44 protein-coding genes and 2 pseudogenes (2 of these 46 only partly in view) are annotated in these 57671 nt (G+C 50.4%); 18 read left to right on the forward strand and 28 right to left on the reverse strand.

Features of this window, described 5'->3' with window-relative positions; translation table 11 throughout:
* The 5 genes from R6H26_RS20705 to R6H26_RS20725 all read right to left on the reverse strand — a co-directional run.
* Positions 1 to 1290, reverse strand: the 5' portion of a protein-coding gene (locus R6H26_RS20705; protein ID WP_404785169.1) for a dynamin family protein. It extends 765 nt beyond the left edge of the window; the window shows 1290 of its 2055 coding nt (coding positions 1-1290); the start codon lies at positions 1288 to 1290; its stop codon lies off the left edge, out of view.
* A gap of 40 nt (positions 1291 to 1330) precedes the next feature.
* Positions 1331 to 1900 carry a hypothetical protein gene (locus R6H26_RS20710; RefSeq protein ID WP_404785171.1) on the reverse strand — a complete coding sequence of 190 codons (570 nt, stop codon included), beginning with the start codon at positions 1898 to 1900 and terminating at the stop codon, positions 1331 to 1333.
* Positions 1901 to 2148: 248 nt separating this feature from the next.
* Entirely contained in the window at positions 2149 to 3906 is a 1758-nt protein-coding gene (locus R6H26_RS20715) for a DUF885 domain-containing protein (protein WP_404785172.1), read from the reverse strand.
* Between the two features lie 74 nt (positions 3907 to 3980).
* The gene (locus tag R6H26_RS20720; RefSeq protein WP_404785173.1) at positions 3981 to 5339 is read right to left on the reverse strand and encodes a cyclic peptide export ABC transporter; all 1359 of its coding nucleotides are present in this window, start codon (positions 5337 to 5339) and stop codon (positions 3981 to 3983) included.
* Positions 5332 to 6657, reverse strand: coding sequence for an RNA-guided endonuclease InsQ/TnpB family protein (locus R6H26_RS20725; RefSeq protein WP_404785175.1), 1326 nt, complete (start codon positions 6655 to 6657; stop codon positions 5332 to 5334). The genes R6H26_RS20720 and R6H26_RS20725 overlap by 8 nt, the downstream gene beginning before the upstream one ends.
* 12 nt (positions 6658 to 6669) lie before the next feature.
* On the opposite strand from R6H26_RS20725, the pseudogene R6H26_RS20730 reads away from it, so the two are divergent.
* Positions 6670 to 6753 (forward strand): annotated as a pseudogene (locus R6H26_RS20730) (IS200/IS605 family transposase); the annotation flags it as partial.
* A gap of 28 nt (positions 6754 to 6781) precedes the next feature.
* On the opposite strand, the gene tnpC reads toward R6H26_RS20730, so the two are convergent.
* The gene (gene tnpC, locus R6H26_RS20735; RefSeq protein WP_404785176.1) at positions 6782 to 8257 is read right to left on the reverse strand and encodes an IS66 family transposase; all 1476 of its coding nucleotides are present in this window, start codon (positions 8255 to 8257) and stop codon (positions 6782 to 6784) included.
* Between the two features lie 67 nt (positions 8258 to 8324).
* Between tnpC and tnpA the strand changes: the two are divergent.
* Positions 8325 to 8657 (forward strand): annotated as a pseudogene (gene tnpA / locus R6H26_RS20740) (IS200/IS605 family transposase); the annotation flags it as partial.
* 101 nt (positions 8658 to 8758) lie between these two features.
* Here tnpA and R6H26_RS20745 read toward each other — a convergent pair.
* Positions 8759 to 9088 carry a hypothetical protein gene (locus R6H26_RS20745; RefSeq protein WP_404785177.1) on the reverse strand — a complete coding sequence of 110 codons (330 nt, stop codon included), beginning with the start codon at positions 9086 to 9088 and terminating at the stop codon, positions 8759 to 8761.
* Between the two features lie 192 nt (positions 9089 to 9280).
* On the opposite strand from R6H26_RS20745, the gene R6H26_RS20750 reads away from it, so the two are divergent.
* On the forward strand, positions 9281 to 9511 hold the full coding sequence (locus R6H26_RS20750; protein WP_404785179.1) for a hypothetical protein: 231 nt from the start codon (positions 9281 to 9283) through the stop codon (positions 9509 to 9511).
* Positions 9512 to 9541: 30 nt separating this feature from the next.
* Here R6H26_RS20750 and R6H26_RS20755 read toward each other — a convergent pair whose 3' ends face one another.
* From R6H26_RS20755 to R6H26_RS20770, 4 genes are all read right to left on the reverse strand, one after another.
* Positions 9542 to 11068 (reverse strand): hypothetical protein, encoded by a 1527-nt coding sequence (locus tag R6H26_RS20755; RefSeq protein WP_404785180.1) that lies wholly within the window; start codon positions 11066 to 11068, stop codon positions 9542 to 9544.
* 343 nt (positions 11069 to 11411) lie between these two features.
* A complete protein-coding gene (locus tag R6H26_RS20760) occupies positions 11412 to 11564 on the reverse strand; it encodes a hypothetical protein (protein WP_404785181.1) in 153 nt (50 codons plus the stop codon).
* Positions 11561 to 11854 carry a DUF433 domain-containing protein gene (locus tag R6H26_RS20765; RefSeq protein WP_404785183.1) on the reverse strand — a complete coding sequence of 98 codons (294 nt, stop codon included), beginning with the start codon at positions 11852 to 11854 and terminating at the stop codon, positions 11561 to 11563. The genes R6H26_RS20760 and R6H26_RS20765 overlap by 4 nt, the downstream gene beginning before the upstream one ends.
* A gap of 341 nt (positions 11855 to 12195) precedes the next feature.
* Positions 12196 to 12585 (reverse strand): alpha/beta hydrolase family protein, encoded by a 390-nt coding sequence (locus tag R6H26_RS20770; RefSeq protein ID WP_404785184.1) that lies wholly within the window; start codon positions 12583 to 12585, stop codon positions 12196 to 12198.
* Positions 12586 to 12652: 67 nt separating this feature from the next.
* On the opposite strand from R6H26_RS20770, the gene R6H26_RS20775 reads away from it, so the two are divergent.
* The 3 genes from R6H26_RS20775 to R6H26_RS20785 are packed head-to-tail and all read left to right on the forward strand — an operon-like array spanning position 12653 to position 15767.
* Positions 12653 to 13870, forward strand: a complete 1218-nt coding sequence (locus tag R6H26_RS20775; RefSeq protein ID WP_404785186.1) for an HlyD family efflux transporter periplasmic adaptor subunit — start codon at positions 12653 to 12655, stop codon at positions 13868 to 13870.
* Positions 13870 to 15069 (forward strand): ABC transporter permease DevC, encoded by a 1200-nt coding sequence (devC, locus tag R6H26_RS20780; RefSeq protein ID WP_404785188.1) that lies wholly within the window; start codon positions 13870 to 13872, stop codon positions 15067 to 15069. The genes R6H26_RS20775 and devC overlap by 1 nt, the downstream gene beginning before the upstream one ends.
* Positions 15070 to 15080: 11 nt before the next feature.
* Positions 15081 to 15767, forward strand: coding sequence for a DevA family ABC transporter ATP-binding protein (locus R6H26_RS20785; protein WP_404785189.1), 687 nt, complete (start codon positions 15081 to 15083; stop codon positions 15765 to 15767).
* 56 nt (positions 15768 to 15823) lie between these two features.
* On the opposite strand, the gene R6H26_RS20790 is transcribed toward R6H26_RS20785, so the two are convergent.
* A complete protein-coding gene (locus R6H26_RS20790) occupies positions 15824 to 16246 on the reverse strand; it encodes a GFA family protein (RefSeq protein WP_404785191.1) in 423 nt (140 codons plus the stop codon).
* Positions 16247 to 17454: 1208 nt separating this feature from the next.
* Between R6H26_RS20790 and R6H26_RS20795 the strand changes: the two genes are divergently transcribed.
* The 8 genes from R6H26_RS20795 (at position 17455) to R6H26_RS20830 (ending at position 31156) form a co-directional block, all read left to right on the forward strand.
* Positions 17455 to 19128 carry a heme peroxidase family protein gene (locus tag R6H26_RS20795; protein WP_404785192.1) on the forward strand — a complete coding sequence of 558 codons (1674 nt, stop codon included), beginning with the start codon at positions 17455 to 17457 and terminating at the stop codon, positions 19126 to 19128.
* A 156-nt stretch (positions 19129 to 19284) separates the two neighbouring features.
* Positions 19285 to 20541 (forward strand): hypothetical protein, encoded by a 1257-nt coding sequence (locus R6H26_RS20800; RefSeq protein WP_404785194.1) that lies wholly within the window; start codon positions 19285 to 19287, stop codon positions 20539 to 20541.
* A gap of 248 nt (positions 20542 to 20789) precedes the next feature.
* Complete coding sequence (locus R6H26_RS20805; RefSeq protein WP_404785195.1) at positions 20790 to 22304, forward strand: ferritin-like domain-containing protein; 1515 nt, start codon at positions 20790 to 20792, stop codon at positions 22302 to 22304.
* 84 nt (positions 22305 to 22388) lie between these two features.
* Positions 22389 to 23714, forward strand: a complete 1326-nt coding sequence (locus R6H26_RS20810) for a YCF48-related protein (RefSeq protein WP_404785197.1) — start codon at positions 22389 to 22391, stop codon at positions 23712 to 23714.
* Between the two features lie 84 nt (positions 23715 to 23798).
* Positions 23799 to 25661, forward strand: a complete 1863-nt coding sequence (locus R6H26_RS20815) for a DNA/RNA non-specific endonuclease (RefSeq protein WP_404785199.1) — start codon at positions 23799 to 23801, stop codon at positions 25659 to 25661.
* Between the two features lie 76 nt (positions 25662 to 25737).
* Positions 25738 to 26253 carry a hypothetical protein gene (locus R6H26_RS20820; RefSeq protein ID WP_404785201.1) on the forward strand — a complete coding sequence of 172 codons (516 nt, stop codon included), beginning with the start codon at positions 25738 to 25740 and terminating at the stop codon, positions 26251 to 26253.
* Positions 26250 to 29933, forward strand: a complete 3684-nt coding sequence (locus tag R6H26_RS20825) for a hypothetical protein (RefSeq protein ID WP_404785203.1) — start codon at positions 26250 to 26252, stop codon at positions 29931 to 29933. Before R6H26_RS20820 ends, R6H26_RS20825 begins: the two co-directional genes overlap by 4 nt.
* Before the next feature lie 92 nt (positions 29934 to 30025).
* Positions 30026 to 31156, forward strand: coding sequence for a glycoside hydrolase family 5 protein (locus R6H26_RS20830; protein WP_404785205.1), 1131 nt, complete (start codon positions 30026 to 30028; stop codon positions 31154 to 31156).
* Between the two features lie 161 nt (positions 31157 to 31317).
* Here the strand turns inward: R6H26_RS20830 and R6H26_RS20835 are convergent, their stop codons facing one another.
* The 8 genes from R6H26_RS20835 to R6H26_RS20870 all read right to left on the reverse strand — a co-directional run bounded on the left by R6H26_RS20835 (position 31318) and on the right by R6H26_RS20870 (position 45216).
* Positions 31318 to 31551, reverse strand: a complete 234-nt coding sequence (locus tag R6H26_RS20835; RefSeq protein WP_404791393.1) for an element excision factor XisH family protein — start codon at positions 31549 to 31551, stop codon at positions 31318 to 31320.
* A 4-nt stretch (positions 31552 to 31555) separates the two neighbouring features.
* Complete coding sequence (locus R6H26_RS20840; protein ID WP_404785207.1) at positions 31556 to 32224, reverse strand: response regulator transcription factor; 669 nt, start codon at positions 32222 to 32224, stop codon at positions 31556 to 31558.
* Complete coding sequence (locus R6H26_RS20845; protein WP_404785209.1) at positions 32127 to 33686, reverse strand: sensor histidine kinase; 1560 nt, start codon at positions 33684 to 33686, stop codon at positions 32127 to 32129. Before R6H26_RS20845 ends, R6H26_RS20840 begins: the two co-directional genes overlap by 98 nt.
* A 57-nt stretch (positions 33687 to 33743) precedes the next feature.
* A complete protein-coding gene (locus R6H26_RS20850) occupies positions 33744 to 34319 on the reverse strand; it encodes a cytochrome b (RefSeq protein WP_404785211.1) in 576 nt (191 codons plus the stop codon).
* 65 nt (positions 34320 to 34384) lie between these two features.
* Positions 34385 to 37579, reverse strand: a complete 3195-nt coding sequence (locus R6H26_RS20855; protein WP_404785213.1) for an efflux RND transporter permease subunit — start codon at positions 37577 to 37579, stop codon at positions 34385 to 34387.
* Positions 37576 to 38946 (reverse strand): efflux RND transporter periplasmic adaptor subunit, encoded by a 1371-nt coding sequence (locus R6H26_RS20860; protein WP_404785214.1) that lies wholly within the window; start codon positions 38944 to 38946, stop codon positions 37576 to 37578. Before R6H26_RS20860 ends, R6H26_RS20855 begins: the two co-directional genes overlap by 4 nt.
* Positions 38947 to 39051: 105 nt before the next feature.
* Positions 39052 to 39510 (reverse strand): hypothetical protein, encoded by a 459-nt coding sequence (locus R6H26_RS20865; protein WP_404785216.1) that lies wholly within the window; start codon positions 39508 to 39510, stop codon positions 39052 to 39054.
* A 117-nt stretch (positions 39511 to 39627) separates the two neighbouring features.
* Positions 39628 to 45216 carry a Calx-beta domain-containing protein gene (locus tag R6H26_RS20870; RefSeq protein ID WP_404785217.1) on the reverse strand — a complete coding sequence of 1863 codons (5589 nt, stop codon included), beginning with the start codon at positions 45214 to 45216 and terminating at the stop codon, positions 39628 to 39630.
* A 1442-nt stretch (positions 45217 to 46658) separates the two neighbouring features.
* Here R6H26_RS20870 and lnt point away from each other — a divergent pair.
* A complete protein-coding gene (gene lnt / locus R6H26_RS20875; protein WP_404785219.1) occupies positions 46659 to 48275 on the forward strand; it encodes an apolipoprotein N-acyltransferase in 1617 nt (538 codons plus the stop codon).
* Here the strand turns inward: lnt and R6H26_RS20880 are convergent.
* The 4 genes from R6H26_RS20880 to R6H26_RS20895 form a co-directional block, all read right to left on the reverse strand.
* Positions 48272 to 49057 (reverse strand): SDR family NAD(P)-dependent oxidoreductase, encoded by a 786-nt coding sequence (locus tag R6H26_RS20880; RefSeq protein ID WP_404785221.1) that lies wholly within the window; start codon positions 49055 to 49057, stop codon positions 48272 to 48274. The two genes, lnt and R6H26_RS20880, sit on opposite strands and share 4 nt — an antisense overlap.
* Before the next feature lie 26 nt (positions 49058 to 49083).
* Positions 49084 to 49611 carry a DUF937 domain-containing protein gene (locus R6H26_RS20885; protein WP_404785222.1) on the reverse strand — a complete coding sequence of 176 codons (528 nt, stop codon included), beginning with the start codon at positions 49609 to 49611 and terminating at the stop codon, positions 49084 to 49086.
* Between the two features lie 102 nt (positions 49612 to 49713).
* Positions 49714 to 51957: a substrate-binding domain-containing protein gene (locus R6H26_RS20890; RefSeq protein ID WP_404785224.1), complete on the reverse strand. Its 2244-nt coding sequence runs from the start codon at positions 51955 to 51957 to the stop codon at positions 49714 to 49716.
* 141 nt (positions 51958 to 52098) lie between these two features.
* Entirely contained in the window at positions 52099 to 52491 is a 393-nt protein-coding gene (locus R6H26_RS20895; RefSeq protein WP_404785225.1) for a hypothetical protein, read from the reverse strand.
* Positions 52492 to 53049: 558 nt separating this feature from the next.
* Here R6H26_RS20895 and R6H26_RS20900 point away from each other — a divergent pair.
* The 3 genes from R6H26_RS20900 to R6H26_RS20910 all read left to right on the forward strand — a co-directional run bounded on the left by R6H26_RS20900 (position 53050) and on the right by R6H26_RS20910 (position 55033).
* A complete protein-coding gene (locus tag R6H26_RS20900) occupies positions 53050 to 53196 on the forward strand; it encodes a hypothetical protein (protein ID WP_404785226.1) in 147 nt (48 codons plus the stop codon).
* A gap of 25 nt (positions 53197 to 53221) precedes the next feature.
* Entirely contained in the window at positions 53222 to 54463 is a 1242-nt protein-coding gene (locus R6H26_RS20905; RefSeq protein WP_404785227.1) for an ATP-dependent RecD-like DNA helicase, read from the forward strand.
* 264 nt (positions 54464 to 54727) lie between these two features.
* Entirely contained in the window at positions 54728 to 55033 is a 306-nt protein-coding gene (locus tag R6H26_RS20910; RefSeq protein WP_404785229.1) for a DUF5654 family protein, read from the forward strand.
* Positions 55034 to 55249: 216 nt separating this feature from the next.
* Here R6H26_RS20910 and R6H26_RS20915 read toward each other — a convergent pair whose 3' ends face one another.
* The 4 genes from R6H26_RS20915 to R6H26_RS20930 all read right to left on the reverse strand — a co-directional run.
* Positions 55250 to 55636: an AbrB family transcriptional regulator gene (locus R6H26_RS20915; protein ID WP_404785231.1), complete on the reverse strand. Its 387-nt coding sequence runs from the start codon at positions 55634 to 55636 to the stop codon at positions 55250 to 55252.
* 53 nt (positions 55637 to 55689) lie between these two features.
* Entirely contained in the window at positions 55690 to 55806 is a 117-nt protein-coding gene (locus R6H26_RS20920; RefSeq protein WP_404785233.1) for an HU family DNA-binding protein, read from the reverse strand.
* A gap of 427 nt (positions 55807 to 56233) precedes the next feature.
* The gene (locus tag R6H26_RS20925; RefSeq protein WP_404785234.1) at positions 56234 to 57397 is read right to left on the reverse strand and encodes an ABC transporter ATP-binding protein; all 1164 of its coding nucleotides are present in this window, start codon (positions 57395 to 57397) and stop codon (positions 56234 to 56236) included.
* 33 nt (positions 57398 to 57430) lie between these two features.
* A protein-coding gene (locus tag R6H26_RS20930; protein ID WP_404785235.1) for a carbohydrate ABC transporter permease crosses the window boundary here: on the reverse strand, positions 57431 to 57671 show its end. 644 nt of this gene lie beyond the right edge of the window; 241 of the gene's 885 nt are visible here — the last part of the coding sequence; its start codon lies off the right edge, out of view — the gene reads right to left on this strand; its stop codon occupies positions 57431 to 57433.

Below are 57671 nucleotides of genomic sequence, written 5' to 3' on the forward strand. Positions count from 1 at the left end.
TTGATCTAAGAATTCTAAGAGCGATAGATCGGGCTGCGATGCGACAAAGTCGGTTTCAAAGGTGGTTTCTAGATTCAGAATATAGGCTTTGAACTCAGCCGCAGTTTCCTGAGCCTCGCGATCGCTCGTTTGTCTAATCAGATCCTGATACTGGTCGCGAATTGCCGCAAGCTGGTCGAATTCCTGCTGCACGGCTTCAATTTTGGCTCTCAGTTCGGATGCATCGTTGTCTAACAGCGGCACCCGCCGACCGATGGCCTCGCTGACTTGGGTGTAGGCGCGTTGTGCCGTTCGCTCTGCCCAATGCAGTTCCGCTCCAAGGCGTTCCGTTCCCAAAAATTGCGTCAGTTGGCTTAAGAATTGAGGCATACCTGTCCCGGAGAGATCCGCTTCAGGATGGTTGACTTGTTGGCGGAGAGCCTCCAGTGCAGAAATAGCAAAGACTCTATCGTCGTAACGATCCTGCCCGTCTACCCGGCAGTATTCCGCCAAATGGATTTGAAACATTTGATGGAGTTTGGCTTCTGCAGCCTGAAGCGCTTCCGCATCGTCTGGATCCACCAGTCCGCTTCGAATCCGATCCCAACCGTTGATCAAAAAGAACAGCGATAGCCCGCGATCTTTCAAATAATTCTGCAAATATCGCCGCTCGTCTAAGGTGCAGGGCTGCGCGGCACTCATGACAAACAGAACGGCATGACAGGTATAAAGATATTCGAGCACCGTGCGATCGCGGGTTTCGGTGTCGTTGAGTCCCGGCGTATCGATAATTTCAATGCCCGTTTCCAACAGCGGCAAGGGATATTCCACGACCGCATGACTGACCCCAGGAAATGCAGTTTCTTGCTTGTCTTCTAGGCGCTTTGCTTCATCGGCGGGGATGGTGTAGGTTTCCTGAAACGTCGCAACATCCATAACCTCGGGGGTGCGATCGTCCGTAAAATGCACCGTCACCCGTTTCTGGGGGCCGTACTTGAGGACGGTCAGCAATGCCGTACAGGGGTTCACATCGCTGGGTAAAACTTTCTCCCCGAGCAACGCATTAATAAACGTGCTCTTGCCCCGTTTCATATCCCCTAGCACCAGCAGGCGGAATACGCCTTGCTCTAGCTGCTGGCTCGCAGTCGTCAGTGCTTGAATATCTCGCTCGAAGCCCAACTTCCCCGATGCGGTTTCCCCTGCCGCTTCAGCACTCTCTAGGGCTTGCGCCATTTGTTGGAGGGCGATCGCCATTTGGGTGCGGGCCTGAGTTGCCTGGGCTAGCTCCGCTACTGAAAAATCTGCGGTCATGGTAATTTTTTCTCTAGTTTTTGCGTCTTAGGTGTATAAATTAACGTATGCCCGTGGAGGCAAAATACCGACGCATGACATACTCAAATTGATATAAATAAGCGGCACTAAAAATCCAAACGATAAAAGGTGGCGAGAACAAATATTTGAATTTGTTCAAGTCAGCCAGCATCATAGAGATTTGATAAACCACCTCGTAGGTGCCCGTCGATCCCCTCGCATTGATATGAAAAGGCATGAGCAATCCGCCAATTCCAAAGCAAAGAATGGTGGCTAAAATAATCGTCACCCCGCCGTAGAGACCTTCCCACCAGCTGGATAGCGTCGGCCAATAGCCACCCACGGCATCAATTTCAGAAGTGCGCGAACTCGGAAAAAACCGATCGATGCTCAGGTAGAGCCAATGATGTCCAAAGGCAATCATAGCAATCGGGGACAGGAGTGCCAAGGTGCCAATAAATAAATCTAAGTGGGGCGGCATTCGATCGAAAACGCGCGTAGTATTAGCCACGTTCGTCATGCCTGCAATGAGTAAACCAGAGGTGAAGGCCAATACCACGGCACTAATCCACGACTGAAGGTTTGGGAACCAAAGAGAATTACTTTTCATTGGATGGAGGCAACGATAGGCGAGATAAAATGAACCTTTCTTAGGATGCCCATTTTTTGCAGAGATGCGTGCTCGAAAATATGACTAATTTAGTAGGGCTTCAAAGTCGTTGTGAGCACCCTAAACAATCAACACTCTGTTTCAGAAACGGTTTTCTCGATATCATGGGTCATTACCCCATTGGATCGCTTTCTCCAGATTTATCCCGACAGGCGATCGCAGATGGCATCCCAGCAGGGAACATACCATCACATGTTTGATGAGAGAATTTGTTTTAATAATTTAGGCTTCAAAAATCCCTGCGATAAAATAAAATCGTTAAACTTCCGAACGTTAAATTGGTCGCCAAGTCTTTTCTCAGTTTGCGATCGCAGTTGTAAAAGCTGTTGAGACCCGTAGAAATAGGCAGGCGCTTGACCGGGAAATCTTGCCGTGTATCGCTTAACTTCTTGTTCGGCAAAGAACTTTGAAAAACCAGCATCTTGAGTCAGAACATTAAGGGCATCAGCAGTTGTAATCTTTCCTGATTGCAGTTCGGGTTCTAGAAATGCACGAGCAGCGCGAAGCAATTGAAACTGAAGCGACATAAATTTTCCTTCAAGTGGCATGTAGGGCTGCATGACCCCCTCTGCATAAGTTGCCCAGCCTTCAATATTAGTCGCGTTCTTGGCAAAATCAGTGCGCGCGCGCGAGAGCTTCTGGTCTTTAAGTGCGGCAAATTGCAGGTCGTGTCCAGGTCTTCCTTCATGCACCGTCAGCGTCCACGACATTGCGGGATTTGTAAAGTCATTATAAAGTTTCGCTTTTTCTCGATCGTGGAGGACTGGAATCACGAAGGTACTCGCAGAAGCATTGTAAAGCGGAACGGGAAAACTCTCATTTTCCTGAGCCGTCGCTAAACGAATTTTGAATTTATGCTTTGGAAGAGTAACTAAATGTTCGTTTTCAATAATCGTTTCAAGGTCTTTGGCACGGGTTTGATAGAGACGCAAAGTATCTTTCGCTGAGAGCTGTTCTTGCTTTAGCGCTCGAATGACATCTCGATAATGCAGTGCGTTGAGTCCTTTGGCTTGGGCAACCTGCGGCGCAAGCTCCTCCATCTGCTGCTGAACTCCAGCAAATGCAGCATGTGCTTGCCGTACCACCTCTTCGATGGGCGTTTCGATCCCTTGTTCTTCCAATTCAAGCGTATAAAGTTCGGCTGGAAGGCGAAAATTTTTCTCTGCTCTGCTTGCAATCTCGCGACGAACAAATACTTCATAATTGAATAACTGCGTTTTCAGTTGCGCGTAGGCTTCCTTATATCGCGGGATGTTTTGCTTCTCTAGAAAAGTTTGAATTTCATCGATCTGCGATGCATTGTTCTTTAGATCGGTCTCTAGCCGATCTTTATTGGGCAAGGCAACTTCTGGCTTTTGGAGCTGTGCTTGAATGTCTCGTTCCAATGAGGAAGCCAGTGCAATTTTCCCTGGCTCCAGTCCGGCATACTGGTTTAGCTTTGCGAGTATTGCTGCTTGGCTGGAAGACGATTTTGTTTCCTTCAACGTCGATTTGAAGCTTTCTAGAATGGCTTTACTCAGATTGACATAGGGCACGCGATATTTTTCGTCAAGCGCGTACGATCGCAAGCTTCGCTGTCCGACGTCGCGCAAAATTTCTAGATCGAGCCGGAGTTCGTCGTTCTTTTCCCGAGCAAGACTTTGCTCCAGGCTTTGCACCGCTTGAAGAACGCTCTGCTGCCTGCACGCCCTAAAGGCCGGATCGATTTCTTGCAAGCTTTTGCTAACCCCAAGCTTTGTCTGACAGCCCTCAGCCGCGATCGCCTTTTTTAGCAAATCGGCAAACCGATCGCTGCGAACCACCCAATCTGGCGATTTAGCGGTGACAGAAGGAACGACTGGTGCGATCGCAATGCAAAGGCAGCACGTCAACAGTGCGATCGCGCCAAACTTGATGTAGCGAATAACGGATGACGAAAGCACTAAAGATATCTTTGCTTTAGACATTGTTTCCTCGCCAAGCTTGGACTGATGGGTTCAACTGCAACGGTCTTGCAACGTTAAGCTAAAGGTCTTCAGTTTTAGACGATTTGACCGTAGTCTAACTTAATCAGGCGATCGCAGAGGTGGAAGTAGCGATCGTCGTGACTGATGACCAGCACTACCTTGCCCCGTTTCTTGAGTTCTGGCAAAATCTGCTGGTAAAACACCTCTCTAAAGAATGGATCTTGATCGGCGGCCCATTCGTCAAATAGATAGACAGGGCGATCGTCCAAATAAGCCGTCAGGAGGGCCAAGCGCTTTCGCTGCCCTTGGGATAATTCAGTCGTGGAAAGGCTTCCATTCTCGACCTGAACTTTGTGGGATAGCTGCAACTGTTCCAAATAAGCCTTTGCCCGAGCATCTAAATTATCGAGGGAGACCCCTAACAGACGCTCGAAGAGATAAAAGTCTGAAAAAACGGTCGAAAACAGTTGGCGATAGGTCTCGCGATTTTGATGGGTAATGGGGATTCCATCCAAACAAATTTTCCCAGAATCTGGAAGATAAAGACCTGTAATCAGTTTTGCTAAGGTTGATTTGCCGCTCCCATTGCCACCGACGATAAATACGATCTCACCAGGACTGAATTCAAGGTCGATGGGGCCAAGGGTAAAGGTGTTGTTTTCGCCTTCTGATTTATAGTGATGCGTGGCTTGAATGAGCGCGATCTGCTGGAAACTGACGACTGGCTGAGGGGATTGAAGTCCTTCTTCCGCACGGCTGGCTAGGGACAACCCTAGGGTATCGATTTTGCGGAGTGAGACTGCTGCTAGGGTCATGTTGGGCAGGGTTGCTAAAATATTCCCAATGAGTCGCATCATATAGGCAATGGTCAGAACATAGCCCGAGAGGACGGGTGCTGAGGTTGGCATGAGATGAGGAATGCCAAAGACCAATAACCCTAAAAGAATGAAGAATAGGAATTCACCTAAGGTATTGGTAAATGCGAGGATTTTTTGAGTTCTGACGCGGTACTTTCGCAAGGCGTCTGCTGTGGCTTGCAACTCAAACTCTAGAAAATCTTCTCTCCGTTGTTGGTGAAGTTTTAGTTCTTTGATGCCATCGGTAATGCCTCTGAAATGTTTCATTAAGGCATCGTTCTCTTCGCGTGCCATGACAAAAAGACTGAACGCTTTATTAATTAAAAGCTGTACGATCGATATCGCAACGGTCAAAAATGCCACTGTCGCGAGCAATATTCCGAATGATAACCATCCCAAATAGAAGAGACACCCCAAAATGAGGGCAGCATTGATAAACAGAGTGGGAACATTGAAGACCGTCATTGCAATGTTTTGAATGTCTTCGGTTAAAGTGGCCAATAACCGATTTGCACCTAGTTCTTCTAGATGTCGCAAGTGGGAGGGTGAACTACTCCCGACGCTGATGCTACGCATACAGCGCGGGCTTCTCTAGACCTTTCGGCTTTCGAGCTTTTTTGAGTGAGGCGAGTCCCAACCCCACTTTTTTAATCAGAATGGCAGCATTGATATCTCTATCCATTTCATTTTGACAATGAGAACAGGAATGCCAGCGCTCCGAGAGTCCTTTTGAAACTTTATTGAGACAGACACTGCAATGCTGAGAGGTTCCGTAGGGGTCAACCTTGATAACTCTCTGACCAGCTTTTTCAGCTTTGAAAGTGAGGATATCAATGAATTGGCTCCATCCTGCATCAACAATACTTTTATTCAGTCCAGACTTAGCCGATTGACCATTCGGAAGAAACTTGCCTGTCTCGTCTTGTTTAGACTTGACTCGTCTGGACATATTTTTGACCTTGAGATCTTCGACAAACACCACATTAGCTTTGTCCAAAACCTTGCCAGCCGTTTCAAAGTGAAACTGTTTGCGTTGGCGCGCAATCTTTTGATGTAGTCTAGCAACCTTGCGAACCAACAACTTACGGGCAAGGCTCCCCTTTTGGGATGCTGACACCTTCCGCTGTAAACGAGCAAGCCTCTCTTCCGATTTTCGGAAATGCTGAGGAATTGGCTCAAAGCTGCCATCTGAATCAGAAGCAAACTTTTCCAATCCAACATCAATCCCAATCGAGTTTTCCCAAGCTGGCTCTACCTGTGAGGTCAACTCAGGAACCTGTGCATCCTCCAGGGTGAGGGTGAGGTACCATCCATCAGCCTTTTTACTGATAATGGCGGTTTTCACAATAAATCCATCCGGCAAAGAACGATGCCATATTACCTTCACCGCCCCAAGCTTCGGCAATTCGATTTTGTTGCCGTCAATCCAGAAGAGCGAAGCTTGAGGGTAGGTAAATGAATGATATCTGCCTTGACCTTTGAACCGGGGCTTACCACTGCGCCTACCATTGCTGTCACCCATCAAGTAACGGTCAAATGAGAGTTTGACTCGCTTGACCATGTCTTGAAGCACCTGAGAATGAATCTCTTTGTACCAAGGTCTATCTTGCTTGAGCAAAACCAAATCGCGTTTCTGACTGTAGTAGTCAGGCTGATCCTTGAGTTCGGGGAGATGACAAACTATAGGGCAGGCATTAACCGGACTCCGGTTCTCTTCCCACCACCCAAAGCGCTCTGACAGCATCCAGTTATACTGACACCGCAACATTTCAAGCCACCGATTCAGATCGGCAGATTGTTGGGCGGTAGGCAGTAGTCGATACTGGTAGGCAATTCTCATGTCTCTATTATAATTGCTGTACCCTAAAATAGGCACACTGACAAAAGTAATCATTGTAAACTGTTGATGAAAGACGATTTTGTATCCAGTGGTAGATCCGTGTCCGACATGAAAGCTCATTTGGTGCTGACGACCAAGTATCGCCGCAAGGGTATCCGTACAGGTGGTTAGGTAAGTTTCAACGCAGAATTTGCTGGATTTTCAGTGGCAATAAAGATGGAGCATTTAAGCCCTGACGGTTGGCGTAACAAGCCTGAGTAAGGTACTCCAATACCGAGCGCTGTTGTCGCCTTAAAGAAGTTACCACCGTCAACATGCGTCCAACAAAAAGACTCCCTTGAGCACTCTGAGAACCATAGCTGCATTTTCTCCACAACACCGCAGGCCGGATGGCTTGCTCTGCGGCATTATTGGTCGGCTCAATCCCTTCCACCCTCACGAATAGCCAGAAGGCAGTCTCCACCTTTAATAACTGGCGACAAGTGCCCACCGTTTTTGCCAAAGGTGTTTTCTCCCCGTCTGCAATATCATAATCGGCGGTTTCAGTGAGCAACTGATGCATGGATTGACGAATGGGTTCAACCTCCAGGATAAATTGAGTACGGGCTAGCGTTCCATCTCGCACCCGATGCCATAACTTAAATAAATGCTCCTGATGAGTGAGCAGTTCTTTTCCTACTTCACGACTCACTCCGGTGCGCTCCGCAATTTTTGTGAAGTCACGTTTCAAATGCGCCCAACACACCTGCCGTTGCTCGATAGACAACCAGTTATAACCGCTGTAGCGGTCGCTGTTGACATAGCCCCTAAACACATCTCCGAGAATGGTTTGAGCAGCGGCTTGAGAACGACTCAATAGAACCTGAAAATAGCACACCAGTGGACTGACCACTACCCATAACCAGCCGTTGCGCTGCGTAGGATTCTGACCATCCCCATTGCCTTGACGGAAGCTCGTTTCATCCACACTGACTTGAGTTTGATGCTGCACATACGCTTGGGCTTCGGTGACGGGAACTGATACCGCGTCGCTGATACTTTGGCGCAACCGCCCGACGCTTCCCACTGACATTTCTATCTCAAAGATTTCGGCCAGTAGACGCACTACCATCCGATGGCTTTGGCGATACTCTCCACTCAATAGACCAACAAGGGCGCATAAGCGGTCGCCATAACGGCTCCCGTCCACCACTTCGGCATCGTAAGCACGAGTTCTCTTCCCACAACAATCACAAGACAAGGAGTGAAACCGATGCTCTATCACAATCGGACGCAGGGGCGGGATGTCTACAATTTGACACCGCTGCGGTTCGGCATCCGTCCCCGTTAGAATTTCTCCACAACTCCAGCAATGACTAGGGTAATGCTCTTCGACAGCCGCACAATCCGATGCTGCATACAGTTTCTGTGAATGGCCTTCATGACCCGATTGCCCACCCCGTGATTTCTTGCTCTTCTCTTTTGTTGGCTTAAACCCTTGTGGACTATCTTGGGAGGCTGGCTGAGATGAATTCTTCGAGTTCCGCTTGACCTGCTCTTCTAATGCTGCAATCCTCTCTCCTAATCGCGCGATCAATTGCTTGACGCTCTCTGGGGTCTTTTCCCAGTCTATCTCGGGGATCTCGGCGAGGAAATTGGCTGATACGGTTTCCATATCTCTCAGGCTATCAGAGTTTCCTTGAGTTGCCTACTTTTCAAGACCCACACCCTGTACGGATACCCGCAAGGTGCTCACAGGCGAGATGATTCAACGACTAGGTGAAGTGATGAGCGATTTATGTCAGAAATGGAACTGCAAAATCGTCGAGTTTAATGGCGAAGACAATCACGTTCATTTGCTGTTTCAGTATTTGCCGCAGATGGAATTACCCAAATTCATCGGAAACTTGAAGTCTGTCTCCAGTCGAAGGCTCAGGGAGGAGTTTCCGGCTGAAGTCGATAAAGTTTACTGGAAAAAGGTTCTGTGGAACGAGTCTTACTTCATCGCCTCCTGTGGTGGGGTCACAATCTCGGTTTTGAAGAAATACATTGAGGAGCAAAACACCCCTGAGTAGTCGCATAGATAATTTGTTCATTTCGGCACTGTTGCCTTCCCTATTGCTTCGCAAGGCGGTCAGGTAACGTACCTCAACTCACGCACCTTTCATCCCAGCGCTCATCCGAAACGGATAGAGCGCGGGGCTTCCCGTCTAAAAGCTAAAATCCAGCCGCTGATGCGCAGCCTCAGTTTGTAGATCGCACCCTGGGCTAAATCCACGAGTAGAAATTGTGAAGTCAGATTGGTAACCATTGTGATGCCAGCCAGTCCAATAAAGCCCCAAATCAATTGCGATTGAGATTGAAAACGATCGAGGTTCATCTGGCTAATGGCTCGATCGATCAGGGCAAGAAGGGAGGCACTACCAATCCCACTGATGAAACCGGTGATGGAGGCAACCAAAACGGCGATCCAGGACGCTTTGAGAAGAAACTCAATCAAGTTCATGGTGCTTTGCTCTGAGTTCTCTGACGGTTATCTCAGCCTCCATGATGCCATTTCTGGCAATGTGCTTGCTGTGAGTGTCAGGTTAAGGGGTTGTCCCCCTAAGGTTGAGTGAGGGTAAATTCATACAACAAAGCCTTATAATTGGAGCAATTGCTGTTCTCGTTTGAAACATTGCTAGGATCTATTCAGACAATGGTTCAGCCCTCTTCTTGGGTGGAATCTGGAGTGAAGCTCAGTAAGGTTAGGGATTTACATCTGTTCAAGTTTACAGATGAGCTTCAAGCACGGTTGGATGATTTAGCTGAGCGGAAGAAGGCTAAAGATTTGACTAAAGCAGAAGCAGCAGAATTGGCGGGAATTTTAGAACTTGATCGTATTTTTACGCTGTTGAATGCCAGAGTTATTCTAGAATGGAAACTATAGACTAAATCGGCGATCTAATAAACAGGTTTATTATGCCGTCGTTTTCCAAGGAACGATTTCACCTTCTCTGTTCGGCAAGATACAACGATTGATGTAATAGCCGTCATAATTCATTAAAGCTAGCATGGAAAGCTCAAGGTACCATAATCCTAGTCTACACAATTGTTTTTCAGCTTCGGGGTCTAGATTAGGATATTTCTTAATCGCATGGGCAACATCATTTCTAACTGCGGTTAATGCATGAGGCCCATCATCCCACTGATGATCAGAAGCACTTCTATGTAAGTCTTGAAACTGTGGTTTAGACATAAATGTACACGTTCTGTCCCCTCTTGAGATCTCTCGGATATCAAGCTCTGTCAGTGGAATGGGATGGTGTTCATCTTGTTCAAGGTCAAAATTGCTATTCTGTGAACCAAGCTCCAATAATGCGGCTGTTCCAGATAAGGATTTACGAACAAGAGAAAAAGGTGGGATTTCAACTGGAATCTCCAGTGAATTCAACAGTTCTCTAATTTTTATAGAGGCTGGGAAGTTGAACTGATTCTTCTCAAATAACTCTTTTACTATAACCAAATGTATCCATGCAGAGAGTTCCAGTGCTATCTGAACCAGCATTAATTTTACTTCTAAGGTCGAAACTGAATTAGCCTCTAAATACGTGTTTAGAACGATATTGGCATTTGCAGGATCTGTTTTTTCCTGCCAAAGTCGATACCACTGAAAGAAACCGGGAAATAATTTAGCTAAAGATCTATTTTCTGATTTTGGAAACCAAGAGCTAACACTTTTCCAAGATAAACCCAATCGAGATGACCAAAATTCCCAGACTCTGTTGTCGTCCTTGTCGTAACCGATGCAAAGCATTAGGGGGATGCGAAATCCTCTGGCAAACGACAAGCAATGGGAGCAAATATCGAGAAATTCAATGGCATCTTTCCCTCTGAAAGTATGACTATCTACCCGTTCAAGTTTTGCTACATGCGTAATTGCAAATCCTCCTTGACTTGAGATCTGTTTAATATGTTCGGTAGTGGTTTCTAGTTGATCTAGCGTAATCCTCCAGCCTTCTGCTTCCACAATGTTTCTTTCAATGCAACGAAAGCCATTCTCCGTCTTAATCCTTGCACAAGGTCTACCTAGCAAATCATGGAAATTTGCGACATGAAAGAGCACATATTGCAGATCATTATCTGAACCAATATTTATGTTTTGACACGATCCAGCCCCATAAAAATCATTTCCCTGATTTGTTCTGGATAAAGAGACAGAAACCTCAACTGGACTAGAAACCTCAACTGAGTTGGGAACGAATCTCAAACAGACATTATCACCATGTTGCAAGTATCCAACTGCATTAATTTTGAATTCAAAGGATACTTTTGGAGTCGGAAACCAATTAAAAGCGATCTTTCCTTGACCTTCAAAGGTTTGGGCATTTTTCTCAACTACTAAGGCCCCATCATGGAGGATAATAGCTTCATTGATTTCAGGTGCAGAATAAACAGGTCGTAATGCTGGCTCCAAGTCTTGCATTGCTGTCCAAGAATATTCCATTTTCGAATGTCCAGAGCAATCAAGCTCTTAAGATTCCCTCTTGAAGATACTATTGCCCATTTTGTTACATTTCTAAACTATGAAGAGAATCAAGCTCTGGGCTATTTTGACCAAGTTATGGCAAGTTAGGTTTGGTGACATAAGAATTAAGAAACAGCAATTGATTCATCATTTCTGAACTAGACATACTTGCAACCAATTTTAATAAACCTTGCAGTTGCAGCCCAATGGAATAACGCCCTTGGGGTGCCAAAATAATCCCAGCATGACTTCTCTCATTAATCAGAAAAGCGCTGTGTAGTCGGCAAAAATCTGCAACATTGTAGCTGTAGATTACTCTTCCCTAACTCGTTGCCCAAATCAGTTGATCTTCATCAGAGAAACCCAATCTTTGGACATCTGCAACTGTCACAATATCTAAATCGGCATTTCGCAATGCCCTTACCAAGGCAGTATTAATCGTATCTTCATCTAAATACAAGCGAATTCGGTTCACAAGACGGTTCCTGAACTAAGTTCAGCTTCAAAAGCCTGACAGTCCTGATCGTAAGCAGCGAATTCTTCATCCAGTGCATCTTTATTTGCATAGTAGTAAGCGATTGCACTGTAAACGCCAGCCAGCGAAAGAAAAGGCTTATCCGTCACAATCTCCTCAGGTGTAACGCCTGCCTTGATTTCATTGATAATGAACTGAACCGTAATCCGACTGCCTTCAATACGCGGGCGACCGCCGCAGGTTCCCAGCGTAGAAACAATCAACGTACCAATATCATTAATGGTTTGCATGATGTGCAGACAAAACCGTATTTTATTCTTCTATTTTCCTGTACATCACCGTTTTCTGCAACTTAATGCAAAATTTGATTGACCTTTGAGATGAGTTTCAAATCAAGCGATCGCCAGCAGTCTATCCCAGGCAAAGCGATCGCCTAGCCATTAGTATCCAGTGCTCGATTGGGGTCAATCCTTTGTGCTCACAATAATGCCTCCAGCCTATCTGCCCACTGCCGCTCCTGCTCCTCAGGCAATGGAATAGGAAGCTTATTCACGGTGCGATTGCCGCTCCATAGAACATTCAATCGGTAGCCAACTCGATCTCAAGGCAAACTCCCAACAACACCATTAACTTACTTGGTCTGCCCAGAATGCCCTGCAATATTACCCATCGGCTCAACACGTCCGCCGAGATGTTTGGCGAGAAAAGCCTCCGCACTGGCAAAAAAGTGCAGTCGATTTGCAGGGCGAACAAATCCATGTCCTTCATCCGGGCAGAGAATATACTCGACGGGTTTATTATTCTTGCGCATGGCTTCCACAATGCGATCGCTTTCCGCTTGCTTCACCCTCGGATCGTTAGCCCCATGACCGATCGGCAGCGGGCGTTGAATCTTATCTGCTGAGAATAACGGCAATCGCACCCACACCACCCTTTGGGCGCAACAGCATTTATCGTAACGCTGCAACAATCCAACTCGAATGCCCGTCATTTTTTGAATCTCTCTCAATTCTGCAAGCATTTGCGAATGCTGTTTTCAATTGTTAGCCTGACGAAAGTGCAAATTCACCCCCGCGATCGAGATAGCTTTGGATATCTACCGTCACATGATGCGACTGTTCCCGCGAATGCTTTTGCACGGGATAGGCTTGGCCCTACTGCTCCAGGGCGGGGTTGCCTGTACGCGCCCTGCTGACTCTTCCGCACCAGCGCCGAAAATTGCCCCGGCACCTGTCAATGCAGTCGTCGCCCTCGGTCGCTTAGTGCCAGATGGCGAAGTGATTAAGGTTTCGGTGTCCAATGCCCAAGACAGTCGGCTGAACCAAATTTTTGTCAAAGAGGGCGATCGCGTCCAGGCCAATCAGGTCATTGCGCTCCTACAGGGTGTTGACCGCCGCCAAGCCAACCTTCAGGATGCAGAGGCTGAAGTAAGACTGCGGCGGGCGGAGCTAGAACGAGTGCGACAGGGAGAGGCAAAAGTGGCGGAGGCGGAGGCGCAGAGAGCCGCCATTGCCGAACTCCAAGCCCAGATTAAGGGAGAGCAACAGCAAAAGGCCGCTTCGATTGACTCCGCTCGGGCGGTTTTGAAAGAAGCAGAATTAACCGCACAACGAAGGCGGAAGCTCCAGCAGGAGGGCGGCATCAGTATGGCGGACCTGAATGAAGCCGAGCGGGACCTAGACACTGCCCGCGCGACGCTCCAAGAACGACAGGCTTCGCTGAGGGGCACCGTGAATACCTTAGAAGCCTCTCTCAGGCAGGCAAAAGCAAAGCTGACACAGCTTCGAGAAGTGCGCCCCGTCGATCTTGAAATTGCCCGCGTTAAGCTAGACAAGGCGCTCATTGCCGTCAAACAAGCGGAGGCAGACTTAGACGATGCCAAGGTTCGCGCCCCGGTCTCCGGTCAGATTCTGCGCATCAATACCCGCATTGGGGAACAGGTCAACACGGCCAAAGGCATCGTGGAACTGGCGCAGACCCAGCAGATGTATGCGATCGCCGAGGTCTACGAAACCGATGTAGCCCGCGTGCGCCCCGGACAGCGCGCGACGCTATCGACGGAGTACGGCGGGTTTAAGGGCAAACTTCAGGGGACGGTGCAAGATATTGGCCGCCAAATTGGTCGCAAAACCCTCCAAAGTACGGCGGAAGCAGACGGCCCTAACGTAGACCAAGATGCCCGCGTCGTAGAAGTCAAAATTCGGCTCGACCCCAAGGACAGCCCCAAGGTTGCGGCATTTACCAATATGTTGGTGCAGGCCACCATTCAGACCCGTCCCGTTCCATCTAGCGCCCCGAACCCCTGATGAAACTGCCCGCATTCAAAACCCTTCGCGTCCTGTGCCAAAACCTTCCCTTTGAAGCACCTTTGGCCTGGTCGCAGCTTTCCCATCAAAAACTGCGCTTGCTCATTGCCCTCAGCGGGATTTCCTTTGCCAATATCCTCATCTTTATGCAGCTTGGATTTAGGGCGCTGTTTACCGAAGGTGCCACGCTCATTGCCGATAACTTGCGCGGCGATCTTTTTGTGCTCGGCCCGCAAACCAATTACTTGGGTGCGGGAAGCTTTCCAAGGGTGCAATTGTACCGAGTTGCTGCCATTGAGGGCGTGGAAGCAGTATTTCCCGTCTACGTGGCCTACGGGCGGTGGTCCTACTCCAAAAAAATAAAAACCTGGTCGGGACAGGTGATAGCCTTTAACCCGAGCCGTCCTGTCTTCAACCTCCCGGAAGTCAACCAGCAACTCTGGAAACTCAAGCTACCCAATACGGTCCTGGTCGATCGCCAATCTAAACCGACCGACTTTGGTCCAGTGAACCAGCGGTTCAAATCGGATGGGCAGTTTTCGGCATTGCTCAATAATCGGCAGGTGCAGGTGGTGGGGCTATTTAGCTTGGGCAGCTCTTTCTTTCGCAGCGATGGCAATATCATCCTCAGCGAAACCAACTACCAAGCGCTGTTTGGCGCAGATGCCCTTAGCAAAGTGAGCGTGGGCGTGGTGAAGCTCAAGCCTGGGGCTAACGTTGCCGCTATCCGGGCGGCGATCGCAACGGAGGTTCCGGCGGTGCAGGCGTTCGACCATGCAGAACTGGTGGCGAAGGATCTGAGTTTTCAAGAGCAGAATCCGGCGGGGTCTATTTTTGCCTTTGGGGCGGTGATGGGATTCATCGTGGGGGTGGTCGTGGTCTACCAAGTGCTCTACGCAGATGTGACGGATCACTTGCCGGAGTACGCCACCCTTAAGGCGATGGGTTATTCCGATGGAGCGTTGCTGATTGTCATTTTTCAGGAGGCGTTGATTTTAGGCGTGCTCGGCTTTATTCCAGGCTTTGTCACCTCTCTGTGGATGTATGAATTTTTGGCGGGTCTGACGCGGTTGGCGCTGGTCATGCGGGTGGATGTGGCGGTGACGGTCTTTGTGCTGACGCTAATGATGTGTACGTTCTCGGCGGCGATCGCCTCTAGCAAGCTCCGCTCGGCTGACCCTGCGGACGTGTTTTCCTGAGGCGGTGGTGTATGGCAGAACCCATTATTGCGATTCAAGATCTGACCCATTCCTTTGGGCGAGGCGTCCTCCGCAAGCCCGTGCTCTCTGAGATCTCTCTGACCATCGAGCCAGGGGAGGTGGTGATTTTAATGGGGCCTTCGGGGTGTGGCAAGACGACATTGCTGACACTGATCGGCGGGTTGCGATCGCTTCAAGAAGGCAGCCTGCGAGTATTGGGCCACGAGTTTAAGGGAGCGCGGCAGGGGCGGCTCCGCCAAGTGCGCAACCAGATTGGGTTTATTTTTCAAGATCACCATTTGCTCAAGTGCCTCAGCGCCCAGCAAAATGTGATGATGTCCCTCAAGCTGCATCGCCAGTGGTCTTTGCAACAGCGACGGGAAGCGGCGATCGCCATGTTGGACGCCGTAGGTTTGGGCGATCGCGTTTATTACTACCCGGATAATCTGTCGGGCGGGCAGAAACAGCGGGTGGCGATCGCGAGGGCGTTGGTCGCGCAGCCGAGGCTAGTGCTGGCGGACGAGCCAACAGCGGCGTTGGACAGCCAATCGGGGCGAGATGTGGTGACGATCATGCAGCGGTTGGCGAAAGAACAGCACTGCGCGGTGTTGATCGTGACCCACGACAACCGAATTTTGGATGTGGCCGATCGCATTCTTCAGATGGAAGATGGGCGATTGCAGTCTGTTCTGCAATAGCGCTAGTGCGGAATGTTTTTGCTATCCAAGCGAGCAGAGACAGCTGTGGCGATTTACTACGGGCTTTCAGTATTCTCATTGAGTGCTGCAAATTTGGCGAATACTTCTGCTTCTGTCAGATTCAAGGTTTGATTGGCAAATTCATAGTAACTCGGTTTCCTATCGATAAAGATTTGCTCCTCGAACTCAAACTCGACGCCATTCTGAAAAAGACCGACTGGAACAAAATATTCATTGGTGGCCAATAACCTGTAGAAAATATGCGTACCGCATTCGCCGCAAAAAGCTCTTTCAGCCCATTCTGATGACTTGTACGCCTTTAGTTTGTCGGCACCCTCTATCTGCACGTCCGATCCGCAGGCGATACCCAACGCTGGGCCACCGCCCCATCGCCGACACATCCCGCAATGGCAAGCATCTACGCTCTTTTTCTCAGGCGTTCTGATGATTATGTTTCCGCAAAGACACTGACCCTCCATTCCTGTCTCCTCCTTTTCCAGCAATTACCCTTTAATTTTGGCACACAGCTATTAGGCTCCTTACCCTACTTGTCAATGCTCAGCCCAAATATGAGGACTGTACCTAGCTCGCACGGTAGCATCGAAATACCGCCACAAGAAATTCAGCAGTTAGCACTCTAGTGCTGGCGGCAGTCAACAGTACTTCAGCCTTAGTGGTGCAGAAAACTTTTTGAGCTTCGATTGAGTCGAGCATTTGGCTCTAAATCAAGCCCTGAAACCTTGATTTTGCGTTGTCGATCAGCCATGTTCTCAACAACGGCAATCTTTTGACAATCATTGCCCTATAAGGGTTTCACGAGTTTTCTGCACCACCAAGGTACTTCAGCATTAAATCTTTATCTTTACTCCTAACTTTGCAGGTCCCTAAGAATGCGCGGTTTTATCGGCTGAGCACACGTCTTACTGGTTCCAGGCAGCTATATCATTCTAAGCTTTTGATAAACCAAGTGTTAGAATAAACTAGAATGCTCTTAAATGAAGCATATCCTGCATTCACATAAGTTTTTCCACTCTAAACTGCTTTAATAGTGCAAACATAACCCAGTCTTCAATCTGATACTACTTTGTATGGCTACTCCATACTTTATCCTACTTTTCCCCAACATTTGAGTATTGACATATTCATAGGAGAACTTACTATTGACTTATAAGTCAGAGCAAGCATCTCCGGCTATTTTTGAGACACCTGTATAAAACTGTCAAACCCTTTAAAAACACCAGAAAAGAGCCTAATCAGCCCATTTTCATGAATGAATCTAGGTGAGTAGATTCAGCATGACGAACTGTTTTGCATCCTACTGAGGTTGAAGCAGTAAATAATTTTTTATTGAATTACTTCATCCGCTGAGCCATAGATTTTGTCATAGGTTAATTTCTAAAAACTTAACATTGCTTCGAGTGATGGAAGAGATAAACAATACTTTACTCAATCAGTCTTTACTTCATTGATAATGAAGTTTTGTTGCTGACCAGAATTGCTGTGTAGGGAGTATTTTAGAAAAAATATTATATCGATTGCCTTCATTTTGTCTCTAATCTTCATCGTTATACCTAAGTTTTTCTGAGCATTTATATATTGACAGACTCATTGCCATTTACCATTCTTTGTAAGGATAGGAAATCTCTAAAAGCAAAGCGATTAAACAATTAAAGGAAGAGAGGAAACTATGCGTACAATTCCCTTTCAATTTAGCCACGGTGGGTATATTCGGCAGGAAACGGTGCAAAATACCGTTTCAAGGACTGGACTAGAGGCGATCGATGTCGAGACAGAGTTCAACTACCTTTTTCCAGATCTTGCGAACGATCCAAACAGCTTACTTCCCGCAGACAATCCCACCGATTTAATCGTCAAGCTCAAGGCTCTGGGTGCAGCCATGGCTGAAGCTCAAGGCGATCCTGAAGAGACTAACTCCATTATTCCTCCGGTCTATACCTACTGGGGTCAATTTATCGATCACGATATTACGGCGAATACAGATCGAACGGTAGCAGATCTCCAAACTGACATTACCAAGGACGATTTCACGCCACTAGCACCCAACGTTGTTGTCGATAAACTCAAAAATCTACGTCGCCCTACTTTTGATTTAGACAGCGTTTACGGGGATGGCCCTACCCTCGATCCTGGATTTCCCACAGAGGCAAAAGACTTCTATCAAGATAACGACCCGGTGAAGCTGAAGGTGGGTCAAAATGCGGAGCAGGATGCCAGTGGCAATCCTACCCCTGGAGCTAAAATTCCGCCAGAGGGTGACTTAGACCGAGATCTCCCACGAAATAACAGAATTGCTGCGATCGGTGACAGTCGCAACGACGAGAATTTAATCGTAGCGCAATTCCACACAGCCTTTCTCCGATTTCACAATGCAACGGTAGACTGGGTTCGCGCAAATGAACCGCAGAATGCCAGTAATAATCAGGATTTATTCACGCGAGCGCAAGATCTGGTGCGTTGGCACTATCAGTGGCTCGCGATCAATGATTTCCTCAAAACGCTTACCGTGAGCGGCACTATAGACAACATCATTCAGAATGGGCTTAAGTTTTATGCCCCGCGAAATGGTGAGCTGTTTATGCCGCTGGAGTTCTCTGTAGCATCCTACCGATTTGGACACAGTATGGTGCGGGCGGCCTATGACTACAACCGCAATTTCACAGACTCCCCCGAAGCCATTACTGACGCAACGTTTAGGTTACTCTTTTCCTTTACAGGCAAAGGTAACATCGGTGAGCGTGGAGGGCCAGGTGCGCATAATACGCTACCCTTTAACTGGATTATTGAATGGGATCGGTTCGTGGATAAAGGGCGTGCTGCACAACGCAAGAGAAACTCTGCTCGTAAAATCGATACTCATATTACCCCTCCTTTGACCGATCTGCTAAACGAAGGAGAAAGCGGAGAAATACCTCCGATCAAAGAGCTGCTCAAGCATCTCGCCAAGCGGAATCTACTGCGCGGCTATTTGCTCAGCATTCCGACTGGACAAAGCCTTGCAGAACGCTTGTGTGTTCCAAAGCTAACGGTAGAAGAGTTGAAGCGCAATAACTCAGCCGAACTGAATCAGGCGCTCGAACCCTTCCTAGAAAAAACGCCTACATGGTACTACGTCCTTAAGGAATCTGAAGTTCGTGCCGACGGCGACTCATTGGGAGAAGTGGGCAGCCGCATTGTTGCGGAAACCTTTATTGGACTGATGTTAAATGACCCCACTTCCTATCTCAATCAAAAAACCTATGACAACAGTCGTTGGAACCCCTCACAGGGTGTCAGGTTGCCGAATGGTGGCGAAATTCGTGGCATTGGCGACTTCCTAAAGTTTGCTGGCGTTATGCTTTAGGTTCAATCGGCTTATGCCGACCTCTAAAGCCTAGAATCTGCTCACTGAAAACACTGAATGAAAATTCGAGGCAGTTTCAGTGAGTGGGTTCTCTAACCGAATACTCATAACTATCGGAATTACTAAAGTTTATAAAACTAGTAGGAGAAAAATATTATGTCTATGAAACTAGATGCGGCGATCGCAGAAACAGGCACAAAATTCTTAATCTTTCCCCAACCTCGCTTCATTCCATTTTTTGAGCAGCCAGAGGTCGTACGTGTTTCCTTGCCGCCGGATCAAATTGAGGAGGGGCCAGCAGATGCACGAATGTATGTAAAGGATGCAGTCAACAAAAGGCCCTACGGCGCATTCAATCAACCGCCCTATCAAGGCCCAGCCAACCGTCCCGTTCTACCTGGCCCTGACGGACATTTCGACCATCTAAACCCAGACAGTCGAGAGTTTTCTTGCGCCACGATGTATGCAACCGTTAGACGCGTCCTCGATATCTTCGAAGACTACTTCGGTCGCAGGATCGAGTGGCATTTTCGGATGGACTTTGAAAAGTTGGAACTGATTCCGCTGATTAGTTGGGACAATGCCCAGTCTGGCTACGGATTCTTGGAATTCGGATTTGGGCGAACTCCAGCCGGAGGAATCGATACCGCCAGACCCTACTGCCAAAACTTCGATGTGCTGGCCCATGAGCTGGGGCATAGTATTATCTTTGCCGAAGTGGGCCTACCCAATAGCGATGCGACCAATACAGAGGAGTATGGCGGATTCCATGAATCTGCGGGAGATTTAGTGGCCATGATCTCGTCCCTCCACTTTAATAAGGTGGTCGATCGCCTGCTCGAAAATACAAAAGGGAATCTCTTTACCTCCCATGAGTTAGAGCGCATTGGCGAGCTATCCGAAAGCCGACAAATTCGCGAATTGTTTAACTACGAACGGATGTCTACGGTTAGTCGGGAACCCCATGACCTATCCTTGCCCTTAACGGGCGCAATCTTCGATGTCCTGGTCGAAGTCTTTCAGAAAGAGCTTGTCCAGAAAGGGTTAATTTCTCAAGATTTAGCGCAGCGTTCCTTGCACACCGCGGAGGTCATTACGGACGACGGTACGATCCAGTCTGAATTTGCGAGGGCTTACGGTCTGAATCCCCAAGGCTTCAAAGATGCGCTGTTGCAGGCTCGAGACTATCTCGGCACAGTGCTTGTCAATGTTTGGGATCGACTTTCGGCGGACAATCTGACCTATGTAAAAGTGGGTCTAGAACTATTGAGCGCTGACCGTAGCATTTCCGGCGGCCAGCATCAAAATACGATTCGAGAGTGTTTTGCTTGGCGCGAAATTAGTTTCCCAGCCAATTCGTTGGTATTTCAGATCAGAAAACTGGATGATTGCGGAATTCATACTCACGCCTGATGCAGCTATCTGCAAGCGCCCACCTGCACTCTAGAACTGTGGAGGTGGGCTAGGTTCCAATACTTTCGGATAAGAATCAAAGACATTGCACTGGCCCCCTAGCCCCCCAATTCTGGGGGGAAATAACCCTAGTTTTTGGCTTTCTCCCCCCAGAATTGGGGGGTCGGGGGGCTAATGTAGGAATGAAGAGACTTAACCGAACAGTATTGGGAAAGGTTCCATGCGGCTATTTATTTCTTAGCAAGATCATGACTTTAGAAAATCAAGTCAAAACGCGAGAAGACTTACTGTATCTTCTCGCGCAGGCATCGGAATTAGAACATTCCTTAGCCTGTCAATACCTTTTTACTGCCTTCAGTTTAAAGGATTCCATCGAGGAAGGGGTGTCTCAAGCTCAGTTGACGAAGATCGATCGCTGGCGGAAGACAATTAATGAGATTGCGGTACAGGAAATGCTGCATATGGCGATCGCCAGCAACCTGCTCACAGCGATCGGCGGCGCGCCCTATTTCCGACGGGCAAATTTTCCCCAAGCCAAAACCTATACCTCCTTAAAGCTTTCCTTCACACTAGCGCCTTTTAACGAAACCACGCTGAACCGCTATATCTGTTTCGAACTGCCCAACAATTTCGAGAACGAAGCGCAAAAAGAATCTTGGATTCCCTTTTGCCAGAATTTCCGAGAGACCGAGCAGTTCGCACTGGAGGCATTGCCCGTCCCGCTGTTGCCCAGAAAACTGGAATATAACACCATTGGCGAGCTGTACGGATTAATCCGTCAAGGATTTGAAACGCTTGGCTCTAAATTATTTATTGGCCCCCCTGAAGCCCAAGCCGTTGGACTGTTTAAGGAGATGATCCAGGTGACGGATTTAGCGTCGGCGCTCAAAGGCATCGATCGCATTATCATTCAGGGCGAAGGTTCTCCTAACCAAAGGGAAGATAGCCATTTTGCCGAATTTATTAAAGTTAGGACGCAATATTTAGCGGAATTAGCAACCGACCCTACTTTCAATCCCACTCGTCCCGTCATCGAAAATCCGCTCCTCAGCCTCCAGCAAGATAATAATACGCCTGGGGCCAATCTCATTACCGATTCCTTAAGCCGCGATGTCATCGAGATTTTTGCGGCCCTATACGAAGTCATGCTGCAAATCTTGCTTCGTTTCTTTGCACACACCGAAGAAAACGAGGAACAGCATTACGCACTCAAGAGCGCATTTATCAACCTCATGCCCTTCGGCATCTCACCGTTAGCAAAGGCCATTACCCAATTACCCGCAGGCGAGGAATTTGTTGGACTAAACGCTGGGCCAAGCTTTGAAGTGTATGCCGACGTACAATTGCTGCCCCAAATGAAGAGTGCCTGGATCTTTTTCCAAGAGCGTTTGCAAGAAATTGCGGCAGCTTGCGAAGCCCTGCTTGAGGATCCGAGAACTCAGCCCCATCCAACGTTACAGCCAGCTTTAATGCAAGTTGCGTCGGCACTGACCAATATTGCCCATACACTTTCTTTGGAAGCCAATGGTGGCACTTGGGCCAACGGGATTTCCCAGCTATTCTCGCCAATGGATGTAGCCCATATGAAGAATCAACCCAGGTTTCCAGTCGATCTGGGCGATTACGAGACGGTGAAGGCCAATGCCGATGCAATTTTAGAGTCTGTTTCCTCCCGGTCGATGCCAATCCTCCCGGAAGGGCCTTGGACAACAGACAGAATTAACCTCTTTCGACAGTGGAAAGAGAGCGGATTTCCCCAGTGATTTGCGAAGAATTGCGATCTAGAAAATATCGATCGACGCGTACCCCTCTATAAATCCATCTATAAAAACAAGGAAATATTAGTCATGACCAATGTTGCAGAATTACAATGGTTTCCGACCAACGCGCCCATCGCCAGTTCCAGAACGGACGATATTTGGTTTATCGATCCGATGGTGGGTTGGGCCGTCAATAGTAACGGTCAAATTATCAAAACAACCGATGGCGGCAATACCTGGGAGCAACAGTTTCAGGATGATATTTATCTAAGGTGTATCGGCTTTGCAACGCCTTTAAAGGGATGGGCAGGAACGCTAACTGAAGGAAAACGCTTCTACACGACAACCGATGGCGGCCAAGTTTGGACGTTAATCGACAATCTTTTGCCGGAACTGTCTCCCTCTGCCATTTGCGGCTTGACCGTAGTGAACGAGTCGGTGGTCTATGGGTCGGGAACGAACTTTCCCAATCGACCGCCTCGGATGGTGAAGACCGTCGATGGCGGCGCGACGTGGACGGCATGGGAGATGAGCGAACATGCCACTATTTTGATCGATAACTATTTTACGAGTCCAGAGCGGGGATGGGTGGTCGGCGGAAAGGCCGATCCAGCGATCGCAAACCCCAGTCGAGACGATGTGATTCCAGTAGTTCTGTATACGGAGGACGGCGGTAAAACTTGGGTCAACCGAGTTGAAGACATCAGCACCTCATTCCCGCTAGGCGAATGGGGTTGGAAGATTCAATTTCTGAACGATCGAGTCGGGTTTGTCTCCCTCGAAAACTTCAATCAAGGCGCAATTCTTAAGACTACGGACGGCGGCCAAACTTGGGTGCGACTTCGCATTAACGACCCTCAAGAAAATGCAAACCTTGAGGGAATTGGATTTGTGGATGAGAACCACGGCTGGGTTGGCGGCTGGGGGGATGCGGATTTTGTCGGCGGCTTCAGCAGCGAAACAACCGATGGGGGCAAAAATTGGCAAGATGCCAATCAAATCGGGCAGTTTATCAATCGGTTTCGATTTTTCGGAAATCCCGTCACGGTCGGCTATGCGTCGGGCAAAACGGTTTATAAGTACGCGACTGCACCTGTAGCAGCCCCTTTAGTAGAAGGTGTTGCGCCCCTGAGATTTTTAGCAACCAATACGCCAGAAAGGTTTGAGCAGTCCGTGAAGATTGAGTATACCTTGCCGGAACGTACTGAAAAAGTGGCGATCGATATTTGGAATCAGTTTGGCGGGTATGTTCGCAAACTGATCGACGATCGCAACCCAATCGCTGGCCGACAATCTGTGGTGTGGGACGGTAAAAACGACGATGGTAAACCGTTACCGTCAGGCGTCTTTATTTATAGATTGACCGTTGATGGCAATGCCGAAAGTCGAGTGATTCGTTTGACGAACAAATGACGAACGCATCAAACCCATGCGCGATCGCACGAATGCCAATGCATTACAGGACATTCACCTTACCCTTCTTAAAGGAAAAAATTCATGGCCAGGAAAAGTGTCTCTACGGAAATGCTCAAGAATTTTGTGCGCAAAGAAGCGCCTCATTTTCTGAAGCAAGAGAATATTACGTCTGTTGGCATTGGCTACAAAATCAAGGATAGTCAGCGTACTGAGACATTGAGTATTCAATTCACAGTAGGTCGTAAAGTTGCCCCAGAAGCCCTTGAAAGCATTGGTGCAGTGGAAATTCCCAAGTCCTTCACCATTGACGGGGTAGAAGTGCCCACAGACGTTGTTCCCCGCAGTTACGATCTCAGTGCCAAGGAGGTGAAGCTAGAAGTCATGCCCCAGCAACGCAAGGCGGCACTGAATCCAATTGTACCTGGCATCAGTGTGGGACATCCTAAACTTTCAGCCGGAACGGTAGGGTGTGTGGTCTACGATGCAATGAATGGAGAGCCTTTTATGCTGTCCAACTGGCACGTCCTTCAAGGCGCAGCGGGTAAAATCGGCGATGAGATCGTGCAGCCCGGTTCCCATGATGACAATCGAGTTAGCCGAAATATTGTGGGCAAGCTGGTTCGCAGTCATCTGGGCGTAGCGGGAGATTGCGCGATCGCCTCCATCGATCGCCGCCAGCTAGATCCGGAAATCTTCGATCTCAAGGTCGACGTAGCGCGGATCGGAGAGCCGGAGCTGGGCGATCGCGTCGTCAAGTCGGGCCGAACGACCAATGTCACCTACGGTATTGTCCAACGCATTCATGTCGTCACCCGGATGGATTATGCAGGGGTGGGTTCCAAAGAGATTGGCTGCTTTGAAATTGGGCCGGACTCCGCCAATCCAGCCCCCAATGGCGAAATCAGCATGGGTGGAGATTCCGGTGCCGCTTGGTTGTCGGTGGATGAAGAGACCACAACCGACATGATGCTGGGCCTACATTTTGCCGGAGAGATAGGGGATGAACCGGAAAATGCCCTGGCCTGCTACGCGGCATCGGTCTTCGAGAAGCTCAATATCAGTCCTCAACAACCTTCAGAGATCGTCCAAGAAGATATTGCAGGGCTGGGATATGCCGAGACATTTTTGGGCGAGGCGATCGCAGTGCCTCAAGCCGCAACCGATGCCGTGCGAGACGATCTGCTAGAGATTGACGGACAGACGGTGATTCCCTATACGCACTTCTCTCTGGCAATGAGTCGTTCGCGCCGTTTTGCCCGTTGGGTGGCCTGGAACGTCGATGGTGGAGCGCTCCAACGCATCAGCCGCAGCGGCATCAAGTTCAAAAAAGATCCGAAGCTACCCGCAGACGCGCAGGTAGGAGACGAGCTTTATCGCGATAATCCCTTAGATCGCGGTCACATTGCGCGACGGGCCGATCTACTCTGGGGTACGGAAGCAGAAGCTCGCAAGGCCAATACGGATTCCTTCTTTTTTACAAACATTACCCCCCAGCATGAAGCCTTTAACCAATCCGGCGCTAGCGGGATTTGGGGTGCCCTAGAGGATGCCATTTTTGCGGATGTCGATGTCGCAGATCTGCGGGTTGCCGTGATGGGCGGGCCTATTTTTGCAGAGAGCGACCCCACTTACCGAGGCACGCAGTTGCCAAAACAGTTTTGGAAAGCAATTTATTTCCGGGAGACCGGTAATTCTGACATCCAAATTAAAGGGTATGTCCTGACTCAGGCGGATTTGCTCAATAACTTAGAAGCACTTGAGCTGCCCGATTTTTCAGTCTACGAAGTACCGATCGCCAGTATTAGCCAGATGACTGGTCTGGTGTTGCCTAGCGGCAGTGAAGCTCCAGTCCGTGCAACGGGTCGCCGTCAGAGAGGACAGGCGATCGCCACGGTAGAAACTGTCAAACCACGGCGAATTACCTCGGTGGATAAAATCCTGTAGAGAACGAAGAGGTCTTTGCGCTTTTGGCGGTAATCAATAGAACTCAATGGGTAAATCATTTTTGGTGTTTTGACCTATGCCTACTTACAACGTTAGCGATGTCATAGAAATTATCAGAACTCTATCCCCTGAACAAAAGCAGGAGCTGCAGCGCGAACTCCCCAATGTCTTAGCTGCTGTTTCAGAGGGGACAGCAGCTCCAGCTAAAAGCCAAAATATTGGAGGAGTAACGATTACAGGTAGCAGTCAGATCGATCTGAACCAAATTCAAGCAGAATCGGGCAGCAATATCGCTCAGAATCAAACTCAGGCGAAATTACAGAATACTGATTTGAAAGAAGCCTTGATGTTATTGGAAAATCTAAAGCAGGCGGTTACTGCCGATAATACCCTTAATCCTCTAGCCAAGGAAGTAGTGGCGGAGAAAATCCAGGCTATCCAGCAAGAAGTACAAAAACCACAGCCTGACAAAAGCCTGGTGGATCGGGCAATTATGGCCTTAAAAAAGGGATTGGCAGGAGTCGAAGAACTGGCAGATCCGGTGATGAGAGTGGCTAGTTTAGTGGCTAAAGCCTGGATTGTAATCCCATGACACAGGAACTTCCCGCAAATTTAGACGAGGTTAGACACGAGCAGAAAGTTCACGATGTATCGGTTGTCAATAGCCAAAATGTTACGTTTAATCAGACGCAAATCATCCAAATCTCAGTAGAAGAGGTCAAGACTCGCCAGTTCCTCACGACATCCCCGTACAAGGGTTTAAAAAAATTCGAGTTGGAAGATAAAGATCGTTTTTTTGGACGGGATCAGCTCCTCACGGGATTAGTGAACGAACTGGATCGAACCAATTTGGTACTACTCTTAGGTGCGTCAGGAAGCGGCAAATCTTCGGTCATTCGAGCAGGTTTAATTCCTTGGCTGATAGAGCGACAAGGGAGTCGCGTTGTGAACCTAGTCTTCACTCCAGATCGAGATCCGTTTGAATCGTTATATGCTAGTTTGTCAGGAAAATATACCCAGTCAGAGGCACAGGTTGCTCGTACTGCCAAAGAAAATACGCTGGGGCAAGTCGTGCGATCGCTCAAGCAGCCAGATTCTTACTGGTTCATCCTCATCGACCAATTTGAAGAATTATTTACCACTACTCAGCCAAGCAAACGGGATGTTTTTATCGCCAGTGTAGTGCAACTGGTGAAAGCACTCGACAAGGCTAGCGATCGCTCTGTCAAAGTCGTGGCAACCATGCGGGCAGATTTCCTAGATCGGCTTAGTCCCTATCCAGACTTCATCAAGGTGACGGATAAGCATCGCCCAATGATTGCTGAAATGCAGTTGGATGAATTACGCTTGGCCATCGAGCAACCCGCAGCCCATCATGGCGTAGTGTTTGAATCAGGATTAGTTAAGCAAATCATTGACGATATTCAGGGGCAGGCTGGATATCTGCCTCTATTGCAGTACACGCTCAATTTGTTATGGGAAACAGAAGTCCAGACCCAGAGTATCGAAGATCGCACGCTGAATATCAGCAACTATCGTCAGTTGGGAGGGGTGCGGGGTGCCCTCCAGCAGCATGTAAATCAGATTTATAGTGCCTTGCCAGAAGACGAAAAACTGGCAGTGCAGCAGATTATGCTGAAACTAGTGGACATCGGCGGCGATGAGACATCGGGAACAGAATGGAAACCCGTTCGCAGACGCGCCCATCGATCTGAATTCAATGAGATCCTGGAACAAAAGGTACTGAAGCAGTTAATCGACCAAAACCTGCTGATCGGTAACCGCCAATCCCAATCCCAGGAAGCCACAGTAGAAATTGCCCATGAAGCGCTGCTTACCTCATGGGCGCGGCTTCATGACTGGATTCAAGGCAATCGACAGGCGATCGCGCTTCGCAATCGCCTTAATGATGACGTTTTTCGGTGGCGGCTTAAGAAGGTAGAAGATGAGTTGTGGAGTGGGTCAAAGTTAGAGCAGGTTCTAGAGCTTAGAAAGAACTCAACGTTTAATCAGGTTTTGGGTGGATTGAGTGAAGAGGCTAATCGGTTTATCGACGATAGTCTTAGCAAGCGCGATCGCCAACGTCGCCGTACCGTCGTTGGACTTTCTGGCTTTTCAGCAGTGGCACTGATTTTGGCTGGATTTGCAGGATGGAACTGGCAAAAAAGTGTTCTTGCACAAATTAAATCTCTAACTCAATCCTCAGTCACTTCACTTACTTCTCACCAAGAGATTAATGCACTGGTAACAGCATTAAAAGCAGAAAAATTAAAACCCATCTTCTGGTTCAAGTCAGATGCCCAAAAACAAGTGCAGTTAGCGCTACAGAACGCATTATCTGAGAGCAGTGAAAAAAATCGCTTAGAAGGACACAGAAATTCTGTCAGGAGTGTCAGATTTAGCCCCGATGGTCAGACTATTGCTACTGCCAGCGAGGATTATACAGTCAGACTGTGGAGCATTGAGGGAAAAGAACTCGATAGCGTTACTGTACAGAATCAACTTTTCAGAAATGTGACTTTCAGCCCGGACAGTAAAATGATTGCCGCCATCAGTGCAGACAATACTATCAAGGTTTGGCGTATTGATGGGCAAAAATTAAAAGAAGTCAGCACTGTGATTGGGCAAGGAGATGAAGGGGACTTTTTTATGAGTGGTATTTGTTTTGTCCCAGGGACTAACATAATTGCTGCTTCTGGTTCGCACGGTATTATCAATCTTTGGGATATTAGCGAGCCAATGCCTCAACAACCTGTTAAGTCCCTGGTGGGGCATCAGAATTCAGTTTGGAGCATCAGTTGCAGTAAAGATGGCAAAATTGTCACTGCCGATCGAGGGGGTTTTCTTGGTCTTTGGAATCAAGATGGAACAGAACTCAGAAAACCATTTAGGGCGAGTAATCAATCTATTTTTGGGGTCAGTTTTAGTCCCGATGGCAGGACGATTGCTATCGCTAGAGGAGATACTATAGTCGAGCTGTGGAGTCTTGATGGAAAAGAATTTAAGTCTGACAAAAAAAAATTCAACACACTTGGCAAACATGATAACTATGTGACGAGTGTTAGTTTCAGCCCTAATGGCCAAACGATCGCTTCCACTAGTGCTGACGCTACAGTCAAGCTGTGGAGTCTTGATGGAAAAGAACTCAAAACGCTGCAAGGTCATGGCGATCGTGTCTATAGTGCCAGTTTTAGTCCCGATGGCAACATGCTTGCTTCGGCGAGCGATGACAATACAATCAAGCTATGGAATCTTCAACAAAAACCAAAGACTTTCCTGGGACATCATGATTCTCTATGGAGCGTTAGCTTTAGTCCTAATGGTACAACCATTGCCTCTGCCGGAGATGGCGTTCCAGAGAAAAACCTCATTAAAATTTGGAGTTCTGATGGTCAAGAATTGAAATCTTTCAAGGTAAACAGCGATTGGGATTGGAACCGGGTCTGGAGCCTTAGCTTCAGTGCAAATGGCCGAACGATTGTCGCTGCTAATTGGGATCATACAATCAAGCTTTGGGACTTACAAAGTCAAAAACTTAGAACCTTCAGAGGGCACACTGATAAGGTTACTGACTTGAGCTTTAGTCCTAGAGATTCTACCCTTGCATCTGCGAGTTACGATAAGACAGTCAAGCTATGGAGTAGAGATGGTAGCCCTATCAAAACCTTTGATGGAAAAGCAGGCAAAGTACGGAGCGTTAATTTTAGTCCTGATGGCAACTTAATTGCCTCTGCCCATAACGATGGCACAATCAAGCTTTGGAACTCAGCAGGGCAAGAGGGACAAACACCAAGAACATTCAAAGGCCATAGTGCTTATGTCACAGATGTCAGTTTCAGTCCCGATGGTCAAATAATTGCCTCTGCCAGTAAAGATCGAGTTATCAAGCTTTGGCATCTGGATGGTCAAGAACTTAAAACCCTTCAAGGTCATACTGGCGAGATTACCAGACTTAGCTTCAAGCATGATAGCAAAATCCTCGCTTCTGCCAGTACAGATGGCACAATTCGCCTTTGGAATTTAACGAATGGTCAAGAGATCAAAACGCTGAAGAGACCTAGCGATCTTCTCTATGATGTCTATGATGTCAGCTTCAGCCCAGATGGGGAAAAAATTGTCTCTGTGAGCGATGATGCGCGTGTTGAACTCTGGAATGCAGAAATTCTAGATATTGAGCAGCTAAAAGCTCAAGGCTGCAAATGGTTACATGATTATCTCAAAAATAATTCCAAGGTAAAAAAAGCCGATCGACAGATCTGCGATGGGGTTTAGTGAAGAGAACCATTGCGCCAAGTGAAGGTGCTACCTAAAACTATTTGTTTCATTCAACATTTGTCCTGATAAAGCTACTCAAGGAGTTTCTTATGGATCGTCGTAATTTTTTGACTTGGGCTGGAGTGGGTTGTGTTGCCAGTTCTTTATTCAAAACATCTACTGCTCTCTCTCTTGAACCCATTGAGGCTCAAGAGTTAATTGAAAAGGCAATTAAAAAGGTGATTAAAGGGGTAATCAGTAACAATCGAAAGGCAACCTTTTATACTCAAGGAAGATATCTCTATGACAAACTTGGCAATAAAGTAATCCTGCGAGGGGTCAACAAAATGTCAGTTTGGGATGAAAAAGATCCCATCGGCGATATTTCTTTTCCAGAAATTCGCAAAACAGGAGCCAACTCTGTTCGCCTCCCCTGGGTGATTCGAAAAGATCTAAAACCTGGCATCTCGGATTCCGACCCCAAAATCCTTGATGCACTTATAACGAATGCAAAGAATAATCACCTCATTCCGATCGTCGACTTACATGATTCCACTGGCATCTGGAATCGTCTCCAGGATGTAGTAGATTATTGGGTTCAACCTACTATCGTTAGTATTATTCAAAAACATCAAGAATATCTCTTGGTCAATATCGCGAATGAAACTGGAGACGAACATGTGAAAGAAGAGCAATTCATTGCTGGGTATACCAACGCCATTCAAACGATGCGATCGGCAGGAATTCGTACTCCCTTAGTAATAGACGCCTCTGACTGGGGTAAAAATTTAGACATTTTGGATGCTACTGCAAGTACTTTACTCAACGCTGACCCAGACAACAACTTGCTTTTCTCAGTTCACCTTTATTGGCCTATCTCCTATGGTGCTGATGCTAATTTTATCCGCTCCAAATTACAAAACTCCGTCAATCTAGGCTATCCTCTGATCGTGGGTGAGTTTTCTGAATTTGGAGCCTGGGCGGGCAAAAACGTCAGCATTTGCAGCCCCGGTGGGAAAATCGATTATCAAACCATCTTGGAAGAATGTCACAAACATGAAATTGGCTGGTATGCCTGGGAATGGGGACCTGGAAACGACTTTAAAGACCCTCTTTGTTCTGTCATGGATATGACTCCTGACAGATTGTTCGACAATCTCAAACCTGGATGGGCCACTGAAGTAGCAATTGACAGTCCTTACAGCATTAAAAATACCTCGGTCATACCACCTACCCTGTAGAACAAGATTGGATTGAACGTTATTGAGAAGAGCTTTTCACTATGCTGAATTTTTATACCGTATTTATTCACTCCACTTATTCACCATAAAGGATTCAACCTCAAGGGTGTTGTGTTTGTATTTGATGCGATTAGCACCCAAAAAAACAGCTCAGACCATCATTAAATCTCCTGAGTCGATAATTTGTGCATAAGAAGTTTTACGGGATATTGTTGCAGGACTTCTTGAATCAGAATTTCTTGAAACAATGTGCTGTGACCTTGTGAGGGAATTGATAAGTAAAGTGTGCGATCGAGTTCTTTCTTACCCAGGGCGACTTTATGACAAAGGTATTGGCAAAAGGTAGTGTAGAAGTCTGTGATTTTAGAGGCATCTATAAACTCTAGAATGGCGATCGCCCTAAAGCCTCAGTCGATACCCTATACCGCGCACCGTTTCAATGCAGCGATCGCCCAATTTTTTGCGAAGGTGTCCGATATAGACATTCACGATATTCGTGCCCGGATCGCAATCATAGCCCCAGATGCGATCCAGGAGTTGCTCTCGCGTCAGCACCTGTTGGGGATGGCGCAGAAATACCTCAGTCAAGAGAAACTCGCGGGCGGAGAGATCGACCTCGCGATCTCCCACCCAGGCTTGTCGCGTCAGCAAATTCAAGGTAATTTGGTTGACTTTCAGAATCGATTCTTCCTTACTGCGCGGAACTTGAGAATTGCGCAACTGCACCCGAATTCGCGCCAGTAATTCTTCAAACCGAAAGGGCTTGGTAATGTAATCGTCAGCACCGCCTTCTAAACCCGCAACCGTATCGTCCAATCCATCCCGTGCTGTCAAAACGATAATGGGCAGCGGTTCGCCCTGTCCCCGGAGCGTCGCCAAGACATCGAGTCCATCCAGATCCGGCAACCCCAAATCGAGAATGAGCAAATCGAAATGGCGGTGGTCGGCGATCTTAACCGCCTCTTTCCCGCTATTGACGATCGTCAGATTGAAACTGTGTGCCTGGAGTCCGGTTTCCAGGAAGGCGCAAATGCGCGGGTTGTCCTCGGCGATGAGAATCCGATTCATAGGCTGCATCCGGGGGCGTCAACGGTAAGACAAGGGTAAAGGTGGAACCGTGGCCGATGCGACTGTTGACCTCAACCCAGCCGCCGTGGGCCTGGGCGATCGCCTGAACGATAGATAGCCCCAAGCCATGTCCTTCAACGGTTGCATTTTGCTTCGCAACACGGGCAAACCGCTCGAAAATGCGGCTGCGATCTTCCGGGGCAATCCCTTCCCCCGTATCCCGCACCCAGAGGTAAGCGCGGTCTTGCTTGACCGCCGAACCCAAGGTAATGATCCCGGATGGTGGCGTGTGGCGAATGGCATTTTGGACCAAATTCATGACCGCTTGGGTGAGGCGCTGCCGATCGACCAAAATGGGACTCAATCCCTTTGATTCTAACCGCCAATCGCGAGCGGCCATGGATCGGGCTTTGAGGTACAGCTCCTCCGTCAGCCAGTCCAGTTCCTCGGATCGCAGGTGGAGAAAGTGCGGGTGATCTGCCTTGGCCAGTAGGAGCAGATCGTTGACCAGCCGCGTCATGCGGTCCAGTTCGTCCATTACCAGGGCAAGGGTTGCGGATTGCTGCTGAGGCGGGGCGTACTGTAGGGTTTCGAGATGGCCTTGAATCACGGTAACGGGGGTCCGCAGTTCGTGGCTGGCGTCCTTGAGAAATTCTTTTTGACTGTCGAAGGCTTCTTGGAGGCGATCGAGCATTTCGTTAAACCGCGTGCCCAGTTCGGCAATTTCGTCCTCGCCGCGCATGGGAATCCGTTGGGTCATATCGGATTCGGAAATGGATTGAGCGGTATGGGTGAGCAGCTTCAGCGGGGCCAGAATTCTGCCGATCGTGACCCACGCCAGCACCGACCCAATCCCCAATGCTATTAAGGCAATTTGGGAAATGCGATCGATGGATCGATCGATGGATTGAAATTCTGCCGATGCGTTGTAGATTGCCACCACGTGGCCCGCTTGCCCACCTAAGGCGACTGGCTCAACGGCATAGCTTAGATACTGCTGCGTCGGCGTCGTCAAACTACCCCGCTGAGGTTGGGCCTTTTGTTTCCAACGTTCGAGGGTTGGAGCATCGACCAAATCCTTGGGAAGCGACACGCTCGATCGGTACAAATCCGTGCCGACAAACATCAAAATGTATTCGTTGGGGACGGGAGAATAGCTCGAAAGCAGACGATCGAACAGTACGGGCAGGGTTCGGGCGGCTGTATTGCCCTTGAAGCGATTTTTTTGGACCATGAGCTGAAATTGCTCGACCTGCTGATTGACGCCCTCTTGCGATCGCGCGTTGACGCTATTGCAAAGAATCTGTCGCGTGGCGTGTAGCGAGACAAGGGTCGTACCCGCCGCCAGCAAAAAATACCAAGCCAATAGCTTGGGGCGGATGCCAGTCAGGAACTTACTCCACCTCGATTTTGGCTGCATACGGGTGAGCTTGCGATGGGATGAAGCGTTCTCGATTTTCATTATGCCGAATTTGGGCGCGCCCGATGAATTTTTAAAATCTGGAGCTATTTCGCGCTCCTAGGCTGGTTTGCGCTTGGTCAGGACGAAGTTCTTGAAACGCCGCCAGTTAGCGCGAATCACTTTCCACTGGGCGATCGCGTGCAAGCCGATAAACGCGAGAAAAGTATAAGACAGCCAAAAATGAAGACCGCGCCCGACCTCTGCCATCGCTTCGTTTTGCGGAAATAGATCGGGGAGCGCTAGGCCAAAGAATTTAACATTATTGGCACGAAACGAATTCGACCGCAGAAATCCGGCAACGGGAACGGATACCATGAACAGATAGAGCGAGCTGTGGAGTATCGTCGTTCTAATCCAATCGGCAGTAAGCTTTGGCGATCGCTTGGTGTATTTCTTCCACCAAACTCGGAAGAGTAAGATCAGCCGCCAAGCGAGCAATATTACAGACAAGACACCGAAGGATTTGTGGAAGTCGTATAGCTCGCTGCGGAACGGCGCATTGCGATCGAGTTGAGACATAACGGTTCCCACCACCATCAGCATGAGATAAATGCCCGCCATCCACCAATGCACCGACATGAGCTGTTTGAAGGCAGAATTTAACCGAGGTTTGGGAGATTGTAATGTTGTCATTGCGGATACTCTTTTAGATCGGCGCGGTTATAGATGGTGGCAATGGGGATAGGGGAGAAATGCTATCAAACCTCAATCTTACTGGGAGGAGCGACGGGTGTTGGGGCCGCAGCTCTCTGACTTGGAACTGAGATTTTGCGCCCGGAAAAATCTCGCAGCAGGCCCATTAATGCAGGCACTACCGTCGGCGTGAGCACGGTGGAGAAGGCCAAGCCGCCCGTTAGAACAATGCCTAACCCTTGGTAGAGTTCGGCGCCTTGACCGGGGACGACCGCAAGGGGCAACATGCCCAGGATGCTGGTCCCTGCTGACATGAAGATGGCTCGGAGGCGATCGCGGGTGGCATCGTACAGCGAAGCATCGTAATCGGCGCCTTCATCTTGCAATTGCAGTGCCCGCTCTACGATCAGAATTGCGTTATTGACGACGACGCCAGTGAGGATGATGAAGCCGAGGGCCGTAATCATGTCGAAGGGGACTAGCATGCCGGGAATCCAGTTTGCAATGACCAAACTCAGCAACGCACCGCTCATGCCAATGGGCACCGTCGCCATAATGACGACGGGATATAGAAACGACTTGTACAGCGCCACCAGTAAGAGGTAAACAATCGCGACAGATACAGCAAACGCTGCCACGAGTTGGGATACGGTTTCCGCAAGGCGATCGGCAGAACCGGCCAAACTCACCCGATACCCAGGGGGTAAGCTGGCCCGGAGGGGAGCGAGGATCTCTTTCTGGGTGCGATCGACCAGCGTTCCGAGGGGGGCTTCGGGCGCCAAGGAAGCCGTTAGCGTGACCGATCGCTCTAAATCGACGTGGTTGATCGCATCGGGTCCGGTCGTTTCGCGCACCTCTGCAACGTCGCCCAACTGAACCTGCTGCCCGCCGCGCGTAAACAACGGCAGTTGGCGCAGTTGCTCTGGGGTTTGTACGGCTGCGTCCTCGAGCTGGACGACAACATCTAGCTCTTCTTTTCCGTCCACAAAGTGAGAGGCAAAGCGCCCGCCCAAGGCTGCTTCCACCAGCGAACCCAGATCGGATTCGGCGATGCCCACTTCTGCCAAACGCTCGCGCTGCGGGATGACTTGCAGCTCGCCCGCTCCCATGACGAAGTTAGAGCGCGTGCTTTTCACGCCATCGAGCGATCGCAACTTGCCCGAGATATCCCGATCCAATTGGTTCAGTCGGTTCAGATCGGGACCCACGATGTCGACCTCGAACTCTTTTCCCGGATCGCGAAAAATCGAGATGCGGGTCGGCACCAGAAACCGATACCCGGCAAAATTGTCGCTCTGTTCCCGCATTCGCTCGATCGTATCGGATAGGCCCTTGGTGCTGGCAAACTGCGGTTTCAGAATAGCTGCCACGCCCCGAAAGCCGCCGGGGCGATCGACAAACATCACGCGATCGATTTCCGGTTGCTCTCGCAGAAATTTGCGCAGGGGTTCCGATTGGGCGATCGATTCGGGAATGCTGGTGCCTGGTAGCGGTTCGGCCCGCCAGAACACTAGGTTGCGGTTGCCTTCCGGTAAGTAGTCAGCGGGGGGCAGCCACAAAATACTCACTACCAGTAAACCCAAGGGGACGGCCAGCACCAACAAACGACGCCCCACGCGCTGCCGACCGAGAGACCAACCGACCGTCTTGAGCACGCTCCGCTCGAACCGTCCCTGCCCGACCCGAAAGGCAGCGGAGGTTTGAGCGACTTTGCGGACAAACCAATTGCCGCCTGCGAACTGACCGCCCTCTAGCACCCGAACGGCTTCAGCGCGATCTAGGAACAACCCGGATAGCATGGGTACCAGCGTAATGGCCGCAATCATCGAAAAAATGGCAGCGGCGGTAATCGTAATGGTCATGTCGATAAAGAGCTGGGCGATTTCTCCCTTCACGAGGGCTAAGGGCAAAAATACCGCCACGTTCGTGAGCGTCGCGCCCAACAAGCCGCCAGCGACCTCCTGCGTGCCGTCGATCGCCGCTCTCATGGGGCTTTTGCCCTGCTGCATGTGGGTGAAGGCATTTTCCACCACGACAATCGCATTATCGACAACCATCCCAGAGGCAAAGCCCAAGGCCGCCAAGCTGATGATATTGAGGGTGCGATCGAACAACGCCATGGCAATAAACACCGTCACCATCGTGGTGGGGATGGTCAGAGCCACGACGGCCACCGTGCGCAGAGACCCCAAAAATAGCAGCAATACGATGACCGCCAATACTGCCCCGCCGATCAGGTTCTCCTGCACTAAGAGCGCGGATTGGCTCACGTATTCGTTCTCATCGTAGTTATAGACAAAGCGAATGCCTTGATTTTGGCGATCGAACTGCGCCTGCATCTCTGCAATAATCCCGCGCACCCCTTTGGAAATTTCGGGCACGTTGGCTCCGACTTGACGGATAATCCCGATCGCCACGGCAGGTTTGCCATTAAACATCAGCGCGCTGTCCTGGGGTTGGCGTCCCATTTGCACCCGAGCGACATCGCGCAAATAGACCGTGCCCCCCGCATCCCGCCGCAGCACAAAGCCCTCGAGTTGGGAGATTTCCTGCGATCGACTCACCGTGCGAACGCGATATTCCCGCCGTCCCACCACCAACGGCCCACCGCGAATGTCGCGGTTGTTCTCCCGCAGCACCCGCACCACATCCCCAATGCTCAGATTGCGATCGGCCAAGGCGCGGGGATCGACCCGGACTTCCACTTCGCGCAACTGCCCCCCGACGATCAGCAATTGCCCGATGCCCTGTACTTGGCGCAATCGCGGTGCAATTTCTTCCTCGGCTAAGTCGCGGTAGCGATTCGGATCGGGTGTGAACCCTTCCTTGGTGTCAAAGGGAATCCACATCATGGGCGAACTGTTGCCGCCCACCTGCTCGACGCTGGACTCCTGAGCTTCGGGCGGCAGACTGGGAACCTGCTGCAAGCGATTGATGACATCGAGCAGTCGCTCGTTGAGATCGCTGTCTGGCATGAATTCTAGGGTGATGGTGCTGCGCCCAGACCGAGAACTGCTGCTGACTTCCCGCAAGCCGATGACCCGCTCCATCTGCTCTTCAATGGGTCGGGTAATCAGATCTTCCACTTCTGCCGGACCCGCACCGGGGTAAACCGTGGTGATGGTAATTTCAGGGCGATCGCCACCGGGCTGGAGTTCCAAGGGTAAATTAACAAGGGCAAAAAGCCCCGCTAACGCCAGCAAACAAAATGCGACAAACGTTCCATGCCGCCAGCGAACTGCCGATTCAATTAAGTTCATGAGGCCGCTCCCTTTACGACTTTGACCGCCATCCCATCCCGCAACCCATCTGCACCCCGCGACACGATAGGCTGTCCGTTGCGAAGTTCCGGGCTAGATACCGCCACTTCTGGCCCCATATCCGAAAGTAAGTCCACTCTGATGGGTTTGGCTTTGCCATCGACAACAGTAAAGAGAAACCATCGATTTTGGCGCTGCGAGAGCACATCCCGCGAAACGACAAAACCAGTCCGATTGTTGGGTCGCACGAGCTGGGCTTCCACGGACATCCCCGCGAGCAATCCTTGGGGAGGATTGAGAAGCTCGATCCGCACGCGCTGCCGTCGCGAGGTTGTATCGGCAGAGGGCACGACACCCGTAATGGCGGCGCGCTGTTTCCACTGGCCTAAAGCCCGCGCCCTCAGTTCCACTATCGTTCCTGGTTTGACCTGACCGCTTAGATTTTCGGGCACTTCCAAGAAAATTTCGAGGCGATCGCCCGCCAATAACGTCACTAGTTCCCCGCCCCGTTGGATCAGATCTCCCTGGCTGACTTGTCGCGTTTGCACGATGCCTGATGACGTGGCTGTGACTTGGGTGCGCTGCTGCCTCAAGCGGGCCTGATTCAAAGCCGCGTAGGCCGATGCCACGTTTGCTCTCTGGGCTTGAATTTCCTCGCGGATGGGGCCTGCTTTGGCTTCGGCCAAAGCGGCTTCGGCCTCTAGGCGCTGGCTGTGGGCCGTATCGACCGCCGCGCGAACTTCTACGAGCGTGCGCTGCGCGATCGCCCCTTGAGCCACCAAATTTCGATTCCGTTGCAGGTTATCGCGCGCTTCCCGTTCCCGCGACTTCGCAGTATTCACGGCGGCTTGCCGTTGGGCGATAATCTCTGGGCGGGTGCCTGCTTCTAGACGGGCGAGGTCGCTTCGCTGCTGCGCCAGACGCGCGTTGGCTTCGGCAACGGCCAAGCGCTGGTCGGTATCGTCTAATACGGCGATCGCCATCCCCACCGTCACGCGATCGCCCGGTTTGACGAACAGTTGCTCGATCGTGCCATCGGTCTGCGCGCGAATGGTGAAGCGCTGACTGGCTTCGACCTGTCCCAATAATTTGACCCGACTCTCCCCCCGACCTGCGGTAAGGGCGATCGTCTCGACCGCGCGAGGTGGCGTGCCCTGGGACGATTGGGCGATCGCGGATGGGGTGCGGTTTGCGGGGATAGCTCGCCAAATTGCCAAGCCGCCGCCTGCAACCACCAGTAAAACCAGCCCCCACAGCCAATAGCGTTTGGGTGCAGGCTGGGGCGCTGCTACCGGAAAAAGCTGTAATTGTTCGAACTGACGATTTGAACCTAGCAGGTTGGAAGATTGAGGGTCGCTCGATTTCATAAGCCTGTCGCACCGCGCTCATACATGTTGAGTGTTGCGGGCAAACATAAAGCGAATATGAAAAAAATATAAAAAAAAATTTATCTTCGATCGTTCCCAGCAGGACTAACGACAGATTCGATCTGACCAGTCTTGCGCGCCGCGTCCCGCCTGACAGGTGTACTGCCGTCCCACCCACGCAACTTTCCAACTCTGACAGGCACAGAGCGAGTCCGAAGGCACCATTTCCACCCGGTACCGGATGCCCTTCACAGAATCATCCTCTAACCCTAGGTATGTAACCAAGGCGACAATTTGCGTTGGATTCGAACGATCTAATTCAACCTGAGGCAACCGCTTTGAGCCATCGACCGCAGCACTTAAGGCAAGCAGAGGCAATTGTGCCGGATCCCCGCTCGCGAGAGACCCTTTTAAGCTAGAAAGCGGAACGATCGCATACCCGCCCCGTGGGGTGTCGCCAGCCGATAGTGCCATCGGCTTAACGACACTTTCCCCAAATACTGGCATCGCAACCATCGCCATCATTCCGACAGAACCGAACAACACTAGAAGTATCGCGCGCATTGCGAATTAGCTCCACCCATAAAAGCATTGTAGATGCAATATCTGTCAGTGTACCCATACTGCAAGACGCATGAGACCTCAGCGATCGAACGAGTTCAGCCTAAATGTACTCTACTCTTAGATCGTCGGGAGCAACTGGATGTAATCGAAGCGGGCATGCTCCGAGCCATTCTCAAAGCCGTTCACCGTGAAGCTATCTCCTGGCGTGAGACTGATACCCGTGGCGATCGTCGGACTTACAAAAGTGGACGCATTAGCCACCCCACTGCCTAAATTGGCATTTAACAAAAGGCTACCGATTTGATTGGAGCTACTGGTTTCGACATCGTTGAGTACGACGGTAAATGAAGCCAAACCATCATTTTCGTCAAAGGTGCCAAGCACAAAATTATAGGTACCCGCCAATTCATCGGGTGTGTCGCCAAAGACAAAGGTAGCACTGCCACTTTCTCCACTCGCGCCACCCACGAAACTGAGTATCTGACCGCCAGAAGCCACTCCAATATTTTCAGTGCGGTAATTAATGATAGAATCTGCGGACTCTGCCTGAAAGCGTTTACTTGTAACGCTGCCGGCTGGTTCAAACCGGATAAAGTCGAAGCGGGCGTGCTCGCTCGCATTTTCAATCCCCGTAATGGTGAAACTATCGCCATTGGCAATACTCACCCCGCTGGCAACGGTCTTTCCAACCTTGGTGGTTGCAGTGACTGAGCCACTGCCCAGGTTTTGGTTCAGCAAAACGCTGCCGATGGAAGTACCATTTTTAGACACCTGCAAGGTCGCCGTACCATCGTTCTCGTCAAAGGTTCCCAGAATGACGTTGTAGTTTCCCGTAGCTCCCGTAAAGGCAAAGGTAGCCGTACCGATCTCGCTGCTGGCACCGCCTACCAGACTCAACATAGACCCGCCGGATGCGACAGAACTCGACTCTAGTCGATAGCCCGCCACATTGGCGATGGATTCGGCTTGGATAGTAATACCTGTCGCTGGTCCATCTTCGTCGTTAATGGCGACGGTAGCGGTTGTGTTGGCTCCCAGTACCACATCAGCAGCCCCACTTACGCCAGTCAGGGTCGCAATGACGCTTTCAGATCCTTCTACCGCTGAGTCGTTCAGCACTGAAACAGGAATAGTCGCAGCCAATTGATTGGCTGGAATGATAACGGACCCGCTCAATGCCGTGTAGTCGTTACCGGGCGTTGCGGTGCCGGCAACGCTGTAGGTAACAACGGTGTTGGTTGTTGATGCCTGATTGAGGCTGACGGTGAACAACCCGTTGCTATTGGGTTCGCTAGCATTTTGGGTCGTCGCAATTGAAACTGCTTTCTGACTGGCAAACTCGAGATAAATGGGCTGGGTGACAGGGCCGACGGAAAAATCGCCGTTGGCCGGGTCGATCGCACTAGCCACGAACCCTAGGGGTAACTGATTCTCTCCTGCAAAATTATAATTCGCAACGTCAGAGAAGTTAAACAGATTGGAAATATTTTGATTGGTCCCTGTGAGAACGACGTCGACCGTTTGGAACTCCACCGCATTATTGGCGGGGAAGGGTGTTGCGGCGAGTACAGCCAACTGGTTTGCTAAGAATGGCGCGTAGGAAGTCACGGGCTGGATGAAGCCCTTCGTCAGCACCACTCGGGCCGTCCTGCCAGCCGGACCGTTGACAATCACGCTGGGACCGCTTGCATTATAGGTTCCCACGCCTCCAGGACCTAGACCGTTCACCGTGAGGGAGACGGCTACATTGGGGGAACCCTGAGACGCTAATCCCTTAGAACCAGCCTGATTTTTCGCGCCTTGCAGTTGCCCCGTTGCTGTAGTGCCGTCCGTAAAGGTGACAGTGAAGGTCGAGCCGATCAGCTCTGCACCAGAGACGCCACCCACATCCCAAGACGGGTTGGAACCCCCATCTAATTGGGGTTTATTGGTACCCGCAACTGAATTCGGGTCCATATCGATCGAGAAACCAACCGTCTCTCCCGGATTGAATCCGCCATTTACGGCACCGTCAAAGTCAAGTTTTATCTTTTCATACCCTGCCGTTCCGCCAGCGCCAATATAAGACGCGGAATTAGGAGAAATAATACCCGTACTCCCATTCGTGTTGATGGTTAGTGGTTTGGCTACGCTATCGCCAGCCAAACCAAAGGGGTCGAAGACTGTATCTGGGTAAAGAGCTTTGGAAACATCGATCTCGACTTTGGTAATATTCTTATTCCCTGTATTTTTGACGAGGAAAGAGTTATTGCCAAAGTTCGAGATCTGAACGTTATTACTGTCAACCGTTACTTCTAAGGTTGCCTTTCCTCCCATAGCATCGTCGTCGGCGATGGTGACGGTAGCGGTCGTGTTGGCCCCCAGCCCCACATCAGCAGCCCCACTCACGCCAGTCAGGGTCGCGATGACGCTTTCAGACCCTTCTACCGCTGAGTCGTTGAGCACTGAAACGGGAACGGTCGCAGACAGTTGGTTAGCTGGAATGATAACGGACCCGCTCAATGCTGTGTAGTCGTTACCGGGCGTTGCGGTGCCGGCAACGCTGTAGGTAACGACAGTATTGGTTGTTGACACCTGACTGAGGCTGACGGTGAACAACCCGTTGCTATTGGGTTCGCTGGCCTGATTCGTTGCCGCGATAGAGACTTGTTTGCTGTTATTTCCTATTTGCAGGATTTCGATACCGTTAACCAGAGGATTTTCGACACCATGCAGAAACTCAACGTTGAGCGTCCCATCTGTAACCGCTACCGTATTGCTAATCATGCCGCCAACTAAGTTGCCAAACCGGGAAGCCAGGTCGACATTATCGAGGTTGCCGAGTACGCTGCCCTCAATGGCAACATCGAATACCCGCTGTCCTGGCGCGCCGGTACCCGTAAACCCATTGCCCATGTACAACCGCACTTCGTATAAACCTGGCGTGGGAACGCTGAATGCCCAAGCCATTTCGGGTGCTGCAGCATTGTCCCAACGCTCGGTATCGAAGATAGCGCCAGGAGTAGTTGAAGGCACATTCTGTCCGGGATTCACCGCTACAAAACCTGATGTATTGTTGCTGCCTGCACTGACGAGATATGGACTATTGGCACCAGTTGTATCTGCCGCCCAGGGAATGCCGCCATCGATCGCCGCAACCTGCGGACCGCCAGCATTCACCCGGTAGAGCACCGTTGATGAGGAATTGCCCGTCGCCGTAATTTCAACATCGGCAAAGACTGCCTGGAAGGTGTTTGTTGCCGACTGCCCTGCATTCGAAGAGAGGAGACCTACGGCCAGACCGCTGGTTTTGCCTTGGACTGCGTAGTTACCGAGAATGGCATTCAGAACTGCCGTGCCGCCTAAGTTAATGGCCGCGCCAGAGACGGTTTTAGTATTTCCGCCGCCAATCTCATAGGTAATCGTTGGCGTGGCCGTTGCTGCGCTGGGGTCAATTTCTAACTCAAAGAAGATTTTTTGGTCGGGGGGAACGGCAAACAGATCGTCGGCTTGGAGGAAGGAAGAAGTAATGACGGTGTTGTTATTCTCAAGTAAGACCTGAATTTCACCATCAGGAGATTTGATGGCAACGATCTTGAGATAATTGCTTTGATCGCCAGTGCCAATATAGCCTCCGATTTGCTGAGAGGGACCGATCAGGGCACTGACTGGATTGACAACAGTCCACTTAATCTTGAACGTATCGACCGTTGGGGAAATTGTGACGCCAGTATGGAATAAGTACTCACCGTTATTCCCGGTCGCAAAGGGATCGCCATTTGAGACCTTCTCGATAACTGTCGTACCGCCACCCGCCGCAGTTATAAATTTAACATTGTCCAGCTTGACCTCGCCGGGCACACCAGAGGGTTCGTTGAAAAATTGCTCGAAATCAGTCGAGCCATTAATCATGACGCCAGTGAGACCGCCGCCATAGCCATTGGCCCCCGGCAGGTTATTGTCCTGATTGGCATCGAAGTCCCACAGCAGTGTCTGACCGGGGAGTAAGGTTACAGCGCCGCCATTGGTGGCATCGCGAATGAACGGATCGTTGACGTTGAGAATGAGATCGTCATCGAAATCAGGGTCGTTTGGCAGTACCAAACTCGATGGAGCAAAAACTTTAATAAAGTCTCCTCCAATTTCAGCAACCCAGATCGTGCCATTGGGACCGGTAATAACGTCGAGGGGAGTGGAAAACCCGCCGATCAGGGGGTAAACGCCATCAGAATCGACGACGACATCGTCTCCGGTGCCAAGAATGCCGTCGTTGCCCGGATCCTTCAATGGTTCCAGACCCGTACCTGCATTATTGAGGTTCAGCACCGTCACGTTGTTATTAAACTGAGTGACCAACAAGGCTCCCTGAAGGGCACCGCCAAAAGCGTTGGCATCGGTATACTCCACCAACCCATTGCTGGAGGAACCAAGGCTCACGATCTTCGGACTGCTAGCAGAGGAAGCTGGAATTCGGATTCCGCTTTGCTGCAGCCGAGCTGCATTGCCTGTAAATTTACTGGGATCGATCAGAAAGTTGTCTGGAATGGCAACCGAATTAGGAACCAATGCCGACAGATCGGGAACGCTGTTGGGCGATAAGGATGGGTTGGCAGTGCCGCTATCGTTATAGACTGTCCAAGCTAGGTTCTGATTCGATCGAACCGGGTTGGGATGACCGTAATATCCGCCGTCCTGGATGAGATAAAGCGGCTCGGGGTCTCCAGTGCCACCGTTATTGGGTTGGTTTGTGGCCTCGCCGTTAACGATAATTGGGTTTCCGCCCAGGTTGCTGTTAGATCCATTATCAACGGTGTAGAGTTTGCCAGACTGACTGAGCACCAAGTCGTAGTTGTTTCGAAAGCCATCGGCATAAATGCGTAGCGGGGCATCAGCCGGCAGAATCGCCATGTTGAAGCCATCATTCCCTCCAAAGGGACCAGCAACATCCAGCCCATTGGCATTTTCTCTAACCCCATTGTTGGGCACCGTGGGATCGTCTAGGGTGGGCAGATCGTAAATGTATTGCCGCGATACGGCGTTACCTCCAACCTGGCCGCCATCCGCATCCGTTAGAATCGGTCGGCTGTTGATATCCGTAAGGTCTATTTCGAGCACCGTCCCCGATAGAGCGTACTCGCCAGTGTAAGCAAAGTACTGGGACGGTGCTCCATTATTGGTATTGCCGCCAACAGCCAGATAGAGTTTGGTGCCGTCCGCACTCAACACCATTCCGTTCGTTGAATGGTTCTCTTCCGAACGTGGCAGCCCTCGAACGATATCCACTGCATTCCACGTAGAGCCAGTCTTTGTGACCCGAGTGATAATGCCCGAATTGGTGTCCAGATTGGAATCGTTATTGGTGGCGATGCGCGGATCGCTGGAAGAGATGTAAAGAACAGGATTCGCAGCCGTTCCCGCAACTACAATTCCAGTGACCTGTCGATTACTAAGCGTACCAGTAGCGGAAGGTTGGTTGGCACCGCTATCATTGTGATTCATGATTGACTTCACCACCCCACCACCATTTGGCAGTGTCAATTCTTCATAAGCGGTGGCGATATACTGACCGTTCTGAAGGGCTACGGTAAAGGCACCGATCGCTCCATTCTGCTCGGCAACGTAGAGCCGACCGTCTGGACCAAAATCAAGGGATGTTGGGTTGTCCAGAACGATCGATCCACCGCTAACACCTTGGAACGCGCCGATTTGATTGAAGCTGATAGCCATATACCCAAAATCTCCAGACTAAAAAGAGAGAAAAAAATTAGATAAACAGAGATTTCTTACGTAAATCGGAAAATCTGCTTCAGATACAGCAAGAAGTTGAACCCTGACTGGAGCAAAAGCCTGCGATCGCTCGATTTAAAACTCATCCACAGGCTAGACAGATATCTTGAGAAGTCAAAAAAGTAGAGACTTCAAAAAAGTGCAAAGTAAAACCATTCCTCAGCGTTTGGCATCGCGCGCAAACTTGAAGAATCTTAAATACAGCAGGAAACTTTCCTGAGAAATACCCCGAGTGGGGTATAGCTAGGAATGCAATAAAGAACTGCCGTCCTTTTTTGTATCGATATGATTTTTGTGACTACTTAGATTGAAGAACTGGAAAAATAGGATTTCCAAAAAAGACCGAATTGAGCGCATCGGGAACACTGATGCGTCGCTCGAATAGACCGATTCGCGCTTCCCCACCGCTGAAGCAACGACTCGCCTTTCCGTTATACCTTACCACTCCGAGAGGTTGTCAATATGTATAAATTGACTTAATCAAACATACATTTGTACTCAGTAGGAGGGGAACACTTCTCCCGTGCCTGAGACTCCCTTGCGGCCCATTGCAAAGGGTACGAATCGTACCCTTGACGTAAGCCAGCTTTTCCCCCCAAGCGTGAATCAAACGAATCTTGGCTCCATCCATTTGTTGGTTGAGAGTATCTCGATCCGTTAGGTCAGCTTCAATAAAATTTCAATTGTTTTAACAATAGCATAACCTCAAACTAGGCTCCTTAAAAAATCACTAAATTTTAATCTAACGAGTCATTAAACTTTATAGAAACCCTATCCTTTTCCGTCTCTGTCTCGCACGTATCCTTTCGTCCTGCGGCAAACTCCCTTGCGCCTGCAGTCGCCCCTTCAAAAAGCATTTTGGTGCAGTATTTTTGTGCGACCTGCGCTACCAAATACAAATACGATTTTAAAAACAACGATTATTTGGGTTTGCGATCCGACGAGTTACTGGGTCCGTACCTGATTGACTGACAAAAGTTTAAGACCCTCACCGTTCGGCTGAGCGCGGTTCGGCTGAGCTCACCGTCGAAGCCTCACGCCGAAGCCCCCAACTCCTCTCCCAGAGAGGGAGAGGGGAGTTAGAAGTCAGAATCGTTCTTGTTCCCTTTATCCCCTTGTGGGGGAAAGAGCTAGAAGATGAGGGGTATTCGTTTTGTCAGTCAACCAAGGGTCCGTACAGGCATCCTTCACGGATCGCCTCTAACTACATCCGGTCGAAGCTCGAAACTCGCCCCGTTCCAATTTCTTCGAGGCCGCACGCGCCGTAGCAACCCGCATTCTGGCAATCTGCATCCCACCATCCCTATGCCTCGATTGCGGGAGCGAATACAATGCGGATCGAGGATTCAACGCGCGCTACCCCTTGAGGATGAGTAAAAATCTTGTGGAAAATCCGTTCGCAGCCGTCTAGAGTCGCACCCGCTTCCCGCCCCCAAGGCGTCGTCGGTCAAGCGAAGCATCGCCTGTTTTCTCCTTTTCAGCGTTTCCCGCCTCGCCATCTTTGGGTTCAAGGTGGGCTGCTGGCAGGGGTGGGGGTGCTATTGGGGCTGAGCCTCGCCCCTGCCCCGACGGGATGGATGGCTTGGGGGGCGATCGCCCCGCTGTGGACATCGACCGTCGCGGTTCCCACCCGCAAGCAAGCAGCGTTTTTGGGAGGATGCTGGGGGATCGGCTACCACGGCGCGGCCCTGTTCTGGCTTTTTGGGCTGCATCCGCTCACTTGGCTGGGCATGCCCTGGGTCGCCAGTCTGACCGTTACAACCTTAGCCTGGGGAGTAGCGACGCTATGGGGCGCTTGTTTGCCGATGGTTTGGGCTGCGAGTTTGCGCTGGATCGGTCCCGCTCTCGGTAACTTTTCTCGCATTGCGATCGGCACTGCGCTTTGGTGCGGGTTGGAATGGCTCTGGAGCTTGTCGCCCCTATGGTGGACCGATATTGCCAACAGTCAAAGTCCTCACAACACTTCCATTCTGCACTTGAGCCAACTGTCGGGGCCGATCGCCATTACCCTGGCGCTCGCGTCAGTCAATGGCGCGGTCGCGGAGGCTTGGCTGAGCCGCCAAAGGAAATTTTTGGGGGTGGCGATCGCCCTCTGCCTGGCGTTCCACGGCCTAGGTTGGAAGCTAGCGCAGGCGCCCTTAGCGAGCCAGCCAGCCGAACGCCTTTCCATTGGTATGATTCAGGGCAATATCCCGACGCGCTTCAAGCTCTCGTCAGCGGGAATTGACCAATCCATCGAAACCTATCGCCAGGGCTACGAAACCTTGGCAGCCCAAAAAGTAGACGCGGTACTGCTTCCCGAAGGAGCGCTGCCATGGCTGTGGGGGCAGTCCTTTGGGCAGGAGCGAGCGCTGGTGGCGGCGGTTCGGGCGGCAAAGGTGCCCCTTTGGGCGGGAACGTTCGTGCCCAAAGGAGAAGGCTATACCCAGAGTCTCTTGAGCCTGGGGGCAAGCGGCGAGGTCTTGAGCCAATACGATAAGGCCAAACTGGTGCCGTTGGGAGAATATCTGCCGTTCGAGTCGGTATTGGCGCCAATTCTGCGACGGCTCTCGCCCCTGCGGATGGGAATGGTGGCCGGAAGTTCGCACCAAGTATTTGAAACGCCTTTCGGTCGGGCAATCGTGGGGATTTGCTACGACTCGGTATTCCCAGAATTGTTTCGCGCTCAGGCAGCAGCGGGAGGGCAGTTTATCCTCAGCATTGCCAACAACGATCCCTATAGCGACCGGATGATGGCGCAGCATCACGCGCTCGATGTCATGCGGGCGATCGAGAGCGATCGCTGGTTGGTGCGCGTGACGAATACGGGACTGTCTGCGACGATCGACCCTCGCGGACGAACGCTCTGGAAATCTGCGATCGATGAACATGTAACGCACGTTGCCGCGATCGAGCGACGCAGAACCCAGACCCTTTATGTCAGATTTGGGAATTGGATGTTGCCTGCAATCGTATTTGGAAGTATTGGAATTGCGTGGAAGATGCGGATCGACGCTTAGATGGGTTTAGACATTGCTTTGACAATTCGGGTCGCAACGTTGCGGGGCACGAAACGCGTGCTTTGTGCCATCAGCCAATTCATCGTTCCTGGAATATAGACCCTCTGCCCGCGTTGCATTGCCCGGTAGCCCAAGGCAGCAACCTCATCCGCCGTCGGGAGCTTTTTGCCCTTAACCAGTGCAGAGCGCTGCATATTAGCCTTGTCTTGGAACCCGGACGCAGTGGCCCCCGGACAGAAAGCCGTTACGGTGACGCCGGTTCCTTCCAGTTCGGCGGCAATGGCTTCCGAAAAGCTCAGCACAAATGCCTTCGTTGCGTAGTAGATCGCCATGTAGGGGCCAGGTTGAAACGCAGCCGTTGAAGCGGTGTTTATAATTTTGCCTTGGGTAGAAAGTAAGTCGGGCAGAAACAGCTTGGTCAGAATCACAACCGCAGTCATGTTGACCCGCATCATGGCCAGCTCCTCCGGCAGCGAAGAGTCTTTGAACTCGCCAAAAAGCCCGTAGCCTGCATTGTTGGCTAGGGCGCTGAGCGTAAAGCCGCGAGCCTCGATCTCAGCATGTAGCTTGCTGGCACCTTCCTCGGATTCCAGGTCGGCGGCAATGGCCGTGGCTGCGATGCCATAGCGGCTCTGAAGCTCGATGGCGCGATTCTCCAATTTGCTGAAGCTTCGAGCCGCCAGAATGACATCGTAACCATCCTTGGCAAAGTTTTCGACGAGCGCTTTCCCAATCCCCGAAGAGGCACCTGTAATGAGGGCTGTTTTGCGGTTGCGATTCATGGTGGACCTGCTAGCTCTTCTGCTACTTACGCCTGGGAGGGGTTCAGAAATCGATTGGCCATGTTCAAGACATTCCCCAGATCGGCTCCGCCCTCTGTACCTCCGCTCAAAAACGCGCTGAGCAGGGGGTTTCCGACCGGTTGTCCGGGCTTGTTGGCACCCATATTCAAAAATCCCGTCACGATGGGTAGCAAGGCAGGCACGATCGACTGAAGAGTCGAAGCGTCTAGCCCCGTCTTTTGCGCGATTCCTTCAGCCAGTTGTGTCTGGACTTGGGGTGGCAATAAACTCTGCAAGGCCGAGTTGCCTAACATGCCGCCCAACGCACCCCCCATCAGCTGTTGTAAAGGGTTGTCGCCGCCTCCGGCCTTTTGCTGGAGTGCCGGAAGCAGCGCGCTACCCACAGCAGACAGAATCATCGGCATTCGATTGGACGGGACGCCGTGCTCGCTCGCGACCTTCTGAACCGCATTGGTCATGGTTTCAAGGTGCGAGATGCTGGCTTGCTGTTGCGGGTTATTAATGGCGCTCAATACGTCAAAAAACAGTCCCATGGTCTAATCTCCACTTAAATTCAACAGAAATTTGAGAATCGGGCACGCGTTGCGGGCAGACCTAATTGCTCCGCACCGAGACCCGCGCCAATTCTTATCGTCCTAAATTCGGACGACGGAGAGCGTTACTTCTCCTTGATTGTCATCGACCTCCGTATCGAAGAAAAAGGCTGATAGGGTAGCGGTTTCGCGCACGTGGAGGGTCAACAGATCGTCGTAACCATTTAAAGACGACCACGTCGATCCGACTTCCACCTTAGTTTTCTGATTCGTCACCTTACCGCCATAGATCCAAAGCAAAACGAGGGGTTCGCCCGTACTCTCCGGTCCCGAACGATACCCAAAAGTACCGCTTTGAATTTTGATCAGATAATCGCCTGGTTCGAGGGTTTGAGAGGCGGCTTTGTCTTGAATCCGTCTCATTGTCTCGGGATCGAGCGCGTAGCAGTTGCGCTGGCTGTGAACCTTCAAGTTCGCAATCGTACATCCTCCTGGGGAATCGATGGCGTCTGTTGAAGTGGCATCTGAAGTGGCATCATCGGGTGGGGCTGAAGCGCCCATTTTTTGCCCCAATCCCCCCACTGTTGCCCCTAGCCCAGCAGCAGCGCCCAATCCGGCAGCACCTAACCCAGCAACAGCGCCCAATCCGGCAGCGCCCAATCCGGCAGCTTTAGACCCCGCTCCTGCAACGGCACCGCTAACGTCAGACACGGCATTGCCGATTTTCGCAGACGCGCTGTCAACGGCTTCTCGCCCGGCTCTGAGTATGGTGTCTTCGGTCCCGGATGCGGGAGGCGCGCTCGACACGCGTACCGGAGCGGATTGAGCTACTTTGATCCAGCGTCCGTCCTCAGCAACATAGCCTAGCTCTGCCCTGTAATCGCGATCGGGCACTGGAATGGGGACGTGTCGGTCCTGAACCCGATCGTCCAAGTCATACTGTTGAAATGCTTGGGTAGAAAGGCTGCTGACGTCGTAGACTCGCAGTCCTAGCTTCTGTCCGCCCTGACTGCGAGCGTTTGCTTTGTCTGTCTCAGTGGCTTCCCAGTAGGCGTAGGCATGGCTAGAATCGCGGGGGGTTAGAATCATCCGGCTTTGACGCGCAGCTCGATTTGCGCCTGCCCTTGCCGCCGCTCCGGCTCCTAAAGCCGCCGCTCCGGCTCCTAAAGCTGCCGCCCCCGCACCTGCAGCACCTGCAGCACCTGCAGCCGCACCCCTAAAGGGAACGACTCCGCCTTGAGGTGGCGTTGGTGGCGTTGCAATACCTGCCGCACCCTTACCAGCGACGGGGGCAATCGGTTTTGCAGTTTTATCCCGACCCTTCAAAGCCCATAGCAGCAAACCACCTGCAATGGGAACTCCCAACAGCCAGGGCAACCAAGGCATGCCGCCTTCCAAGGACATGGTAGGAGAAGCCCCCCCACCCGTTGCTTCAGCCCCTGCAGCACTCCCAGCAGCTGTCGTTCCTGGAGAAATTGCACCTACCGCTTCGGCGGTCTTGACAGCCGCTTGTCCTTCGGGCGTCGTGGCAAAGCCGAGAAAAGACGATACGGCTTCGTTGGGTGCTCCTTTATAGACGTATCCGCGCGGTTGCGAGAAAGGATAGCGAGGATCGTCTGGCAGCGTATTGTGCATGGAGAGAATGCGAATTCCCTCGCGATTTAGGACTTGAGAAACAGGGGCGTAGCCGATTCCATCTTTTCCAAGGGCCTTCGCCATCGCTTCGGTATTGTCCTCAGCAATGGGTTGAGCGGTCGATCCAGCCTGAAAGGGAGCATCTTGGAAGACGGGATAGCGGCGAAAGGCGAGCCGAGTATCGCTCGTCTCGGGGCGATCGATAAACCGGATGGGTCCCGGCTCGCTTCCGAGTTCTGACCAGTCTGCAATCTCGCCTCGGAAGATTTTTGCAAATTGCTCGAAGGTGATATTGCCGTTGAAGGGATTCTCTGCCCCCACGACAATTGCAATTTTCTCGCGGCTGATGGGGACTTGCGAAAGCCCTCTAGCGGTCTCCTCCGGCACGAGCGGACGACCGATCGCGGCCAAATCGATTTCCCCTTTCTCTAAGGCGGTCAGCGCTGCATCCGTTCCTCGACCTTCGAGGGTGACTTTAGCAGTAGGGAATTTTTGAACAAAGCGTTCTTGAAGAACCTTGTTAATCGCAGACATACTAGCAGACCCGTCAATCTGTACCTTGGCATCGGCGGGCAGAGAGTCGGGGAGCGGAAATGCAGGCGATGCCGTTTCAGTTTGCGCTCGAGCCGATCCTGCAGTCAATAACGATGGTGTTAGCGCAGGCGCGGAAACCAATCCAAGCAGAAGCAGCGTTTGTAACGTAGCAGTCATTTTTCTTTGCAACATAAGGGCACACTATGAACGTTCGTAAGTGGGGAATGAAACAGGATTTGGCGATCGCACTTAAATGTCACTCGATTTTGATAGAAGCGCTACAATCCCAACCGCTCCCTGTTCCACGAGCGGATCGGGTTAGATTCTCACGACGGACAGCAAAATTTCCCCTTCATTGTCGTCAGGATGCGAATCGAAGAAAAAGGCACAAAGGATTGCAGGTTCTATCACCTCTAACACGAGGGAGTCATCGTAACCATTGAGGGTGGACCAAGTTGCGGCAACCTCAACGTCGGTTTTTTTGTTAACGATCCTACCGCCGTAAATCCACAGTAAGATTAAGGGCTCGCCAGGATGGCCCAATCCCGAGCGGTAGTTAAAAACACCCTCGCGAATCTTGACAATATTTGTCCCGACTTCCAGGGTTGTAGAAACAGAGGACTCCTCGATCGTTCTCATTTGCTCGGCTGCGAGTAAGCAACAATGCTGCCGACTGTGGACTTTTAGCTCTGTGACATCACAACCTTCCATACGCTTCCCTCACGCTTTTTTGCGTTTTAGTATCTCCTTTATCCCCCAGAAAACATCCGCTCCGATGTAAGGCCCCGATTGAAACACTTAGGGCAAGACGTGCCGATCTGCAGATTATTGCCTCTCTTTACTTCCTAATTGTGCATGTTTTTGCGACAAAACTCATCATGTTTGCAAGGGCGCTCAAAGATCGAATTTATAGCTTTTTTTTAATAAAGGTCGCATCCGGCTTAACTGAAAACAGATTTTGCTCGACACCGCAGCTGATTGGGAATCTTTTGAGTCAGATGCTTTAAGCGCAGCCGGAACGCTCGATACAGCTAAAATATTTAGATGGCACAATAATTTTTATAAAGATCTTAAGTTTTGCAACAAGTAAATTAATCTAAAGCTAGCTCAATTAGAAATGATTTGTTTGAAATTGGCTGCATTTCAATGCGACTGAATCGTCCCGAAAATTAGACCAGACGTTGCGATAATTTCAGATGGAGCGCTGTATTCGCACCTTAAAGCAAAAAATGAGCGGCTCGATTCTTTGGGCGGCAAGGTAAGCTATAAGTGCTGCGTTGGTGCGGTTCTGTCGCCGCTGACTTTGTCATCATCATTTCGCTTTCCGCAGCGGAGGCTGCCACCCACATTGCCGACAACCCTTTAACGTTCTCTTTGGATTCACGAGACTTTGACGATGAAGCTCAAACTCAATGAGCAACAAAGTGCAGCGGTTCGACAGATGAATCAATTTCTCGCTTCAGAGGCAGACTTATTTTTGCTCCAGGGCTTTGCGGGAACCGGTAAAACGACCACAATCCAGTCCTTTATCCGCGACGCTCAATTGAAGCAAAAGAGAGCTAAGGTCGCCTTTACGGCGCCCACGAATAAAGCAGTGAAGGTGCTATCGCGAATGGCAAGCGAGTGGAACCTACAATCGGTGGATGCGATGACCATCCATCAACTGCTAGGGCTACAGCTTAAGCCCAGTCGCGATGGAGGGATGAAACTCGAACCTAAAGGGATAGACTATCTTTCGCGCTATGACCTCATCGTTTTAGATGAAGCATCCATGGTCAACAACGAGCTGTGGACGCATATCATGTTCGGACTTGCCAATGGCAGCAGTGCAAAACTGATTTGCATGGGGGATCCGGCACAACTTCCTCCCGTTGGAGAAGAAGCCTCTCAGGTTTTTGGCATTACCGACGTAGCCGAACTGACTGAAGTGGTACGTCAAGCTAAAGATAATCCGATCGCAGAGCTGGTGGATGTGGCAAGGCAAGCTGTGTACGATCCATCGGTTGTCATCCCCAAACAGTCCAATCGGACCCTCGCGGAAGGCGTTTGGTGGATCGACCGTCAAGAATGGCTTCATCATTTGCTGGCAGCTTTTCGGTCGGAAGGGTTTCAACAAGATGCCGACCGCGTGCGGGCGTTAGCCTGGACCAACAGGGAATGCAATTGGCTCAACAACTACGTGCGGGCTGGCATTTATGGCGCGGATGCGAGCGCTTTTGTAGAAGGAGAACTCCTGATTGCCCGAGAGCCGATTTTTGAAGGAGATGAAATTGTTTTGCCAACTTCCAGTGAGTGTCGAGTGCTCGGTGCGAGCGAGTCGCTTCGAGACGGTTATCGATGCTGGAATTTAACAGTTCTCTCCGATGAAGGAGAGATGTACGATTTCGAGGTGTTGCACCGCAGCGAACGAAGACGCTATCTTCGCAACCTAGGCGAGCTAGAGCGTAAAGCGCGCCAGAAATGGACAAAGCGGAACTGGAAGGCGTTTTTTGAGTTGCAACAGCAGTTCGCATCCTTGGATTATGGATATGCCATTACAATCCATAAGAGCCAGGGCAGCACCTTTCAAAACGTATTTGTAGTGGACCGAGATATCGACTGCAATCCAAACCGCGCAGAGGCCGCTCAATGTCGCTATGTTGCGTATTCCAGAGCCGCACGGAGATTGTTCAACACTCTTTGATGAATTGAGCGCGCGCGAACCGCGCTGTCCAATGCCGGGTTTCTGAGGCGATCGCCCGGACTGAGGTCAAGGCAACCGTGCGTGCCGGCCAAGACTGCGAGTGCCGCTGCTCGATCGCGATAAGTTGTTCGTCCGGCGGGTGAAAGTACGACCAAATCGGGGATGATATTCAAATATTGTCCCATCTCGAATATGGACGAAACCCGTCTCAATAGGGTTCGGATGGGAATGAATTGCTAACCGTATTTTGTTCTGTAGAAGCTTATGAAATCTCGACGTCGGTCCATAAAGCGCATCGATCCCAGCACGATTCTCATCTACGTTCGTAACATTCTCCAAACCATCATTACCCTCGCGAGCGCGTCTTTGGGCCTCATTGCAGCCCTCGCTTGGAATGAAGCCATTCGAGCTACGATGAAGAAAATTTTAGGCCCCGATGACAGCATTCCCGCACTCTATATCTACGCTATCGTTGCAACCATTCTAGGCATTGTGGTGGTTTCAGGGCTGAGTTATGTGGCCTCCAAGCTGGGTGGGGAAGCCGTCATAAACCGCGAAGCGGAAGGATAGCGCGGCCCCAAAACCAAAAGGACCTCTTTCACTGCAATCGAGTCCTAGAGCTGTATTGAAAGCAAAAGCTCCAGGTCAATATTGCCGAAACAATAGGAGCATCAACCTGGAGCTTTAGATAGGCTAACAACTGTAGATGCAGCAGACCTGAGTATTAGTACGGAATTTTAGTTTTTCACGGTTTGAAGATCCACTCCAGCCGCAAAGGTGCAGTATCTAATCGATCTCGCCATCTTCGCCAATTTGCTTGAGGTGAATGTGCTTATAACCCAGCTTGATTTCAAACTCATCGCCAACTTTTAAACCCATTTTCTCTGTGTAGCTGGCCCCGATCACAATTTGTCCATTCTTATGAACGCTGACCCGATAGGTTGCCTCTCGTCCTCGTCCATCTTTATCGCCGTCCGAGTCCAACGATACGCCTTTCGCTTCTAAAACAGCATTCAGGAACGCACCGATGTTTACTCGAGCTTGATTTTCCTTTGTAAGGCTAGAGTAGCCGCATTCACGAGCCTTTTCACGGCGGGATAGATGCGGTATTTCTTTTAATTTTTGCAGCAATGCTTTTCCGGTCAAAGGCTGAGTCGCAGTTTTAGTAGCCATTTAGAGAAATACCCTGTCCTTCAATTGTTTCTACTGTGTTTCTACTGATGTCTTTATTTCGAAACCATGTCGATAACGGTGTCGATGGTGGCGTTCGAGACGGCATCGGCCTCTCTTTTGGTGACGTTTGCTTTGATGGCGATCGCATCCGCTAACTCACCCTTATTCATCCTAACTCCTCATTACACTGTTAGAGACTTTAACTTATTTTTATGTACATCAGACAATCTACCAAATTATTGAAAGATAGAGGAGAGCGATCGCCTTTTTTCTTTTTATCGCATCGACCTGTGTCAGCTTTTTGATGGCTTTTTATCCTATCATTGGGCATGGTGCAACAAATTTCAATAGAACGATAAATGAAAAGACTAAAATTTATACTCGTTGAATTCTAGCAGCTATTTTTATATGGGTTAGGGGACGCGGCGGCCTACATTCTTTACAAAAATAGATATTTGGCAGAATTTGTTTTCAGATAGATAACGCGGATTGCATCTTTGCAAAACTGCGGATGCCTCGTTCTTCATCCTAGGCATCCGCAGTTTTGCTGTGGCAGATGATTTTGCCGCTGCCTTCTGACCGAGCAGCGGCAATCTTTTACTCGATCGCCGCTCCAGTTGCGGCAAATAAATGAAGCTTGGTTTTATCTGCGCCCAAGTATAATTTAGAACTGTTTCGGATCTCCGGGGACGAAGGCAAACGCACGATCAAATGCGAAGGTTTATCGCTCGAGCCAGTTGCGCCCAAAGCGCTGTCCTCTGTTTGAATCGTATTGAAGGGCGACTCAGCATAGACAATAGCCTCATGTCCCAAAGCTTCCACGGTTTTGATATCGATCTCCAGACATTCCTCTGCTGGTGTATCGGCACGAGCGAGGTAAAACGCTTCTGGGCGCAACCCTGCAAAAATGGTTTGATTCCGGTACCGACCCAACTGCTGGTATCGATCGACCGTTGCGGGATCGAGCGTCAGGGTTTGAGGACCAAAATCGATCGCGAAGGAACCGCTTTCCAATTGATGCAGTTGGGTTTGAAAAATATTCATGGCCGGACTGCCCATGAATCCCGCGACAAACACATTGGCAGGGCGATCGTAGAGATCTTGAGGGGCGGCAATTTGCTGGAGTTCGCCTTTGAGCATCACGGCAACGCGATCTCCCATGGTCATGGCTTCAACTTGGTCGTGGGTGACGTAAACCATCGTGGTTCCCAGTCGCCGCTGTAATTCTGCAATTTCGGTGCGGATTTGGGTCCTCATTTTGGCATCTAGATTCGAGAGCGGTTCGTCCATCAAAAAGACAGAAGGATCGCGCACGATCGCCCGTCCCATTGCGACGCGCTGCCGTTGACCGCCGGAGAGCTGCTTGGGTTTGCGATCTAGCAGCGCTTCTAGTCCCAGTTGCTGCGCTGCTGCGATAACTTTATTCTGAATTTCCCCCTTGGAAAGCCCCAGCATGCGGAGCGGAAATTCTAGATTCTGCCGCACGGTCATGTGGGGGTACAGGGCATAGTTTTGGAAGACCATCGCAATGTTGCGCTGTTGGGGCGTTCGATCGTTCGCGATGCGATCGCCAATGCGGAGCGTACCGCTGGAAATGTCTTCTAGACCTGCCAGCATTCTAAGGGCCGTGGATTTACCGCAGCCCGAAGGACCGACAAAGACTAAGAATTCTCCATCTTTGATATCCAGACATAGATTTTTAATGGCTGCAAAGCCATTGGCATAGATCTTATTGACATTCTGGAATGTTACAGATGCCATAGCCGTTACTCCCTCAAACGTTTGCCATGCTGTCTACCCTTTAGTGCCAGTGGACGCGACGCCTTCAACAAACCACTTCTGGAAGACCAAGAACACGATTAGAATGGGTGCCACCATCATCGCGCCAAAACTCATGATGTCGCCCCATTGAAGCGGCGGTAGGGTTTGAAACGCGGCGATCGCCACGGGTAGAGGCCGCACCCGTTCGTCGATGGTGACCATGAGCGGCCAGAGAAAAGACCCCCACTGCGTCAAAAAGGTAAGAATTGTAACG

This window comes from Altericista sp. CCNU0014 (genome assembly GCF_044923475.1).
In the GTDB taxonomy this organism is placed as follows: domain Bacteria; phylum Cyanobacteriota; class Cyanobacteriia; order Thermosynechococcales; family Thermosynechococcaceae; genus JAAURS01.

What these genes read in the sequence shown, in the direction of transcription:
- R6H26_RS20800 (WP_404785194.1), top strand. Translation starts at nt 19,285, where the DNA reads ATGTCTATGAAACTAGATGCGGCGATCGCAGAAACAGGCACAAAATTC.
- R6H26_RS20855 (WP_404785213.1), bottom strand. Translation starts at nt 37,579, where the DNA reads ATGAACTTAATTGAATCGGCAGTTCGCTGGCGGCATGGAACGTTTGTC.
- R6H26_RS20865 (WP_404785216.1), bottom strand. Translation starts at nt 39,510, where the DNA reads ATGCGCGCGATACTTCTAGTGTTGTTCGGTTCTGTCGGAATGATGGCG.
- R6H26_RS20920 (WP_404785233.1), bottom strand. Translation starts at nt 55,806, where the DNA reads ATGAATAAGGGTGAGTTAGCGGATGCGATCGCCATCAAAGCAAACGTC.
- R6H26_RS20850 (WP_404785211.1), bottom strand. Translation starts at nt 34,319, where the DNA reads ATGACAACATTACAATCTCCCAAACCTCGGTTAAATTCTGCCTTCAAA.
- R6H26_RS20810 (WP_404785197.1), top strand. Translation starts at nt 22,389, where the DNA reads ATGACCAATGTTGCAGAATTACAATGGTTTCCGACCAACGCGCCCATC.
- R6H26_RS20910 (WP_404785229.1), top strand. Translation starts at nt 54,728, where the DNA reads ATGAAATCTCGACGTCGGTCCATAAAGCGCATCGATCCCAGCACGATT.
- R6H26_RS20770 (WP_404785184.1), bottom strand. Translation starts at nt 12,585, where the DNA reads ATGCTTGCAGAATTGAGAGAGATTCAAAAAATGACGGGCATTCGAGTT.
- R6H26_RS20820 (WP_404785201.1), top strand. Translation starts at nt 25,738, where the DNA reads ATGCCTACTTACAACGTTAGCGATGTCATAGAAATTATCAGAACTCTA.
- R6H26_RS20905 (WP_404785227.1), top strand. Translation starts at nt 53,222, where the DNA reads ATGAATCAATTTCTCGCTTCAGAGGCAGACTTATTTTTGCTCCAGGGC.
- R6H26_RS20895 (WP_404785225.1), bottom strand. Translation starts at nt 52,491, where the DNA reads ATGGAAGGTTGTGATGTCACAGAGCTAAAAGTCCACAGTCGGCAGCAT.
- R6H26_RS20790 (WP_404785191.1), bottom strand. Translation starts at nt 16,246, where the DNA reads ATGGAGGGTCAGTGTCTTTGCGGAAACATAATCATCAGAACGCCTGAG.
- R6H26_RS20815 (WP_404785199.1), top strand. Translation starts at nt 23,799, where the DNA reads ATGGCCAGGAAAAGTGTCTCTACGGAAATGCTCAAGAATTTTGTGCGC.
- R6H26_RS20755 (WP_404785180.1), bottom strand. Translation starts at nt 11,068, where the DNA reads ATGGAATATTCTTGGACAGCAATGCAAGACTTGGAGCCAGCATTACGA.
- tnpC (WP_404785176.1), bottom strand. Translation starts at nt 8,257, where the DNA reads ATGGAAACCGTATCAGCCAATTTCCTCGCCGAGATCCCCGAGATAGAC.
- R6H26_RS20870 (WP_404785217.1), bottom strand. Translation starts at nt 45,216, where the DNA reads ATGGCTATCAGCTTCAATCAAATCGGCGCGTTCCAAGGTGTTAGCGGT.
- R6H26_RS20890 (WP_404785224.1), bottom strand. Translation starts at nt 51,957, where the DNA reads ATGACTGCTACGTTACAAACGCTGCTTCTGCTTGGATTGGTTTCCGCG.
- R6H26_RS20765 (WP_404785183.1), bottom strand. Translation starts at nt 11,854, where the DNA reads ATGCAAACCATTAATGATATTGGTACGTTGATTGTTTCTACGCTGGGA.
- R6H26_RS20745 (WP_404785177.1), bottom strand. Translation starts at nt 9,088, where the DNA reads ATGAACTTGATTGAGTTTCTTCTCAAAGCGTCCTGGATCGCCGTTTTG.
- R6H26_RS20805 (WP_404785195.1), top strand. Translation starts at nt 20,790, where the DNA reads ATGACTTTAGAAAATCAAGTCAAAACGCGAGAAGACTTACTGTATCTT.
- R6H26_RS20750 (WP_404785179.1), top strand. Translation starts at nt 9,281, where the DNA reads ATGGTTCAGCCCTCTTCTTGGGTGGAATCTGGAGTGAAGCTCAGTAAG.
- R6H26_RS20860 (WP_404785214.1), bottom strand. Translation starts at nt 38,946, where the DNA reads ATGAAATCGAGCGACCCTCAATCTTCCAACCTGCTAGGTTCAAATCGT.
- R6H26_RS20795 (WP_404785192.1), top strand. Translation starts at nt 17,455, where the DNA reads ATGCGTACAATTCCCTTTCAATTTAGCCACGGTGGGTATATTCGGCAG.
- R6H26_RS20845 (WP_404785209.1), bottom strand. Translation starts at nt 33,686, where the DNA reads ATGAAAATCGAGAACGCTTCATCCCATCGCAAGCTCACCCGTATGCAG.
- R6H26_RS20915 (WP_404785231.1), bottom strand. Translation starts at nt 55,636, where the DNA reads ATGGCTACTAAAACTGCGACTCAGCCTTTGACCGGAAAAGCATTGCTG.
- R6H26_RS20785 (WP_404785189.1), top strand. Translation starts at nt 15,081, where the DNA reads ATGGCAGAACCCATTATTGCGATTCAAGATCTGACCCATTCCTTTGGG.
- R6H26_RS20840 (WP_404785207.1), bottom strand. Translation starts at nt 32,224, where the DNA reads ATGAATCGGATTCTCATCGCCGAGGACAACCCGCGCATTTGCGCCTTC.
- R6H26_RS20715 (WP_404785172.1), bottom strand. Translation starts at nt 3,906, where the DNA reads ATGTCTAAAGCAAAGATATCTTTAGTGCTTTCGTCATCCGTTATTCGC.
- R6H26_RS20880 (WP_404785221.1), bottom strand. Translation starts at nt 49,057, where the DNA reads ATGAATCGCAACCGCAAAACAGCCCTCATTACAGGTGCCTCTTCGGGG.
- R6H26_RS20725 (WP_404785175.1), bottom strand. Translation starts at nt 6,657, where the DNA reads ATGATTACTTTTGTCAGTGTGCCTATTTTAGGGTACAGCAATTATAAT.
- R6H26_RS20710 (WP_404785171.1), bottom strand. Translation starts at nt 1,900, where the DNA reads ATGAAAAGTAATTCTCTTTGGTTCCCAAACCTTCAGTCGTGGATTAGT.
- devC (WP_404785188.1), top strand. Translation starts at nt 13,870, where the DNA reads ATGAAACTGCCCGCATTCAAAACCCTTCGCGTCCTGTGCCAAAACCTT.
- R6H26_RS20885 (WP_404785222.1), bottom strand. Translation starts at nt 49,611, where the DNA reads ATGGGACTGTTTTTTGACGTATTGAGCGCCATTAATAACCCGCAACAG.
- R6H26_RS20925 (WP_404785234.1), bottom strand. Translation starts at nt 57,397, where the DNA reads ATGGCATCTGTAACATTCCAGAATGTCAATAAGATCTATGCCAATGGC.
- R6H26_RS20830 (WP_404785205.1), top strand. Translation starts at nt 30,026, where the DNA reads ATGGATCGTCGTAATTTTTTGACTTGGGCTGGAGTGGGTTGTGTTGCC.
- R6H26_RS20825 (WP_404785203.1), top strand. Translation starts at nt 26,250, where the DNA reads ATGACACAGGAACTTCCCGCAAATTTAGACGAGGTTAGACACGAGCAG.
- R6H26_RS20720 (WP_404785173.1), bottom strand. Translation starts at nt 5,339, where the DNA reads ATGCGTAGCATCAGCGTCGGGAGTAGTTCACCCTCCCACTTGCGACAT.